This is a genomic window from Agromyces atrinae (genome assembly GCF_013407835.1).
GTDB classification, from domain to species: domain Bacteria; phylum Actinomycetota; class Actinomycetes; order Actinomycetales; family Microbacteriaceae; genus Agromyces; species Agromyces atrinae.
The window spans coordinates 3,429,027-3,482,103 of the sequence record NZ_JACCBI010000001.1 but is presented as its reverse complement, the minus strand read 5'-3'; the positions used below and the strand labels follow the sequence as shown (position 1 = coordinate 3,482,103).

Sequence of the window (53,077 nt, the reverse complement as noted above, 5' to 3'; positions counted from 1 at the left end):
CGACCGCGACATCATCGCCCGGCTGCACGAGAACGCCCGCATCTCGAACGTCGAGCTCGCGAGCGCGGTCGGTCTCTCGCCGTCATCCTGTCTCGCTCGCGTGCGGTCGCTCCGCGAACGCGGAATCATCATCCGCTACACCGCGGAGATCGACCCCCGCGCACTCGGCTTCTCGCTGCAGGCGCTCGTGAGCGTGCGCATCCGCCCGGGTGCGCGGCACCTCATGGGGCAAATCTCCGACGAGCTGCGTCAGCAGCCGGAGGTCGCCCAGCTCTTCTTCCTCGGCGGCGCGGAGGACTTTCTCATCCACGTCCGCGTGCGCGACGCCGACCACGTGCGGCGCTTCGTGCTCGACAACCTCTCGGCCAACCCGGCCGTCGCCCTCACCGAGACGAATCTCGTCTTCGAGCACCACACCGCGCTGTCGGCGGGGCTCCGCACTCCGCTCTGACGTCGGCAGATTGCGCGCGATGACGACGCGCCGCTCACCTCACAGGCGCTTCCCACCCGCGGGCGATACGTTCGCACCATCATTCAGCGGGCAGACGCCCGTGAGACACCGGCTGGGAAGTCGATAACAGGCCGGACTCCTCATTTCTTCACCTCTCGCCGGTTCCGCTGGCCCCTCGTCCGTCGTACCCATCCTCGGTCCCGTTCGCTCCACAAAGGCGCGCACCGGAGCCCCGAATGTCACGCAGACCTATTCGCAGCTCTCGCAGGTCGTTCGCGAGAGCGGCATGCTCGGTCGTGCTCGATGGTTCTACGCGATCGTCATGGGAGCGCTCGTCGTCGCCCTCGGCGGTGCGATCACGGGCTTCATCCTTCTCGGTGACTCGTGGTTCCAGCTGCTCATCGCCGGCGCGCTCGGCCTCATCTTCACGCAGATCGCGTTCATCACGCACGAAGCCTCGCATCGCGCGGTGCTCGAGTCGGGCCCGGCGAACGATCGCCTCGGCCGCATCCTCGCCGCCGGAGTCGTCGGCATCAGCTACGCCTGGTGGATGACGAAGCACACGCGTCACCACGCGAACCCCAACAAGGTCGGCAAAGACCCGGACATCGACTTCGACACGATCTCGTTCACGGAGGAGTCGGCCGCGAAGCAGAAGGGCGTCATCGCCTGGATCACGCGCCGCCAGGGCTACCTCTTCTTCCCCCTCCTTCTCCTCGAGGGCCTGAACCTCCACGTCACGAGCGTGCGCACCCTCTTCGCGAAGCGCCGCATCGACGGCCGCGGCCTCGAGCTCAGCCTCATCGCCGTGCGATTCGCCATCTACTTCGGCGTCATCTTCTGGGTGCTGCCCCTCGGTATGGCGTTCGCCTTCATCGGCGTCCAGCTCGCCGTGTTCGGTGTCTACATGGGCGCCTCGTTCGCGCCGAACCACAAGGGCATGCCGATCATCCCGGCCGACGCGAAGCTCGACTTCTTCTCGAAGCAGGTGCTCACGTCGCGCAACATCTCCGGCGGCTGGTGGGCCACGACGCTCATGGGCGGACTCAACTACCAGGTCGAGCACCACCTCTTCCCGAGCATGCCGCGGCCGCACCTCGCCAAGGCCCGTGAGATCGTGCGGGAACATTGCCGTACACTGGAAGTGCCCTATACGGAGACCACACTCGTCCAGTCTTATGGAATCGTCATCCGTTATCTCAACCGCGTCGGCCTCGCCGCTCGCGATCCCTTCGACTGCCCCATGGTGAACCGCTTCCGGCGGGTCTAACCGGGGCGGATGACGCACACTCGCGTCATCCCCACTCTTCGCACCGCTTCGCGCGGGGCGAAACCGTCGCCGACTAGTTGGTCGTCGACGTCGGGTCGGCTCAGGCCGACCACACGAATAACAGTAAGTAGGAAAAGAACATGGCTACTGGAACCGTCAAGTGGTTCAACGCCGACAAGGGCTTCGGCTTCATCGCACCGGAGGACGGCTCGGCCGACCTCTTCGCGCACTACAGCGCGATCACCACGGGAGGCTACCGCTCACTCGAGGAGAACCAGCGTGTCGAGTTCGACGTGACTCAGGGCCCCAAGGGCCTGCAGGCATCGAACATCCGCGTCTCCGCGTAACAGCGATTCACGTACGAGCGGGGGTGGCCATCGGCCGCCCCCGCTTTCGTGTATCCGGGCGCGGGTGCTGACTCGTGGCGCTCACGCTTCCGCGATGCGCCGCGCCGCGTCATCCGTCGCTGGTCCCGACGCCAGAGTGCCGTTCTCGCGCAGGAGTGCATCTCGCGCGGCACTCCCTCACGCAAGCGGCACTCCCACGAGCCAGATGAGCGAGGGACAGCCAGGCGAGGGGATGTAGGCGAAGGTGAGTGGCGCGGGGCACACACGTCGGATGTTCGAGAAGGCGGATGACGCGCGCGTCAGCCGCGGGGACGCAGGCGCAGCTCGTGCATTCCACCGTCGACGGCGAGCGAGATGCCCGTCGTCGAGCCGGAGGCCGGGCTCACGAGGTACGCCACGGCTTCGGCGATCTCGTCGGGGTCGACGAGGCGACCGTGGGGCTGGCGCGCCTCGAGGGCGGCTCGCTCCGCGGCGGGATCCTCGGCCTTCTCGAGCAGACGTCCGATCCAGGGGGTGTCGGCGGTTCCCGGGCTCACGGCGTTCACGCGCACGCCCTCGCCCAGGTGATCGGCAGCCATGGCGCGGGTGAGCGCGAGCACGGCGCCCTTGCTCGCGGAGTAGAGGGCGCGCTGCTGCAACCCGGCGGTCGCCGCGATCGACGACGTGTTGACGATCGCCGCCGACGGCGAGAGTCGCAGGTGCGGCAGCGCAGCTCGCGAGACGCGTGCGATGCCGACGACGTTGATGTCGAGCACGCGGTGCCACTCGTCGTCGGAGTTGTCGGTCACGGCGCCCTGGGCACCGATGCCGGCGTTGTTGACGACGATGTCGAGGCGTCCGAACTCGGCGATGACGGCATCGATGCCGCGACGCACGCTCGCGTCATCCGCGATGTCGACGGCGACGGCGAGGTCGGCTTCCGCGTGCTCGGGCGCGAGGTCGAACACGGCGACGCGCGCTCCCCCGTCGCGCAGGCGGCGGGTCACGGCCGCGCCGATGCCGGATGCTCCCCCGGTGACGACCGCGACGAGGCCCTCGAGCGACGCGCTCACGAGCGCGCTCCCTCGAACGCGACGACGTCTTGGCGCTGACGCCCCAGTCCGTCGATCTCGATCTCGACGACGTCGCCGGCACCCAGGTACGGGAACCGGCCCGAGAGCGCGACGCCCTCGGGAGTGCCGGTCAGCACGAGGTCGCCGGGCTCGAGGGCGAGGTACTGGCTCAAGTGCCAGATGATCGTCTCGACCGAGAAGATGAGGTCGGCGGTCGACGAGTCCTGACGGGGTTCGCCGTTGACGCTGCTGCGCAGGCGCAGTGCGCCGTGGTCGACCTCGTCGGGCGTGACGAGCCACGGCCCGGTGGGCGTGAAGCCGGGGGCCGCCTTGCCCTTCGACCACTGCCCGCCGGAGATGCTGATCTGCCACTCCCGCTCGGAGAGGTCGTTGGCGACGACGAAGCCGGCGATGTGCGTGAGGGCTTCCTCGGGCGAGTCGAGGTAGCTCGCGCGCGACCCGATGACGATGCCGAGCTCGACCTCCCAGTCGGTCTTCTCACTGCCGCGCGGAATGACGACGACATCGTCGGGGCCGACGACGGTGTTCGGCGGCTTGAGGAAGAGCACGGGGTTCTCCGGCGGCAGCGATCCCGACTCGGCGGCGTGCGCCGCGTAGTTCATGCCGATGCAGTACACGGCCGACGGACGCGCGATGGGCGCACCGCGGCGGAGCGTCGCCGCGTCGTCGAGCACGGGGAGAGACCCTGCGGCGAGCGCTGCAGCCGCTCGCGCCGCCCCGCCGGAGGCGAGGAAGTCGCCGTCGATGTCGGCGGTGACGGAACGGATGTCGTAGGCGACGTCACCGTCGACGACGACGGGGATCTCGTGGCCGACGGGCCCCAGTCGGGCGAAACGCATGCGTGTGTCCTCTCGATCGCGCACGAGGAGTCGGCGTCTCGCCGTCCTCGCCGATACTCTACAGACATCTGATGTTTGTCGCGCGCCTCGCGTCTCGCTCTGCAACCCGGCATGATCGACGTGACGCAACGACGCCTCTCTGGAAGGAACTCCCGTGCTCACCGGAATCGACCCGATCCTCACCGGCCGCCTGCTCGACGAGCTCGATCGGCTCGGCCACGGCGACGAACTCGTCATCGCCGACGCGAACTATCCCGCCCACAGCATCGGCGTTCCCGTGATCGAACTCCCCCTCATCGACTCGCCGCGCGTCACGAAGGCGATTCGCAGCGTCATCCCGCCCGACGACTACGAAGCCGAATCGGTGCTGCTCATGACGTCGGAGGACGCCGAGCGACCCGACGTGCAGCACGAACTCATCGCGGCCGCGGCCGTCGCGCCCGATCGTGTCGGTGAGCTCGAGCGCTTCGCGTTCTACGAGCGGGCGAACGCCGCCCAACTCGTCATCCGCACGGGTGAGCCCCGCTCCTACGGCAACCTCATCCTGCGGAAGGGCATCGTCCGCTGGAACGGCTGACGCGTCAGCCGGCGTTCCGCAGCCAGCTCTCGATGCCGGCGACGTGTGAGACCGTGAGCGCTTCGGCGAGCGCCGCGTCGCCCGCATCGATCGCGGCGAGGATCGCACGGTGCTCGCGCAGGGTGCGATCGACGGCGTTCTCCTCGGTGATGCCGCGCCAGATGCGAGCGCGCACCGTCTGACTCGACATCGAGTCGAGGAGGCCGGCGAGGTAGCCGTTGCCCGTCGATGCGGCGATGCGGGAGTGGAACGCGAGATCGTGCTCGACGAGGCTCGTGATCTCGCCGTCGACATCGACGGAGTCGAGCAGTTCGTGCAGCGCAGCCCGGTCGGCGTCGGTCGCGTGCTGAGCAGCGAGACCCGAGGCCGACGATTCGAGGATGCGGCGCACACCGAAGATCTCGAGGATGACGTCGCGATCGTGCAGGTCGACGACGAACGACATCGCTTCGAGCAGTTCGCGCGGGGCGAGGCTCGTGACGTACGTTCCGTCGCCGCGGCGCACGTCGAGCACGCGGATGACTTCGAGGGCCTTGACCGCTTCGCGCAGCGAGCTGCGCGAGAGACCGAGCGATTCGCTCAGCTCCTTCTCGGGTGGGAGGCGGTCGCCCGGCGCGAGCGCGCCGGAGACGATCATCTCCTTGATCTTCTGGATCGCCGTATCGGTCACCGCCATGCCGCTCATCGTATCGAGGCGAGGAGCGGATGACGCTGTGCGCCGATCGCGAAACCGGGGCCGATCCGGCGCGGGGCCGCCGGATGTGAGTCAGACTGGGAGATGGCCATCGAATGGGCGGCCGTGACGAGAGGAAGAGACGTGGCGCGTTCCGCGGAATCGACGACCGGGGCCCGAGCGGACTTCCCGTTCCTCGATCAAGACCTCAACGGTCATCCGCTCGCCTATCTCGACTCGGGAGCGACCTCGCAGCGGCCGCGCGCCGTGCTCGACGCGGAGCGCTCGTTCCTCGAGCACGACAACGCCGCCGTGCACCGCGGTGCGAGCTCACTCGTCGGCCGCTCGACCGATGCGTTCGAGAACGCGCGGCTCACGGTGTCGAGCTTCGTGGGTGCTCGCGAGAACGAACTCGTGTGGACCTCGAACGCGACCGATGCGCTCAACCTCGTGGCGACGGGCCTCACGAACGGCTTCCTCGACGGTGACGTTCCCGACGCGCTGCGCATCGGCGCGGGCGACGAGATCGTCGTGACCGAGGCCGAGCACCACGCGAACCTCCTGCCGTGGCAGCACCTCGCCCGGCGCACGGGTGCGATTCTGCGATTCATCCCCGTGCGCGACGACGGCACGTGGACCCTCGACGACGCCCGCGCCGTCATCGGCGAGCACACGCGCATCGTCGCCTTCGCTCACGTCTCGAACGTGACGGGCATGATCGCCCCCGTCGCCGAACTGACCGCGCTCGCTCACGAACACGGCGCGCTCGTCGTTCTCGACGCCTGCCAGTCGGCACCGCACCTCCCCCTCGACGTGCGCTCCCTCGACGTCGACTTCGCCGCGGTCTCGGCGCACAAGATGTACGGACCGACGGGCATCGGTGCCCTCTACGGTCGCGGCGAACTTCTCGATGCCCTGCCACCTGCACGCTCGGGCGGATCGACGATCACGCGCGTGACGATGGAGAGCGCCGAGCTCCTGCCCTCGCCGCAGCGCTTCGAGGCCGGCACGCAACCCGTGTCGCAGGCTGTCGGGTTCGCCGCAGCCGCCGACTACCTGACGAGCCTCGGCCGCGACGAGGTCGCCTCGCACGAGCACCGACTCGGTGAAGCACTCGTCGCGGGGGTGTCGTCGCTTCCCGGCATCCGTCTCGTCGGCCCGCCCGAGGGCGTCGATCGGGCGGCGCTCGTGAGCGTCGCCGTCGACGGAGTGCACTCCCACGATGTCGGCCAATTCCTCGACGATCGCGGCATCGTCGTGCGCGTCGGCCACCATTGCGCCCAACCCCTGCACCGACGGCTCGGCCTGACGGCGACGACGCGGGCGAGCGTCGGCGTCTACTCGACCCTCGACGAGGTCGAGCGTTTCGTCGATGCGCTCGGCGACGTGCGCGCCTACTTCGGAGCCGACCGATGAGCGCGCTCGACTCGCTCTACCAGGAGCTCATCCTCGACCACTCGAAGCGTCGCGTCGGCGAGGGGGCGCTGGATGACGCGCACGCCGAGCACCACGAGTACAACCCGACGTGCGGCGACGAGATCACCGTGCGCATCCGCGTCGACGGCGACCGCCTCACCTCGATCGCGTGGGAGGGCTCGGGATGCAGCATCTCGATGGCATCCGCGTCGGCGATGACCGAGCTGCTGACGGGGTCGACCCTCGCCGAGGTCGACGAGCGCATCGCGGCGTTCCGCGAGATGCTGCGTTCGCGCGGGGCCGTCGAGCCCGATGAAGACGTGCTGGGCGACGCGTCGGCGTTCCACGGCGTCTCGCGCTACGTCATGCGCGTGAAGTGCGCGATGCTCGCGTGGGTCTCGCTCGAGGCCGACCTCGCGCAGGTGCGGTAGGTCTTACGCCGCGTCGGTCGCGACGGGCGTCGGGCAGTGCAGCCGCGTCGGCCTGTCGTCGGTGTGCCGCTCGATGCGGTGGAGCGACATGGCCTGCGTGCAGATCGGGCACGCGGGGTCGGCGGGCCGCACCTCGGGGCCTTCGTCGTACCCGGCACCAACCTGCGCCGGACCGGTGAAGAACCGCACGACAGAGTTGGCCTTCTCGTAGAAGCGCCAGAATCCGCCAGCCATGCCGACTCCTTTAGTTTGTGTACTAACGATTAGCATACTACGCGGGCAGGATGACGGCGACGGGGCATCTCGAATAGCGCAGGTTGCGCGCGCGAGTCAAGCCCCTCCGGACGAACGGTGGGTTCGGGTTAGCGTGATCTGACTGATCAGGAGACCCACCGGTGACACAGCAGCGCGGCCATTCGTTCGACCTCGACATGGCGGGCGACGACCCCGGTGAGATCGAGATGATGGACCCGACCGAGCCCGCTCCGCTCTCCTTCGGAGAGTCGGCCACTCTGACGCCGGGCCTCTGAGGCGTGGGGACGATCGTCTACGGAGCACGCCAGACGGAAGTCACCTTCGACGACCGCACGCTTGCGCACCTGCAGGTCGTGTTCAGCGTCAAGCTGCGTCGACGCGAGTCGTTCCTGTTCTCCTGGCGCGGCCGAACCGGCAATCGCAACGCCCTGTGGATCGACCCGTCGATCCCCCTGTACTTCCTCTACGAAGGCAGCCGTCAGCCCGCGCTCAATCCGCGCTGGCTCGAAGAGATGTCGATCGCCGCGGGCAGCGTTCAAGGCCTCGTGCTCGGCGTCGAACCGGCGCACGACCGCTCGGGTTCCGCAGATGACGCGGTGATGTAGGGGCAGGCTCAAATCGTGGCGACCGACCCGGAGTCGACGCGGTAGTTCGAGCCGTTGACGAACGAAGCCAGATCGGAGCAGAGGAACGCGATCACGGCGGCCACCTCGTCAGATTCGCCGCGCCGTCCGAGCTCCATGTACGGCCGCTCTTCCTCGAGGAACGACTCGATCGCCTTCTTCGGCGTGGTACCGAGCTCTCCGGCGCGCTTCTCCATCATCGCGTCGGTCATGGGCGTGTGGATGAAGGCGGGCGAGACGGCGTTGACGAGCAGACCCTCCTTCGCGTACGAACGCGACAGCCCCTTCGAGAGCGCGAGGATGCCGGCTTTCGCGGCGCAGTACGGAAGCTCGTCGTCATACGGTTGAACGGCGTCTTCTGACGCGAGGAACACGAGGCGACCCCAGCCGCCACGGCGGAGGTCCGGCAGGAACTCGCGCACCAGACGCACCGGTCCGATGAGGTCGGTCTCGATGGTCTTCACCCAGCCCTCGTCGGTGATCTCGTGGAAGAGCCCCTGCGCGCCGGTCACTCCGGCCGACTGTACGAGGATGTCGATGTCTCCGACGGCCTCGGCAACGCTCGCGTGCAGAGCCGCGACCGAGTCGACGCTCGTGATGTCGGCGGCGAAGGCGTGAAGCTTGTCGGCAGGGGCATCGAGCTTCGCGGCCGCTTTCTCGAGCGCTTTCTCATCCTGGTCGGAGATGACGACGGTGGCGCCCTCCTCCAGCAGGATGCGGGCGGTGTGCCATCCGATACCGGAGTCGCCTCCCGTGACGAGGGCCGTGCGTCCGGTGATTCCAAGATCCATGGTGTGTCCTTTCAGTGGGCGAATGTCGTGCGGCGAGCGCTGTCAGCCGCCGAAGAGGTTCGGGGGTCGACCCGTGGCGCCGACGTCGAGACGGAAGATGCCTCCGCTAAGCGGATGCGCGACGAGATCCGCCTCGGTGAGCTGTTCGCGTGCCGAGCCGATGAAGAGCGAACCGAAACCCGAGCCACCGAAGGCCACCGACGTGATGTTCGGCACGGGAAGTGCGTACTCCTCTGAGACGTCGCCGTCAGCAGTCCACTGCACGACCGAGCCGCCTCCGTAGACGCCGTTCCAGAATGATCCCTCCGTGTCGAGGGCGAGGCCGTCGGAGTCGTACCCGGTGAGGAACGGTTCGAGCTGACCGAGCTGACCATCGGGCCCGTACTCCGCACGATAGACGGTCTTCACGGAGGTGTCGGTCACGTAGAACGTCGCTCCGTCATCGGACCACTCCATCCCGTTCGCGACACCGAACCCGCCGGCGATCACGCGGCAGGCGCCGTCGGGTTCGATCGAATAGATCGCGCCGTCCGGCTCACCGGTCGTCAGGTTCATCGAGCCGACGACGAAGCGCCCCTGGGGGTCGACTTTTCCTTCGTTCAGCCGCAGCCCGGCGTGCTCGTGACGGATGACGGCGAGGGTCGACTCGATCTCGCCCTCGACGTCGATCGTGACGACGCGGTCACGAAGTGCGGCGACGTACCCGCCACCGATGCGCGGCTGCACGGCCGACACCGGTGGGGGTAGTCGCGCGACGCGATCATCGCTTCCGTCGAGAGCGCCGTCGAGACGACCCCGATGCAGCGTTCCCGCAGTGATGTCGACCCAGACGAGTTCATCTGTCGCGGCATCCCACCAGATGCTCTCGACGAGGATGGCCTGCGTGTCGCGCACGACCTCGGCCGCGGTCATCGGCGGTCCCCCGCGACGGGCGCCGAGGTCTGGTCGATCGTGAGTGCGGCGCTGATGAGACCGAGATGACTGAGTGCCTGCGGCAGGTTGCCCCAGAACTCGCCCGTGTCGGCGTCGATCATCTCGGCGAGGATTCCGACATCGTTCGATGTCGCGACGAGTTCGTCCATGGCGGCGACCGCCTCCTCACGTCGGCCGACCACGGCGAGCGCCGAGGCTCGCCAGAACCCGCACGCGACGAAAGGGAACTCCTCACTGGCCATACCCGAGTACCGGTAGAGCATCGCCCCGCGCCCGAGCTCGGCGGTGATCACGTCGATCGTCGACGACATCCGCTCGCCGTCATCGAAGCGCGTCGGGGCGTGCAGGAGCACCGAGGTATCGAGGTCGTCGGAGCCGGGGAACATGACGTACGCGCCACGCTCCTCCGACCAGCAGTGCTCGCCGACCCACGCGGCGATCCGGTCGCGCTCGACTCGCCATCGATCCGCGCTGCCGGGGATCTGCCCGGATTCGGCGAGCGCGACGGCATCGTCGAGCGCCTTCCAGCAGCCCATCTTCGACGAGGTGTAGTGCTGCTCATCGGGCAGCTCCCACATGCCCGCATCGCGGTTGCGCCAGAGATCGCACGTGCGATCGGCGACGGATGACAGCATGCGCCCCGTCTCGACATCGAGCACGTTGCCCGCGTCCGCGTAGGTGCGAGCGATGGCGAAGAGGTCGCCGTAGACACCGAGCTGCAGCTGCGACTGTGCGGGATTCCCGCCGACGACCGGGCCGATCCCGCGCCAGCCGGGCACGTCGAATGTCTGCACATCGGTCGGCAGTCCGCCGCCGAGCGAGTAGAAGACGTGCAGCTCGGGGCCGTTCTCACGGATCGTGCGGAAGAGCCAGGAGATCGCCGCGTGGGTCTCTTCGCGCAGACCGAAGCGTACGAGGGTGTGCGCCGTGTACGCGAGGTCGCGCACCCAGGCGAAGCGGTAGTCCCAGTTCTTGCCGCCGCCCGGGTTCTCGGGCAGCGATGTCGTCGCTGCGGCGGCGATCGCCCCCGTGGGGCTGAAGATCAGCAGCTTGAGGGCGAGCGCACTGCGGCGTACGTCACGCGCCCACGCACCCTCGTACGAGAACTCCTTCGACCATGCGCGCCAGTTCGCGATCGTGCGATCGATACCGCGATCGACGTTGTCGGGGTCGGGAAGGTGCAGCGGTTCGTCATGGGTGGCGACGACCACGATGAGGTGGCGCGATCCCTCGGTCGCCGTGAACCGACCGGTGAGCGCCGGTGAACCATCGCCGTCGATGGTGGGCGCCTCGGCACCGCGGTCACGACCGACCACGGCGACCGTCATCGATCCGTCGCGGATGACGGTTCCAGGGGCGGCCTTCTCGATCCACGGCGACGCCGTGCCGAGAACGGTTCCCGGCTGAACGCGCCATGCGAGTTCGACGGAACCCTCGAGACCGTCCACCCGACGAGCGAGCTCAGCCCACGGCAGGCGACCGGCTACCCCGGTGACGAGAGCGTCGGTCACGCTCACGCGACCGGTGGCGGTCGTGAACGTCGTGACGAGCACATTCGTGTCACGCACGTAGCGACGAGATGCGGTGAACTCCCCGGTCGGCGAGAGCTCGATGCATCCCCCGTCTGCGTCGTCGAGGAGCCGCGCGAAGACAGGTCGTGAGCTGAGGTCGGGAACCGGCATCCAGTCGATCCGGCCGTCGAGCGCGATGAGCGCGACCGTGCGGCCGTCGCCGATGGCCGCATAGTCGCTCAGGTCGCGGCCGGGCCGCGGTGCACGCTCCGCGCGCGGCCGCCGTGAGCTCGCGGCGGCCGTGCGGGGTCGGTCGGCCGCCATCAGGGCGTGGGCATTCCGCCGTTGACGTTGAGGGTCTCCCCGGCGACGTAGCTCGACTCGGCCGAGGCGAGGAACACGTAGGCGGGTGCGAGCTCGGCGGGCTGACCCATGCGGCCGAGAGGCGTGTCTTCGCCGAACTCGGCGACCTTCTCCTGCGGCTGTCCGTCGCTCACCTGGAGCGGCGTCCAGATCGGTCCGGGAGCGACAGCGTTGACGCGGATGCCCTTCGGAGCGAGCTGCTGGGCGAGCGCCTTCGTGAACGTGTTGATGGTCGCCTTCGTCGAGGCGTAGTCGACGAGGATGTCGGACGGCGAGTAGGCCTGTACTGATGTCGAGTTGATGATCGCCGAACCGGGCACGAGGTGCTCGAGCGCCGCCTTCGTGATCCAGAACATCGCGTACACGTTCGTCTTGAACGTGTCGTCGAACTGCTCATCGCTGAGCGTCGCGAGGTCGTCGTTGAAGATCTGCTTGCCGCCGTTGTTGACGACGATGTCGAGACCGCCGAGCCCCGCGACCGCATCGGCGACGAGTTGACGGCAGTAGGCGGCATCACGCAGATCTCCGGGCAGGGCCACTGCGGTGCGGCCCGCGTCTTCGATGAGGCCGACGATGCGCGCGGCATCCTCTTCCTCCTCGGGAAGGTACGAGATCGCGACATCCGCCCCCTCGCGAGCGAACGCGATCGCGACGGCCGCGCCGATACCCGAGTCGCCGCCGGTCACGAGGGCGCGCCGACCGGCGAGCCGCCCCGAACCGCGGTAGCTCACCTCGCCGAGGTCGGCGCGGGGAGAGAGCTTCGCGTCGAGGCCGGGTTCAGGCTGGTGCTGAGCCGACGGTTGGATGTCGGCATACATCTCTACGGGGTTCTGGAACGTGTACTGATCGGCCGCCATGAGCGCCTCCCGGAGTCGTCGGTGGTTCGTCCACGCTACGTGCGCGCCGGCGCCACGACAGGGGGGTTGACAGCGCGGGTGCTGCTCCTCAGGCGCGTGCCCGCGCGGGCTACCTCCCCCACGCCGATTGCGCAAGGCCCTATCCAGGATCGCCGGAGAGGCGCACAGTGGACGCATGCGCACCATTCACTATGCAGGTGGCGAATTCATCGTTTCCGACCAGATCGCCGCGGCGATCATGGATTACGCGATGGCGCTTGCGCAAGGAACCGAGGCCGATCTCATCACGATTCCGACCTACGACGAACACGGTGAATCGGTGCAGTCGCAGCTGCTGATCGGGCCGGCGAGCCAGATCCTCTCGTCGCCGTTGCCCGGCGCCGAGCCCGAATCGACGGATGACGAGCTGCTCGCCGATCTCGGTCGGCGCGCCGCGGCGCTGCGCCCGGCACGACCGGAACCCGAGGCCGCGCACGACATCGATCTCGATCTCGAGATCGGCCGCTGAGCCGTCAGTCGTCGTTCTGTCGCGGGTCGATCACAGCGATCGCGACCCCCGGGGTGATGAGGATCGTCGCCGGTTCGAGGCGGCCCTCACCGCGGTCGACGTCGAGCCACATCGAGCGGCCGGACGCGACCGTCTCGAGGATCTTCGCGCGCAGCGTGTCGGCGTCCTCGATGCCGATGCTGAACTCTGTTCCGCCGTACTGGATGTAGATGCGTCTCATGAGGTGCTCTCCTGCGGCTCGGGAACGATGACGAGCCCGGCCGAGGAGTTCGCCGCTCGCGTGAGCACGTCGACCCACGCTCGATTGATGACGATCGACTTCGAGCCGAGGTACTTGAAGCGCAACGAATGGGCGGGGTGCACCCAGATCGAGCTGCGACCGTCGCCGGCCGCCGGGTCGTCGCGCCAACTGAAGTAGAAGCCCTCGCCGCGGCGGAGCTTCGAGCCGATCACGAGCTGCAGGTGCGCGAGGAGGCGATCCTCGAAATCAACCGTGACCTCCGAGTCGTAGATCAGCTTGCCCATCGCATCCATCCGTCGTTCGATACCGCTGAGCCTTAACAATGATCCGCCGAGGCACGCGCCGCAAGCGGGGCCGCAGGGGTTGCGGAACGGCCCTCCGCAGGGTAGTTCCCGTCTCGGCGTCACGAATGGGCGGTTCGGGGGCTCCGAACCGCCCATTCGTGACGCCGAGACGGATGACGGAATACCCCCTGGGGGTATATGGTTAACATCGACGACCGACATCCATCGACTTCGAGGAGGCCACCGTGAAAGCGCCCGCCACACTGAGTCTGTTCGGTGCAGGGCTCGTCGTGATCTTCGGGGCGTCGTACGCGCTCGCCGCAGCGATCACTCCCGACGCACCCGCCGAACCGGCCATCCACCAGCCGACCGAGCACCCCGAGGAGCACTCGTGAGCACCGAGACCCCGCTCGCCGACATCGAACTCGAGATCGGTGGCATGACGTGCGCGTCGTGCGCCATGCGCATCGAGAAGAAGCTCAACAAGCTCGACGGCGTCACCGCGACCGTCAACTACGCGACCGAGAAGGCGCGCATCACCGCCCCCGCCGACCTCGACCCGCTCTCCCTCATCGACGAGGTCGAGAAGACGGGCTACACCGCCGCGCTCCCCGCCCCGAAGACGCCGACGGATGACGCGAGCGAGCCCGCCGACCCCGAACTCACGTCACTGCGTCAGCGACTCGTCGGCAGCATCGTGCTGTCGGTTCCCGTCATCCTGCTCGCCATGATCCCCGCGATCCAGTTCACCTACTGGCAGTGGGCGTCGCTCGCACTCGCCGCCCCGGTCGTCGTATGGGCCGCATGGCCGTTCCACCGTGCGGCCTGGATGAACCTGCGCCACGGCGCCGCGACGATGGACACGCTCATCTCGGTGGGTACGTCGGCCGCGTTCCTCTGGTCGCTCTACGCGCTCTTCTTCGGCACGGCGGGTGTGCCCGGCATGACCCACCCCTTCGAGTTCACGATCTCGGCGAGCGACGGCTCGGCGAACATCTACCTCGAGGTCGCCGCGGGCGTCACGATGTTCGTGCTCGCCGGTCGCTACTTCGAGAAGCGGTCGAAGCGTCAGGCGGGTGCCGCCCTCCGGGCCCTCATCGAGCTCGGCGCGAAGGATGTCGGTGTCGTGCGCGGCGGAGTCGAGACACGCATCGGTATCGACGACCTCTCCGTCGGCGACGAGTTCATCGTGCGGCCGGGCGAGAAGATCGCGACCGACGGCGTCATCGTGACCGGCACGTCGGCCGTCGACGCGTCGATGCTCACGGGCGAGTCGATGCCCGTCGAGGTCGTTCCCGGCGACACCGTGGTGGGTGCGACCGTCAACGCGGGCGGCCGACTCGTCGTGCGTGCGACACGCATCGGCTCCGACACGCGCCTCGCTCAGATGGCGAAGCTCGTCGAAGATGCCCAGTCGGGCAAGGCCGAGGTGCAGCGTCTCGCCGATCGCATCTCGGGCGTCTTCGTGCCGATCGTCATCGCGCTCGCGGTCGCGACGCTCGGGGCGTGGCTCGGCTCGGGAGCCGGCGCGAACGCGGCGTTCACCGCTGCCGTCGCGGTGCTCATCATCGCGTGCCCGTGCGCACTCGGCCTCGCCACGCCCACCGCGCTGCTCGTCGGCACGGGGCGCGGCGCTCAGCTCGGCATCCTCATCACGGGGCCCGAGGTGCTCGAATCGACACGCGCGGTCGACACGATCGTGCTCGACAAGACCGGCACGGTCACGACGGGCACGATGACGCTGCTCGGCATCACGACCTCGACCGGCACGAGAGAGACCGAGCTGCTACGCGCCGCCGGTGCGGTCGAGGCCGCGTCCGAGCACCCGATCGCTCGAGCCGTCGCGCGCGGCGCCGTCGACCGCGTCGGGCCGCTGCCCGAGGCGGAGTCGTTCGCCAACATCGAGGGTCGCGGCGTGCAGGGCATCGTCGACGGTCACCTCGTGCTCGTCGGCCGACCGAGCCTGCTCGCCGACTGGTCGATCGAGCTCTCGGGCGAACTCGCCGCTGCGCGGACTGCCGCCGAGACGGCCGGTCAAACGGCGATCGCCGTCGCGTGGGACGGCGCCGCCCGCGGCATCCTCACCGTCGCCGACGAGGTGAAGCCGACGAGCGCCGAGGCGATCGCACGCTTCCGCACGCTCGGCCTCTCCCCCGTGCTGCTCACGGGTGACAACGCGACCGTCGCCCGCCAGGTCGCCGACGCCGTCGGCATCGACGAGGTCATCGCCGACGTGCTCCCCGAAGAGAAGGTCGCCGTCGTCGAGCGGCTGCAGTCCGAGGGCAAGGTCGTGGCGATGGTCGGCGACGGCGTCAACGACGCCGCTGCGCTCGCTCGCGCCGACCTCGGCATCGCGATGGGAACGGGAACGGATGTCGCGATCGAGGCGGCCGACCTGACGCTCGTGCGCGGTGACCTGCGTTCGGCCGCCGACGCCATCCGACTCTCGCGGTCGACGCTCGGCATGATCAAGGTCAACCTGTTCTGGGCCTTCGCGTACAACGTCGCGGCGATCCCGCTCGCCGCACTCGGTCTTCTCAACCCGATGCTCGCGGGTGCGGCGATGGCCGTCTCGAGCGTCTTCGTCGTCGGGAACAGCCTGCGACTCCGGGCGTTCCGTCCGTGGGCGGAATAGCGCGGGCCTACTCGGCGATGCGGGCGAAGCGCGGAACCGTCTGACCCTCGTGCTCGACCGTCTCGACGAACATCGCCTTCGGGCGCGTCCACAGCCGCCCGTCGGCCGACCGGTAGACGACGACGGCCTGCTCGGACTCGGAGTCGGTCGCCTCGCCGACGACGACGTAGTGGCCGCCCTTGAAGTGTCGGTACGGGCCGGGTTCGACGGTCGACATGACGATGCTCCTCTGGTTCTCGGCTTAGTCTACGAAGGCCCGAGACACCGACCGGAAGGTGGAGCCATGAGAGAGAAGCAGAAGCGCGGTCGCAGCCGTACCCTGCTCGACAGCTCGACCGAAGACAAGGCGCGGGCCCTGAAGGAACGCGTCTACGCGTCGTTCACGGGTCTCGCGATCGTGACGGTGCTCGCCCTCAACGCCGGGCACCAGTCGGCGGTCGACGCCGTCGTGTCGCTCGCGGCGGGCATTGTCGGCATCACCCTCGCGGGCTTCGTCGCCGAGATCATCGCATTCCAGGTGTCGCATCGCACGCTGCCTCCGCGTAGCGAGTTCCTCACGATGCTGCGTATCGCCGGCGGCGCGATCGGATCGGCTTCGCTGCCGTTCCTCGCGCTCGTCTCGGCGTGGATCGGGTGGATCTCGATCGAGACGGCGCTCACCATGAGCGTCGGAATCTACTTCGTGACCCTCATCGGCATCGCCCTCGTCGCGGTGCTGCGCACGAAACTGCCGCCGCGCCAGCAGCTCATCGCGCTCGGCGCGATCATCAGCCTGAGCGCCCTCGTCGTGATCGTGCTCATCGCGGCGCACGGCCACTGACCGCGCGGCAGCAGATCAGACGGGCGCGTACGGCGCGAGCACGGCCCTGACCGATGCCGCGAGCACGCGGCGCACCGCCTCGACGGGCATCGCGGCGAGCGCCGGGTCGACCCCGGCGATCATGAGCCCGCCGCCTGCGGTCGCGAGCGCGATGCGCGCCTCGTCGGAGGGTTCGGGGCCGATGAGCACGGCGTCCATGCGCGTCGAGAGAGCGAGGAACGTGTCGGTGCGGCCGAGCAGCTCGCGCACGGCCGGATCGCTCTGCACGAACGCCGCCGCCTGCCGCTGCTCGATCACGACGTCGACGAGTCCGTCGACGAGGGCGTCGAAGCGCGCCCGCGGCGTGGCCCCCGCCTCGGCGGCTGCGACGACGTGATCGATGTGCTCGAGCACGGGAGCGACGACGGCGAGAACGATCCCGTCCTTCGTCGGGAACTGGTGGTACACCGCGGCCTTCGAGACGCCGATCTCGTCGGCGATCATCTGCAGCGAGGTGCCCCCGACGCCGTGCTGCGAGAAGAGGGCGATCGCCGCGGTGCGCACGCGTGAGCGCGCATCGCCTCGCCCTCGCGTCGCTCGCGTCATCCGCCCCGCCCTTCGTGCTCGTACCTCGACACAGTGTACGGATCTCCCAGTTGATTTAACTAGCCGATCGGCTATCTTAACAACGGATGCCCGCACGGGCGCCGCGACGAGCGAATGGAGCGAGTGCTCATGGTCACTACGGAAGAAACGATGCGGTCCCTCGTGGTGACCGGCCCCGGCACGGTCGAAGTGCAGAACGTGCCGCGCCCGAGCGTCGGAGACGACGACATCCTCGTGCGCATCCGGGCCTGCGGCCTGTGCGGTTCCGACGGCTTCTACATCGCACGCGGCGGAATCCCGCCGCGTGAGGGCGCGACGCCTCTCGGCCACGAGGCGGCCGGCGAAGTCGTCGAGGTCGGCACGCGTGTCACGGGCATCGCCGTCGGTGCGCACGTCGTCGTGAACCCCATGGCCGCACCGAGCGGCATCATCGGCAATGGAGGTGCGACCGGCGCACTCTCCGACTACCTGCTCATCGAGCAGGCCGAGCTCGGTGTGAGCGTCGCCCTCGTTCCCGAGCACGTTCCCTTCGCGGTCGCCGCCCTCAACGAGCCCATGGCCGTCGCGCGTCACGCCGTGAACCGCGTCGACCCGCGGCCGGGCGACCGCGTCGTCATCTTCGGCGCCGGGCCGATCGGTCTCGGCGCGGCGATCAGCTTTCGACTTCGGGGCGCCGAGAGCGTCGTGGTCGTCGACCTGATTCCCGAGCGGCTCGAGACGGCGCTGCAGGTCGGGGCGGATGCCGTCATCGACTCACGTACCGAGGACATCGTCGCGCGGCTGGCCGAGCTGCACGGCAATGCAGCCCGGCGCCCCGGAGAAGTGCGCCCGGGAACCGACATCTACCTCGATGCGGCGGGCGCACCCGTCGTCATCCAGACGATCCTCTCGGCGGTCAAGCGCGGCGCGAAGGTCGGCATCGTCGCCGTGCACAAGAAGCCCGTCGAGGTCGACTTCGGCGCGATCCTCAACAACGAGGTCAGCATCATCACCGCGAGCGGCTACCCGACCGAGATCTTCGAGGTGACCGACGACATCGCTGAGAACTGGGAGCGCTACGCACTGCTCGTGAGCGACGAGATTCCCTTCGACGAGATCGATCGCGCGATCGAACTCGCCACGACTCCCGGCGCCGCCGACAAGGTCGTCGTCACGTTCGACTGACCGCTCGACGAACAGCCCGGCCGCCACCTCGGACGAGGTGACGGCCGGGTTGCACTGCGCTCAGGCGGCCGGTGCGATGTTCCAGAGCCAGGGCACGGAGTTGTCGGTCTGGACCGTCACCTGGGTGTCGGCATTCGTCGCGAAGCTCGACTGCACCCGGAACCAGGGCGCGAACCAGGCCTGCTCGACGATGTAGGCGTTCAGCTCGGCCACGGGTGCATCGCCCTCCTCGATCTCGACATCTACCCGGTGCAGCTCGCGTCGATGATCCTCGGCGCGCCCACGCAGATCACGGCGGTCGGCGGGATGACGGAGACGGGCGTCGACGCCTACTCGACTCTCGTGCTGGACCACGGCCCGCACCGGCACGCGACCCTGACGACGACGCTCGAGGTGCGCACCCCGACCGCCGCGATCCTCGCGACGATCGACGAGGCGCGGCGTCAGCTCACCGCGTGATCGACTCGACTGCGCAACTGCGTGATGGTCGCGGCCAGATCGTCGGCCGCGTCGATCGCCGGGTTCATGAGCGCCTGCAACTGCACGCCGTCGGCGACGGCGATGAGGAGGCGTGCCGTGCGGTCGGGATCGATCGCGGGGTCGATGCGTCCGGCGTTCTGCTCGTACTCGACGGCCGTCGCGAGCATCCGCCGCACCTTCTCGAACCGCTCGCGGAAGAAGTCGTGCGACGGGTGGTCGGACTGCGCAGCCTCGGCCGCGAAGATCAGATAGAGATGGATGAGCCCGGGGATCTCGAGGTTGCGGCGGATCGCGCCGATGTAGAGGTCGAGCGTCAGCGCCGGATCCGGCTCCCAGCCCTGGATGAGCTGATCCTCGTCCCAGCGGGCGATCACGTTCTGCAGCAGGTCTTCACGACTGTCGAAGTAGTAGAGGATGTGTGCGGGCTCGAGCTCGAGAGCGCGAGCGATCGACCGCAGCGACGTGCCGCGGTAGCCGTCACGCGCGAGCACCTCGGTGGCGGTCGCGAGTATCGACTCGCGCCGCGCCGTGCCCTTCGCAAACCGTCCTTCTCGTGCCACGCCTCTACCTTAAGGGGCAGAGCACACACGAGGTCGAGCCCCGTTTCCGGGCCGCACCACCTCCGAGTGACACCCACGCCGGTCGTTCCCGGTCGCGCCGATCAGAAAGCAGGACACCGATGACCGCCTTCTCCACCCTCACCGACCTCGAACTCATCCCCGTCATCGAGGAGCAGAACTCGCGGCTCTCGTTCACGTCGTTCGACCACGACGACGCGGTCGCACTCGGCAACGCCCTCGTCGCTCGAGCAGCGGCCGACGACCTCTCGTTCACGACGTCGATCCTCTTCGGGGCGCAACGGGTCTTCCACGCGGCGAGGCCCGGAACGAACGCCGACAATGACGACTGGCTCGCGAAGAAGGCCCGCGTCGTCGCCCGCTTCGATGCGCCGTCGCTCCTCGTCGGAGCACGGTGCCGGGCGGCAGGAATCGACTTCCACGAGGTCTTCGGACTCGACCGGTCGCAGTTCATCCCCGCGGGAGGCGGCTTCCCGCTTCGCGTCAACGGATCGCTCACCGGATTCGTCGGCGTCTCGGGCCTGCCCGAGCGCGACGACCACTCGATCGTCGTCGAGGCGCTCGAAGCCGCCATCGCCCGTCACTCCTAGCCACCCACCAGAAAGAGAGCACCATGATCCGACACACCGTGAGCTTCGCCCTGACGCACCCCGTCGACTCCGTCGAGGAGGCCGCCTTCCTCAGCGATGCCCACGCGGCGCTGACGTCGATCCCCGGCGTGCAGGACTTCCGCATCTCACGCCAGGTGAGCCCGAAGAGCGATCACCGCTTCCAGTTCGAGATGACGTTCGACGACGCCGCAGCCTACGAGGCCTACAACTTGCACCCCGCACACGTCGACTTCGTCGAGACCCGGTGGAAGCCCGAGGTCGCCGACTTCCAGGAACTCGACTTCACGCCCCTCGGCTGACGCCCTCCCCGTCATCCCTCGCCCGTCCCCGCCCCTCGACACCCCCGTCTCGGCGTCACGACACGCTGGCTACAACGCGTTGAGCCAGCGTGTCGTGACGCCGAGACTGTGGGGTGGGGGCGGGTCGGGGCGAAGCAGGGCGGCGCAGCGGGGGGGCGAGTGAGGAAATGTCAAGCCCCGCGCCCCCGAATGGGTGACACGCGTACCGTCGAACATCAGCTTCGAACGGAAGGCGGCACCATGCCCACGACGACCAGCGACATCCAGATCAGCGCACCGATCAGCTCGGTGTACAACCAGTGGACACAGTTCGAGGACTTCCCGGCCTTCATGAGCGGCGTCGAGAGCATCACCCAGATCGACGACACGACGACGCACTGGACCGTGAAGATCGCGGGCATCGAGCGCGAGTTCGACGCGGTCATCACCGAGCAGAACCCCGACGAGCGCATCGCGTGGAAGAGCACCGAGGGCGAAGACCACGCCGGGGTCGTCACGTTCCACCGCATCGACGACGCGACGACACTCGTGCGCCTGCAGCTCGACTGGACTCCGCGTGGCGCGATCGAGCACATCGGAGCCCTCTTGCAGGTCGACGACATCGAGATCGGCCGCGACCTGAAGAAGTTCAAGGAGCTCATCGAATCGAATGGCTTCGAGACGGGCGCCTGGCGAGGCTCCGTCGATCGCGCGACGGATGAGACAGGGCGATGAACAGGAGCTTGCGCGCCGCGCTCAACGGCGTCGACGCCGTCGCACCGTCATCCGTCGCGGAGTTCCTGCGCACGATCGACTACCCCGCGACGCCCGACGACCTGGCCCGTGCCGCACGGCACGACGGGGTCGATGACGCGATCGTGCGCGCGCTCAGCAGCCTGCCCTCGCGCTCGTACGACGGCGCATTCCACGTGCTGCACGCCCTCGACGCGGCCTGACCGCGCACCACCCCACCCGTCTCGGCGTCACGACACGCTGGCCAAACGCGTTTTAGCCAGCATGTCGTGACGCCGAGACTTCGGTTCAGGGGGTGGTGACCGGGGCGACGGGGGCGAGGGTGCGCACGACGCGGACGTCCCAGGGGCCGAGCTCGAGCGCGGCTCCTGCGGCGACGTCGGTGCCGTCGATGAGGTCGGTGACGGCCTCCGGCGGGGTGAAGCTCGCGGGCTCCCACGACCAGTTGTGCACGTAGTAGATGCGCCGCCCCGACGAGTCGGTCGACGTCGTCACGGTCACCGTCTCGGGCACACTCGCGCGGTCGACGATCGGGTCGGCGGCCCAGCGCGCGACCGATTCGGCGAGAGCGAGGTTCGGCACGGTTCCGACGACCGTGACCCGGCCCGCTCCGTGCTCACGCGTCGTCACGGCCGACCAGCGCCCGTAGTGCGGGTGCACGAATCGCACGAGCGACGTGCCGTCGGTGACGGTCAGGCCGTCCATCCAGTCGGTCGCTGCGGCTCCGTCGAGAAGCGGGAACTCGTTCTCGGCAGAGACGTCGAGCGGCTCGGGCAGGTTCGCGATCTCGTCGTACCAGGTGCCCGCAGCCTCGGCGAGGCGAGCCGGCTTCTCCTCGAGGCGCGCACGCCCCTCGCGATCGGCGTACGCGCTGCGCGGCCCGAGCACGAGGTGCCCGCCCGCCCCGGCGTAGGCGGCGAGCCAATCGAGGTCGGCATCGGCGGCGGTGAAGAACGCGGGCGCGATAAGCACGGGATGACGCGCGGCGAACTCACCGGCATCCACCCCCTCGCCACCCCGCGAGGAGAAGAGCTGCGTCGGGCGCACGAGGCGCACCTGGAGCCCGGCGTCGAACGCACCACGGTAGAACGCCGATGTGATGCGGTGATAGCCCTGCGGGTCGAAGTACTGGCCGCCGTTGCGGAACGGCGACTGCGGGCCGCCGAGCGCGAAGCGGCTGTCGGTGTCGTAGAGGAACGCGACGTCGGAGTCGGGCGTCGAGTCGGCGACGGCCGCGCCGGCGGCGGCGAAGTCGGCACCGATCTGCGCGACCTCGCGGTAGTGGCGGCCGGGCTTCTGGCTGTGCGGCAGCACTCCGCCCCAGTACGTCTCGGCGCCGAAGTGCAGCGTGTGCCAGTGCCAGTACTCGACCATGCGGGCACCGCGGGCGACGAGCGCCCACGCGGCTTGGCGCCACTGCCCGTCGTAGGGCGAGTAGTTGTGCGACGAGAGCCCCATCGACGACGAGTTGGTCTCGGTGATGAGGAACGGCGCCTCCTTCGCCGAGTACATGCGATCGGCGAGGTCGTAGATCGACCAGAGTCCGTTCGTCCACCACTCGCCCTTCCGCGGAGCGGTGTCGGGCAGGGCGAGCGAGTCCTCCATCTCGTAGTACGCATTGCCCGAGACGACGTCGAGTCGGCTCGAGAGCGCGACGTCGTCGACTCCCGGCTGATCGAACGCGATGCACGTCGTGACGAACTGCTCGCCGATCGCGTACTCGCGCACGATGTCGGCCTGCCACCCGATGTACTCGGTCACGAGCGACGCCTGGAACCGCCGCCACGCGAGGTCGTACTGCGGCTGGAAGTTGCCGTCGGGGCGCCACAGGTCAGCCCACGTCGAGAGGCGGTGCGACCAGTAGACGAGGCCCCACTCGCGGTTGAGCGTCTCGACGTCGCCGTACTGGTGCCGCAGCGAATCGGTGAAGCGCTGGAAGATGCCCTCGTTGTAGAGCAGCGTGATGCCGGGCTCGTTGTCGACCTGGTACCCGATGACGGCGGGGTGCTCGCGGTAGCGTTCCACGATCTTGCGGATGACGCGCTCGGCGTAGAACAGGAAGGCGGGGTTCGTGAAGTCCATCTCCTGGCGGCGGCCCCAGTGCATCGGCTGCCCCGTCGCCGCATCGCCCGCAACCTCGGGGTGCAGTCGCTTCATCCACATCGGGATCGCGTAGGTCGGCGTGCCGAGGATGACGTCGATGCCGTGCTCGTGCGCGGCGTCGAGCACGTCCTCGAGCCAGTCGAGGTGGAAGACGCCGGGCTCGGGCTCCCAGGTCGACCAGACCGATTCGCCGACGCGAATGACGGTGAAGCCGGCCTCCTTCATGAGGCGCATGTCTTCGGCGAGCCGAGGCGTCGGCTGGTACTCGTGGTAGTACGCCGCGCCGAAGCGGATCCCGGGTGTCGTCATCGTCGTTCCTCCGCGTCGGTGCAGGGTGCCAGGTGGGTCGCCGGACGAGCGCCGACGATCGAGCACACTTTACCAGTGATAATTTCTGGCGCGAGCGGGACGGTTCAGCGCGATGCGGCGATGGCGCGACCGAGCGCATCGCCCGACGCCCACGCCGTCGACACCGAGGGCGATGCACCCCACGCGTCGCCGCACACGCCGATGCCGTCGACGAACGAGAACGGTTGGGCGTGCGTCGTCGCGGGGCGAGCGAACGTCCAGCGGTGAGCCGCGACCCACTCGGGCTCGTCGGTGATGCCGAAAATCCGGCGCACCGCGTCGACGACGATCGGCCGCACAGCGTGAGGGTCGTCGAGGTGCGCCGCGGCGAGCGCCGATGTCGTGTGAGCGACGAGCACCGGAGCGCCGTCTCCGCGTCGCGCGCCGTCGTCGGCGATGAAGCCGACCGTCGCGGAGTCATTGACGAACGCGCCCTGGAGATCGGCCGGCCAGCTGCGCTCCGCGAACCCGAGGATGACGGCGATGACGGGCTCCCACTCGACGGCGTCGATCTCGTGCGATGCGGGCAGCAGCCGGTTCGCCTGCGGGTCGGGCATGGCGAGCACGATGTCGCCGACGCTCTCGCCGTCGAGCGCGCCGGGTTCGACTGTCTCGACGGTGCGCTGGTGCTCGACGTTGAGCGACTCGGCGAGATCGGCGACGAGGCCGCGCAGGCCCCCCGGCGCCGCGAAGCGCATCGGGCCGGTCGTGCGGTCACGCAGGCGCGTGTCGTCGGCCACGGCGAACGTGTCGGTCCACGGGCGGACGAGTCCGCGCGTCATCCACTCGCCGACGACGCCGGCGAACGCCGAGCCGTCGGGAACGGTGAAGTACGAGGCGCCGATGTCGACGCGGCGCTCCTCGAACCGCTTCGTCGCGAGTCGACCGCCGGGTACGCGACCGCGTTCGAGGATGCGGGTCGGGATGCCGCCCTCAGCGAGTGCGCGGGCGCACGCGATGCCCGAGAGGCCGGCTCCGACGATGGTGACCGCGTTATCGCTCATGCGCTCCATTCTGCCTCGCGCCACGGCACGCCATATTCGTTAGATGCAAGCTCTACTTAATGTTAGTGTCACCGCATGACCCTTCTCACGTGGTGGTTCCGGCTCACGGGCATCGCCTACATCGCACTCGGGATCAGCTGGATCCCTGTTCTCAACGCGCTGCGCCTCGACGCGGTCGTGCCCGGCTTCGACGCGCCAGAAGGCAGCACCGCGTACGCCGGATTCCTCGACTGGATGCTCGTGTTCGGCCTCGAGATGATCGTCGTCGGCGTGGTGCTGATCGCCGCGTCGTGGCGCCCCTGGCGGAGTGCGCCGCTCGTCGTCCTCATCGTCGCGCTCTCACTCGTGCGCGGCATCGCGCACGACATCTACATGATCGTGAACGGCTACTCGCTCGTCGCCAACCTCGTCTTCGTGGCGTTCCACACGGCCGTGATCGTCGTCGGCGTCATCGCCTACCGCTCGGCACGTCGCGACGCGTGGGCTCAGGGCGTCGACAGCGCGAGGCCCGCGATCGACGTCCGCAGCCAGGTCGCGTAGGCGACGTCATCCCACCCCGTGTCGAGCACGAGGTAGGCGTACGCGTCGGGATGTGTCACGAAGCCGAGCAGATCGGTGGCTCTCGTGGCGCTCTCGGCCGCGATGATCCCGCGCGAGACGAGCCAGGCGCCACCGCCCGCCACGTCGCCGCGGCGTCGCCGGTCGAGATCGTCGACCGCGCTCCGCACGTCGGGGTCGGCGTGCGCCGCCGCGGCCATCGCCCGCCAGAGTCCCGCCGTCCGGGCATTGGCGCGCGTGATGTACTCGGCGTATCGCTCGATCGCGAGCTCGGTACTCGGCTCCTCCAGGATCGCGACCATCTCGGCACGTTCGACGAGCGCGTGGCGGCCCTCGTCTCCTGCGAAGGCCCGTTCGTAGGCGGCGAGCAGCAGCGCCGACTTCGGCCCCGCGAGGCGAACCGCCTGGATCGACACCCCCGCCTCGTCGGCGATGGCCTGCATCGGCGTGCGTGCGTATCCATCGCGCTCGAAGAGGGCGCCCGCCGCATCGACGATCGCGGCCCGCGTGCGCGCCGCACCGCTCGCCCTGACCGGCGAGTGGTAGGCGCGGCGCGCTTCAGTCATGACCCCATCATTCGATAGATTCACCTTCTCACCAATTCGGAGGACCCGTGTCGACCGTTCTCGTCTGCTCCTCACCGATCCACGGGCATGTCTCCCCGATGCTCGCGGCGACCGCGCATCTCGTCGAGGCGGGGCATGACGTGACGGTGCTCACCGGTAGCCGCTTCCGCGCCCGAGTGGTCGAGACGGGCGCGGCCTTCCGCCCGCTGACGGGGCTCGCCGACTTCGACGACCGCGTGCCGGATGACTACATCCCTGATCGTGACCTCTATCGCGGCGTGGAGCGCGCCCAGTACGAGATCGGCCGCATCTTCGTCGACACGATCCCCGACCAGTTCGCTGCGGCGAGCGCGGCGATCGATGCGATCTCGCCCGACGTCGTGGTCGTCGACGGGCCGTTCATCGGCCTCGGCCCCCTCGTCGCCGCGCGTCGCACCGACCGGCCGCCCGTCATCGCGCTCGGCGTGACCCCGCTGAGCCAGTCGAGTCGCGACACGGCTCCGTTCGGGATGGGCCTGCCGCCCGCGACCCACGCCGTCGGTCGACTGAAGCAACGGGCGATGGGGGTCGTGGCGAGCCGCGTGCTCTTCCGCGGCCTGCAGCGTCGCGTCGAAGCGGCCTTCGCGTCGACGACGGGTGCTCGGGTACCGGGCCTGGCGATGGACACCGCGCACTACGCCGACCGCTTCCTGCAGCTCTCGACCCGCGAGACGGAGTACCCGCGGTCGGACATCGCGCCGAACATCGAGTTCATCGGGCCGCTCGTGCCGCACGACGTCGAGGCGCCCCTGCCCGAGTGGTGGCACGAACTCGACGGCACCCGCCCCGTCGTGCACGTCACCCAGGGAACGATCGACAACGACGACTTCTCGCGGCTCGTGCAACCCACGATCGACGCCCTCGCCGATCGGGACGCGCTCGTCGTCGTGAGCCTGGGCGGCCGGCCCGAGTCGAGCTTCCCGCATCACGCACCCCACGTGCGCGTCGCGTCGTTCCTGCCCTATCGCGCACTCCTCGCCCGAACCGACGTGATGGTCACGAACGGCGGTTTCGGCGGAGTGAGCGCCGCTCTCCTTCTCGGCGTGCCGCTCGTCGTCGCGGGCGACACGGAAGAGAAGCCCGAGGTCGCCGCGCGCGTCGCCTGGAGCGGTGGCGGCATCGACCTCCGCACCGGGCGACCGACCGCAGCCGAGGTTCGCAGCGCCGTCGACGCGCTGCTCGACCCCGCCGCACGCGAGCGGTCACGCGGGATCGCCCGCGCGGCGGCGACGTACGACGCCCGGGCGTCGATCGAGCGCGTCGTCGGCGAGGTGACGAACGCGTGAGCCGCGGCGCCTAGCCCTTCTCGACGAGGCGGTCACGCACCTCGCGGCGAAGAACCTTGCCGATGAGCGACCGCGGCAGGTCGTCGACCTCGATGATGCGTCGGGGAACCTTGTACGCGGCGAGGTGCAGACGGCAGTAGTCGCGCAGCGCCTCGGCATCGAACGTCGCGCCCTCGCGCGGCACGACGGCCGCGGTCACCTGCTCGCCTCCCCCGGCGTGCACGAGTCCGACGACGGCCGCATCCGCGACATCCGGGTGGGACTGCAGCGTCTCTTCGACCTCGGTCGGCGAGACGTTGAAGCCGCCCGTGATGATGAGTTCCTTCAGACGGTCGACGATGCTCACGAAGCCGTCGTCCGACACCGTCACGATGTCGCCGGTGCGCAGCCATCCGCCCGCGAGGAGCGTCGCGGCCGTGTCACCGGGGCGACCCCAGTAGCCCTGGAACACCTGCGGTCCGCGGAGGAGCAGTTCGCCCGCCTCGCCGGCGGGGCGCTCGACCGACGGGTCGGCCGGGTCGACGACACGGATCTCCGTGCTCGGGAACGGCACACCGACCGTGCCGGGGCGCCGGCTCGGCCCGATCGGGTTGCCGAGGGCGACGGGGGATGTCTCGGTCATGCCGTACCCCTCGACGAGGAGGCCACCGGTCGCCTCCTCCCAACGGTCGACGGTCGCGACGGGAAGGCTCATCGCGCCCGAGATCGCGAAGCGCACCGTCGAGAGGTCGATCGTGCCGCGCTCCGATGCGCGCGCGAGCTGGTCGTAGATCGGCGGTACGGCAGGCAGGAACGTCGGCGGCGTGCGTCGAGCGGCGTCGGTGACGAGGCCGACGTCGAACTTCGGGAAGAGCACGAGGCGCGCCCCGATGCTCACGGCGAACGTCAGGCACAGCGTCATCCCGTAGGCGTGGAAGAGCGGGAGGACGCCGTAGAAGGTTTCTTCGCCCGCCTTCAGTCCGGGCACCCACGCCTCGCCCTGCATGGCGTTCGCGCGCAGGTTGCGGTGGGTGAGGATCGCGCCCTTCGGCGAGCCGGTCGTGCCGCTCGTGTACTGCAGCAGGGCGGTGTCGTCGAGGCCGGGGCGCGGGGCGCGACGCGAGATGCGCGAGTGGCCGACGAGCTTCGACCAGGGGTAGGGGCGCCGGGCCTGCGGCGTCTCGGTGAGCTGCGCGCGCAGGCGGCGTGCCTTCGGGATGGGGAGCTTGAGGGCGAGGCGCTTGCCGAGCGGCAGAGCCTCGGTGATGTCGACGCTCACGATGCGCTGCAGTTCGAGATCGGCGGGGAAGCCGGCGACGGTGTCGTAGACCTTGTCCCACACGATCGCGAAGCGTGCGCGGTGGTCTTCGAACTGGTGACGGAGCTCGCGGGCGGTGTAGAGCGGGTTGTGCTCGACGACGATCGCGCCGAGTCGGAGGATCGCGTAGAACGCCGCGACGTGCTGCGGGCAGTTCGGAAGCACGAGCGCGACGCGATCGCCCTTCTTCACGCCCATGCGGCGGAGTCCCTCGGCGGCACGGGCGATCTGGTCGCCGAGCGTGCGGTACGAGGTCTCGGCACCGAAGAACTCGAGGGCGACAGATCGGCCGTACGTCGCGACGCTCGCATCGATCATGTCGGTCAGGGTCTGGCTGACCGTGTCGATCTCGGCGGGCACACCGGGCGCATAGGCCGAGAGCCAGGGCTTCGAAGCGTAGGGACTCGAAATCGACATGCGGGGTTCCTCTCGGTCGGCCCCTCAACCGTAGTCGGGTGCACTGGGCGTGGCTCCCAGGATCGGGTCACGGCACCACGGCCCGTCGAATCGAGGCGTATGCGCCGAGCGCCATACGACACAGACGTCGGGTATGGTCGCAGCGGTGGACACTCCCTCTCGCGACGATGCAGCCGCGCTTCCACCGACCATCTATGACGTCGCGCGCGTCGCTTTCGTCTCGCACGCGACGGTGTCGCGGGTTCTCAACGACCACCCGAACGTCGCCCCCGCGACCCGCGACGCCGTGAGGCGCGCGATCGCCGAGCTCGGATTCACGCGGAACGAGACGGCGGCGGCCCTCTCGTTCTCTGCGGCTCGCAGCGAGCGCATCGGCATCATCATCGAGCAGATCTCCGAGACCGGCGCGCACGGCAACTTCGTGGGCGCACTCGACGAGTTGCAGCAGGCCGGCTATCGGTTCGAGCTCGCGACGGCCGACGGACCGGATCGACGACGCGACGCGCTCGCTGCGCTCCGCCGTTTCGACGGCGTCACCGCCGGCATCCTCGCCCTCGTGCAGACGCAACCGGTGCGCGATGCCCTCACCGCGTCGCCCACGCGGTCGCCGCTCTACATCGACGAACACCTCGACCGCGGCAGTCACGACGAGCCGGGCGCCGAGGAGCTCATCGGGCGCGCGGCGGCCGACCACGTCGCCGAGCTCGGGCGGAGGCGTGTGCTCGTCGTCCCCGGCCCTGCTGATTCACTCGCGGCCCGGCACCGCACCGGCGCCTTCGTCGACCGAGCGCGGCTCCACGGCCTCCGTGTTCAGGTGGGCGCTCCCGGCGAGTGGACTGCGGAAGCGGGCTTCGCCGCGATGATGGGTCTCGACCCGGCCGAGCACGACGCGGTCTTCGCCGCGAACGACGAGATGGCGTTCGGTGTGCTGCACGCTCTTCGCGCACGCTCGATCGGCGTGCCCGACGACATCGCTGTGCTCGGCGTCGACGACTCCCCGAACAGCCCGCACACCGATCCGCCCCTCTCCTCGGTGCGTCACGACCTCATGAGCGAAGGCCGGCTCGCCGCCCGCACCCTCATCGCGTCGATGCGCGGCACCTCGAAGCCCGACCCCGCCGACTACCTCGACGTCGCGGTGCAAGCTCGAGAGTCGACGATCGGATCGCGGAATCCGTAACCGGTAACACGGGCGACTCGGCCGATCCGACGTGGCGCGGCGGCTACTCTGACTGCTGCCGCACCGCCGCCCTCGAGAGGACTCCCCCATGACGATCGAACTCCCCGGACTCCCCGCTCTCTCGTGGGCCACGCACCCCGGAACCGCCGACGTCGTCGGCCCCGGCGCGCTCCGCGTGGTCTCGGAGGCCGGGGCCGACTGGTCGAACGATGCGGGTGGTGGGCCGCAGCAGCACGCCGCCGCGCTGCTCGGCTTGGAACCGGTGGGCGACTTCTCGCTCTCCGCGCGCGTGCGTGTGCTCGGCGAGCGCACGACGTTCGACGCCGGAGCACTCGCCATCTGGGGCGATCGCGACCACTGGGCGAAGCTCTGCTTCGAGAACTCTCCGCAGGGCCAGGCCATGGTCGTCTCGGTCGTCACGAACGACTATTCGGATGACTGCAATTCGACGCTCGTGCACGACGACGCCGTCTACCTGCGCATCACGCGCCGAGGCGACGCCTGGGTGTTCCACTCGTCCGCCGACGGCGTGACCTACGACTTCGTGCGCTACTTCCGGCTGCACGCGAGCGGGCCCGTGACGGTCGGATTCCTGTCACAGGCCCCGCTCGGGCCGACGTGCGTCGCCGAGTTCTCTGAGGTCGCCTACAGCCACGCGATCGTCAGCGACTTCCGCGACGGAAGCTGAGCGAGCGCGCCGCAATGCGAAATGCTCCGGCCGTGACGAGGTCACGAACCGGAGCACTTCGGGGCATTGCGGGTCAGATATACCAGACCTGGAACTTCCACTTCTGGGCGCCGTTGTAGTGGCACGGAGTGTGAGCGGTGATCTCTTTTCCGGTCGAGCGCAGACGGTTCATCGTCCACGTCTTCTCGGAATTGCAACGCGCCTGGGTCGAGTAGCCGGTGTAGTTCTCACGGGTCTCGGTGACGGCCTGCGCCGGAGCTGCGGCGACGATGCCCGCTCCCCCGACGAGTCCGACAGCCAGGAATGCAGCGGCGAATCTGCGTGAAATCTTCATGGTTCCCCCAATCGTCATGACGGTGTGTCGACACATAGTGAACCACAGATGACCCCCGAAGGGGGCACAACTCTCGGAGGCTTCCCAGTGATCTCGTTCGGCGCTCGATCAGGCGTGCGGCGAGGTGCCATCTGGCTGCGTCGCGTCGGGCTCAGCCTCGGGCGGCGTCCACTTCCTGGCCGCGTTGCTCCAGACCACACCGCCGGCGACGACGAGCGCGAACCCGATCACGAGCGAGATGATCGTCCACGGCCAGCCCGTGCCGATGAGCCCGAGCGATGAACTCGCGAAGGCGAAGGTCGCGCCGATGAAGTACCACTCGGCCCCGCCGGTGCCGGACTTCATGAAGTCTGAAAAGGTGCGTACGGCCATCGTCGTCTCCCGTTCCCTCGGTGGATCTCGATGCAATCCACGTTACGCGCAGGCATCGCGGTCCACATCCGTCGCGCGAGGGAGTTCGCGCGGCGGAGTGCCCTCACGATTCCGCGGCACTCGCGAACCTCGCGCTCAAGTCACGCAGCGTGACGCGCAGGTCGTCGCCGTAGAGCACGTCGAAGTCGATTCCCGTCGTGCCGATGTAGAGCGCGAACTCCTCGGGCGATCCGGTGCCCGCGGTGAGCTCGCACGTCTCGTCGTCGAGGGCCGTGACGGCCGCGATCGACGGCCCGAAGTGGGCGGCGACCTCGGCGGCGGGAGCGTGCATGCGCACGCGGTATCGATACCGATACGGCGCCGCGGTGATGCTGTGCGTCGTGAACTCGCGCACAGCCTCGTCGGGAATCTCCCGCGGAGCGAACGGCTTTCCGAGAGGAAGGCGGGGTGTCATCCGATCGAGTCGCAGCGTGCGCCACGCGTCGCGATCGGGGTCGCGCGCGACGACGTACCAACGGGTGCCGGTGTGCACGATGCGGTGGGGTTCGATCGTGCGGCGCACCTCGGTGCCGTCGTGACGGCGGTAGTCGATGCGCAGCGAACGCGATTCGCGGATGGCGCGGGCGATGACCGTCACCGTCTCGAGGTCGACGTCGCCGGCGCCGCCGAGCGGCACGATCGCCTGCTCGACCGACGAGATGCGCTCCCGCGTCTCGGCCGAGAGCGACTGCTTCGCGCACGACATCGGCATCCGCCGCTTCGTCGAGGACGACCACACCATCGTCCGCTGGACCGACGTCGAGGACCGCGGCGGTCACTTCGCGGCGCTCGAGGAGCCCGAGACGCTCGTCAGCGACATCCGCGAGTTCCTTCGGGCGCTGCGGTGATCGGTCGCTACCAGCGATCGAGGTGCACGACGTCGTCGAGCGAGACCCGCGGCCCCGGCTTGAAGTCGACGCCCTTCGTGTACGCCACGGGAAGCAGCACTCCCTGGTGCACCGTGTCGGGCAAGCCGAGCGCCTCAGCGACCTCACGCTCGTGCGCGAGGTGCAGGGTCGTCCAGGTCGAGCCGAGTCCGCGCGCGCGGAGGGCGAGCGCGAGGTTCCACGCAGCGGGAAGAACGGAACCCCACGTGCCCGCCTGGTTGGCTGCGGGGAGTTCGGCGGTGCCGGTGTCGATGGCGCCGATGATCAGCACCGGCACCTGATCGATCACGTTCGCGAGATGCGTGGAACTCGAGAGGATGCGCTCGCGCTCGGCCGTCACGTTCTCGGGTTGGTTCTTGGCGTACTCGGCGTAGGCGGCCGCGTAGTACTTCGCGACGATGCGGCGCTGCTCCGGATCGGTGACGATGATCCAGTGCCACTTCTGCCGGTTACCTCCGGAGGGCGCCTGGAGGGCGATCTCGAGGGCATCGCGGATGACCTCGATCGGCACGGGTCGCTCGAGGTCGAGGCGCTTCCGCACCGCGCGCGTCGTCGTGAGCAGCTCGTCGAGGCTCAGCGGAAGCGTGTCAGACATGGCAGGACCTTTCGTCGCGAGTTCTCCTCCAGCTTCTCGCCGCCGGGAGATCGCGCCGCGTCTGGATGTCACGCGGCGACACAGACGGCGCGCGACGTCATAGAGGGGCGGGCGATCGGCCTCTCAGGCCCAGCGTCGACGTTCGAGCGGTCGCCACAGTTAGACGCTAGCGAAGGTATCGCGCCAGACGAGTACGCCGCGCTTGGCGAACTCCTCGGGGATCTCGGCGTCCGGCGGGAGGGGATCGGCAGCATCGATCGCGAGACCTCGGCGCCCGCGGAGGAACCTGTTCGGGGCATTCACCCACTCCGGCAACGGAAGCTCCTCATCGCGAAGTCGCCATGCGACGACGGCCGCGAGCGCTGCGTCCCACACGGCGTCTCTCGTCGTCTCGGGCTCGGCAAGGCCGAGTACACCGCGCACAAGACCTCGCTCTGCAAGCAAGTTGTCGTTCAGCTGGATGAGCGCCCGCAGCGCACGATCCCTATCGCCGTCACGGAGTCGCTGTCTGATCTCAGCCCCGACCGTCGCGGCGTCATCGCGGCGAGTCGGTGCCGAGTAGAGGCGATGACCTGCGCCGGCGAGCAACCGATCGACGGTGCTGAACTCGGCGTCGCGTCCGCTCTCGGATCGGGAGATCGTGGCTTGATCACTCTGAGCGAGCTCGGCGAGCTGCCCTTGCGTGAGGCTTCGGCTCTTGCGCGCTGCGCGCACGAGCGTTGATGCGTCGACCACAGGCGACCTCCTCAAATATGTCGTTGACATCATATTTGTCATATTTGTGGTGGCCGGCATCAACCAGGCGCGAAGTCGGAGCCGTGCAGCCACGACAGAGAATCAGTCGAGAGTGAGACCTGGTGCCCCTGGAGGGACTCGAACCCCCAACCAACTCCTTAGGACGGAGGTGCTCTTCCATTGAGCTACAGAGGCTGACCGACCCAGTTTAGCGAGGCCGAACGAACGTCGAGCTACGCCGGCGGGTAGAGGTAGATCGCTTCGCCGATGGGGATCGTGCGGCGGTGGTACGAGTGGTCGGAGTTCTGGTTGTACTCCTCGATCACGACGGTGCCATCACCGGGGATCGACTGCACGTAGGCGACGTGGTTGTAGTTGAACCACGCGACGGCGCCGACGACGGGGTCGCTCGAGACGGGCCAGCCCTTCGAGTACCAGGCGTCGGCCCACGCGTACGCGCTGCCCGAGGCGAGGTTCGACCAATCCCACTTCCACGGCGCGCTCGTCACACCGGCGTCGCGGTTCAGACGCCAGGCGACGAAGTCGACGCACTCGCGGTAGTAGTAGCGCAGCGGCGAGAGTCCGCCGCCGAAGTCATCGGGCGTCTCGTTCCACCAGGGGTAGTCGTCGCCCTCGGCCTGCACGCCGACCTGCGCGAACTGACCGCTCTCGGCGGCCTCACGCGCAGCCTGCTCGCGCGCGGCCTGCTCGGCGAGTGCGGTCGCCTCTTCGATCTCGGCGGCCGAGACCGCGGTGTACGTATCGCGAGAGACGGTCGCCTCGGTCGCGAGGCCCGACACATCGATGTCTTGGGCGTCGGCGACCGACAGGCTGAACTGCTCGGATGACGCGAAGTCGACGTCATCCTTCACCGCGGCGTAGGCGGGAAGAGCGAGGGTGCCGACGAGCGCGGGAACGATGAGGAGCGTCGCGGCGACCCGGCGGCGGGAACCCGTGCGCGGGGGCGCCGGCGGAAGCCGCAGCCCGCGGCTCGGCCGCGGCGCGACGGGCACGGCAGGCGCGGCGGCCACCGGAACGACATCGAGTACGGGCTCGGCGACCGAAACGGCGACGGATGCCTCGGGCTCGTGCTTCTCGGCGACAGGCGTCGCAGCCGGAATGACCGCGACCGCGTCATCCGCCGCACTCGACGATGCGGAAGCAGCAGCGGCGCGCTGGGCGGCCTCACGCAGCGAACGCCGCGTGGGGAACGCCGAGGTGTCGCCGACCGAAGTGGTCGAAGCGCCGTCTGCGCGCTCGCCTTCTTCGTTCAGGTCGACTGGCGGCACGTGACTTCCTTCCGGAACGTCTCGCGCAGGCGTCGACGTCGTCGGGTTTTCGGCTTCGGGGATCATCGGCAGCGCCGACGAACCTTACCCACGATAAAGCACCGGGCCGTGAATGTCACGATCCGATCACGCAGCGAGGCCGAGGTATTCGTCCCATTGCGGGAGCGGCCGATCGAAGCCGCGCACCGTCCACGAACGCCCGTGCGGCATGCGCGGGGTGAACGACAGCGACCAGCCCATCTCGGCGGGCGTGCGATCGCTCTTCACGTTGTTGCAGCGTAGGCAGCATGCGACGAGGTTCTCCCACGTGTCGCGGCCACCCCGCGAGCGCGGCATGACGTGATCGATCGTCGACGCCGACTTGCCGCAGTACGCGCAGCGATGGTCGTCACGCCTCAGCACCCCGCGCCGCGAGATCGGCACGGCCCGCCCGTACGGCGTCCGCACGTATCTCGCCAGGATGATGACCGATGGCCGCTCCCACGCTCCGTTCGCACTCCAGACCGGATCTTCGACGTCCGAGCGGATGACGGTGGCCTTGTTGTTCATGACGAGCATGAGAGCCCGCTTGAACGAGACGACGGCGAGGGGCTCATAGCCCGCGTTGAGCACAAGGGTGCGCATGGCGTGCCTTTCGATCGGGGCTGGATGGCTTCCAGCCGCAACGGATGACGCACCGAGATGATCTGCGGGCAAACAAAAAGGGCGCTGTCACGAAGACAACGCCCTGCATGCCACTCGCGTGGCTTTGGCAGATCTGACTACTGTGCCGCCGGTAACAGCTCCTCCGGTCGACCGGGCAGCGCGCACCCCTGGTGGGGGTGCTGCTTCCTGCCCTGACCATCGGCTCTCCTTGGCGATCTCGATGCTGCAGAGCTACAGGTTAACCCCAAAACGACGCGCCCTTCGCTCGGGGCGCGCCGTTCGGTGGTCTCGTCACGCAGTGTTCACGCACTGCGCACGAATCAGATGCCGATTCGAACGATGTAGTAGTCGCTCGTCCAGATGGGCTGGACGCGAACCGAAGCACCCTCGTAGGGAGCGTGGAGGATCATGCCGTTGCCGGCGTAGAAGCCGTCGTGGCCCGGCATGATGACGAGGTCGCCGGGAACAGCGTCGGCCTCGGAGATGCGCGTGCCCATGGCGCCCTGGCCCGACGACGAGTGCGGCATCGAGATGCCGAACTGGGCGAAGACGTACATGACGAAGCCCGAGCAGTCGAAGCCCGCGGGGGTCGCGCCGCCGTAGACGTAGGGAACGCCCTGGTACTGGCTCGCGACGTTGTAGACGGAGGCGAGGTCGAAGCTCGGGTACGGCGGGTTGGCGAGGAACTCGCTCACCGACGGCCCGTTGTACGAGGCCGTGTACGACACGGCGGCCGCAGCGGCGGCGGCACGTGCGGCTTCAGCGGCGGCGGCCTCGTCGATCTCGGCCTTCGTGGTCACCGCGTAGGAGTCGCGGCTCACCGCGGCGGCGGTGACGGAGTTGTCGACCTCGACCGACTGCGCCTCGGCCTTGGTGAGGGCCGACGAGGCGCTCGCCTCGAACTGCAGGTCGTCCGAGCCCGGCGCGAAGGCGTAGGCGGGAAGAGCGACGGTGGCAACGAGACCGAGGGCGATCGTCATCACGACGCCGTTCGCGAGGCCTCCGCGGCGCAGTCGTCGCGTTGCGACGCCACGCGGGTCGGCCCGCTCGACACGACGAGAGGTCGTGGCGATCTCGGTTCGATCGGGTGTCTTCGGGGTGTTACGGGGGGATTGGTGTCGAGCGAAGAGGGGCACAGCTAACCTCCTGCGCCTCCACAGACTCGTCCGCTGCCCCGTCCCGGTGCGCTTGCGCGTACGGGTTCGGGCCGAGAGACGGGCAAGGGAGGCGTCTCGACCCCAGTTCTCCGACCGGCTTCTGTCGGCGAACTCGACCGAGAGTACGCGACATCCGTCCGATTGTCACATCGCGGTAACGATTGTGCCCTGTTCGGGGGTCGTCGAAAAGACCGGATCAGCGCGATTCAGCGCCTGGCGAGACGGCGGATCAGCGCTCGATGAAGAGGTGGATCGCGACTTCGCTCGGCAGCTCGAGGCCCTCGTCGTTGCCGTCGACCTCGACGAGAACGTAGGAGCCTGCCGCCGTGAAGGTGGCCTTCGCGCCGGGAAGGACGCCGGCCTGCTTGAGCTGGATGAGCAGCTCGGGGTCGAACTGCACGGGCTCGCCGAGGCGACGCACGATGCCGACGACGGGCTCGTTCGATGCACGAACGACCTCGACGACGTTCTCGACGCCCGTCATGAACGGAGCGGCGGCCTCGACGCCGAGCTCTTCGAGACCCGGGATGGGGTTGCCGTAGGGCGATTCGGTCGGGTAGTCGAGCAGCTTGATGAGACGACGCTCGACCTGCTCGCTCATGACGTGCTCCCAGCGGCATGCCTCGTCGTGCACGTACTCCCACTCGAGACCGATGACGTCGGCGAGCAGGCGCTCGGCGAGACGGTGCTTGCGCATGACGTGCACAGCCTTGCTGCGGCCGTCGGGCGTGAGCTCGAGGTGGCGGTCGCCCGAGACGATGACGAGTCCATCGCGCTCCATACGAGCGATCGTCTGCGAGACAGTGGGACCGGAGTGGCCCAGTCGCTCGGAGATTCGAGCGCGAAGGGGAACGATGTTCTCTTCTTCGAGATCGAGGATCGTGCGCAGGTACATCTCGGTCGTGTCGATGAGGTCAGTCATTCGCGCCTCCCCTGGTAGAACATGGCCGTTGATCAGCCTACCCGCACCGGACGACACACAGGCCACGACGCCCATAGACTCGTCCCATGCCGACGCTCACGATTCCGAGTGACCTCCTGCCCGCCGACGGACGATTCGGCTGCGGCCCGTCCAAGGTGCGAGCCGAACAGCTGGCCTACCTCGCGGGCCCCGGTGCCGAGATCCTCGGCACCTCGCACCGCCAGGCGCCCGTCAAGCAGCTCGTGCGCCGCGTGCGCGAGGGCCTCTCGACGCTCTTCGAGCTGCCCGACGGCTACGAGGTCGTGCTCGGCAACGGCGGATCGACGGCGTTCTGGGATGCCGCATCCTTCGGCCTCATCGAACGGCGCAGCCAGAACCTCACGTTCGGCGAGTTCGGTCAGAAGTTCGCCGCCGCCGCCGGCGCCCCGTGGCTCGAGGCCCCCGACGTGCGGAAGGGCGCTCCCGGCTCGCGCGTCGACGCCGAGGCCGTCGCGGGCGTGGATGTCTACGCCTGGCCGCACAACGAGACGTCGACGGGTGTCTCGGCTCCCGTCATCCGCGTCGCCGGCGACCCCGGCGCGCTGACGGTCATCGACGCGACGAGCGCAGCGGGCGGCATCGCCGTCGACGCGAGCCAGTCGGATGTCTACTACTTCGCGCCGCAGAAGAACTTCGCCTCCGACGGCGGACTGTGGTTCGCCCTCTTCTCCCCCGCGGCGATCGAGCGCGTCGAGCGCATCGCCGCCTCCGACCGCTACATCCCCGAGTTCCTCAGTCTCAAGAACGCGGTCGACAACTCCCGCCTCGACCAGACGCTCAACACGCCCGCGCTCTCGACGCTGCTGCTGCTCGAGAATCAGCTCGACTGGATCAACGCGCACGGCGGGCTCGCGTGGGCCGACGCCCGCACGCGCGAGTCGTCAGGCCTCCTCTACGACTGGGCCGAGGCCTCGTCGTACGCGACGCCCTTCGTCGCCGATCCCGCCCACCGCTCGCAGGTCGTCGTCACGATCGACTTCGACGAGTCGACGGATGCTGCGGCTGTCGCGAAGACGCTCCGCGAGAACGGCATCGTCGACACCGAGCCCTACCGCAAGCTCGGCCGCAACCAGTTGCGCGTCGCGACGTTCACGGCGATCGAGCCCGACGACGTACGCGCGCTCATCGCGTCGATCGAGTACGTCGTAGAACGGCAGAGCGCCTGAGTCGAATGCGACTCTGGCTGCGCGACTCCGAGCGGCGCCCTGACCCGGCGCCCGTCCGCGCCGACGCCCGCAAGGCCGTCGCCGTCGGAACGGGCGCGTGGCTGGCTGCGTTCGTCGCGCTCGCGACGCAGACCGAGGCCCTCGAAGCGACGGATGCCACGTGGTGGCTCGCCGCTTCGGGGCTCGGTGTACTGCTAGGAGCGGGAGGGCTCGTCGCCCTCGAGGTCCGCCGCCGACGCTGAGTCGTCGTCGGAGTCGTCTTCGTCTTCATCGTCGGACTCGTCGTCGTCCGATTCGTCGTCGTCAGACTCGTCGTCGTCAGACTCGTCGTCGTCGGACTCGTCATCGTCCTCGTCGTAAGACTCGTCATCGTCAGAGTCGTCGTCCTCGCCGAGGTCGACTCCGTCGAGATCGTCGTCGCCGAGGTCGACTCCGTCGAGATCGTCGTCGCCGAGGTCGTCGAGCGCATCGATCGAGTCGTCGTCCGACTCGTCGTCATCCGAATCCTCGTCGGAGTCGTCGTCGTCCGATTCGTCGTCGTCATCCGACTCGTCGTCGTCCGCCGCGCTCTCCTCCGAGGCACGCAGGTCGGCGAGACGATCGGACCACGGCACCCACTCGGGTGCGAGCAGGGCGTCGTCGCCCGGCATGAGCTCGGTCTCGAGGATCGCGGGCTGCTCGTCGCCTTCGAGGCGCGAGAGCGTCACCGTCCAGCGCCAGCCGCGGTAGCCGGGCAGGCGCGACTCGAAGAGCAGCGACACGAGGTGCTCGCCCTCGACGATGTGACCGATCGGCGCGCCGATGGTCGACTCGGGCGTGATCTCCAGCAGAGCTCGGCGAGCGACATCGACGGAAGCGATGAGCACCTCATCGGGAACGACGGGAGCGGCCGCGGCCTCACCCGCGCCCTCGACGGAGACGTCGTCGGTCTCAAGCGCGTTCACGGCGTCATCCGCAGCGATCTGCTCGCCGTCGATCGTGGGCTGTACTTCGCTGTCGTCAGGCATCGAACTCGTCGGCGACCTTGCGCATGAGAGCCGCGATCTTGCGGCTCTGCGACGACTCGGGGTACCGGCCGCGACGGAGGTTGGATCCGATGCCGTCGAGGAGCTTGACGAGGTCTTCGACGATGATCGCCATGTCGTCGGCGGGCTTCCGCGTGAGCTTCACGAGGCTCGGCGGGGTGTCGAGCACGCGAACCGAGAGCGCCTGAGCGCCGCGCTTGCCGTCGGCGATGCCGAACTCGAGGCGTGAACCCGCGCGCACGACCGCACCTGCGGGCACGGCGGAGGCGTGCAGGAACACTTCCTGACCGTCATCGGTGCTGATGAAACCGAATCCCTTGTCTTCATCGAAGAACTTGACTTTGCCGGTGGGCATGGAAACCTCGCTAGGAGCTCGCTGGGCGCGCCGAATCGCGGCACCGTCCGGGTCAAGCTTAGTGCGGGGGGACCGTGCTCCGGCCGTCTCTACGGCCTATCCTGGTGAAGTGACGAAATCCGCACCCCTCGACAATCGCGCCGAGCGAGTCCTCGCCTACATGGTGGCCGCTACCGTCGGCCTCTCGGTGCTCGCGATCATCGCGTCGCTCATCGGCCAGCTCGCCGGGCTCACGCGCGACGGCATGACCGAGGGAATCTGGCCGGCCGTCATCATGCTTCCCCTCATCGGTCTGCCGATCGGCTTCGTGCTCCTCGTCGCACTCCTCATCACCAACGGCGTCCGCCGTGCCCGACAGGCGCGGCAGGGCGAGTCCTGAACAGCCCGAGCGTCTGACCGCCGACATGCTCAGACTCGCCGCCCGGCTCCGCACGCTTCCGCGTGACGAGGTGATCGCGGCTGTGTCGGTGCGCGGTGTCGAGCCGAACGGCATCCGCGACGTCTTCGATCTCGCCGAGGCCCTCGTGCAGCCCGACTCCGTCGACGCAGCGCTCGCACGCCTCAACCGACCGCGGCTCGCGGCCCTCGCCGTCGCCGGTGAGCTCGCCGATCCGAACACCGGTGCACCGCTCTCGGCGATCGCCGCACGACTGGGCGTCGACGAGGCCGAGGCCCGCACACGTCTCGAGGTTCTCGAAGCGCGACTCCTCCTCACGATCGCCGACGGCGCCGTGCATCCCATCGACGCGGTGACCGAACGCCTGCGCACGTGGCCGGCGACGGGGCTGCCGACGACCGACGAGCTGATCGCCCCCGCACCGCCCGCGCTCGTGCGCGACGAGGGCGAGACGACGCCGTTCATCGACCGCATCACGGCCGAGCGCGCCTTCCTCACCGTCTCGTCGCTCGCCGAGCTGATCGGTGCCATGGCGGTCGAACCGGCGCGAGAGCTGAGCCGCGGCGGACTCTCGCTGCCCGACTCGAAGCGCCTCGCGGCAGCGGCGGGCATCGACCTCGACGATCTGCCGTCGCTCGTCGATCTCGCTGCACGAAACGGACTCGTCGCGCGAGAGAACGGACACCGCTCCGAGAGCCTCGAGGGCGAGAACTGGCTCCTGCTGCCGACGACCGAACGCTGGGCCCGCCTCGTCACGACGTGGCGCGGCAGCCTGCCGCCCGAGATGCTCGAGGTCGTCGCCGACAGCGCCCAGCGCCCGTGGGGCCCGTCGCTCCGCGAGGAGATCGCCTGGTTCTACCCCGCCGGCGGCGAGTGGCTCGAGAAGCGCATCACCGAAGTCTCCCGCGAGGCCGAGGCGCTCGGTCTCGCGACGGGCGGAGCCGTGTCCGAGATCGGTCGCCGCGTGCTCGCGGGCGAGATCGCCGACGCCGCCGAGACCTTCGGCGAACTCGTCCCGAAGCACGTCGACCGGGTGTACCTGCAGCACGACCTCACCGTCGTCTCCCCCGGCCCCCTCGATCCCGCGCTCGACGCCCGCCTCCGCACGATGGCCGATGTCGAGGGGCGCGAGCTCGCCGCGACCTACCGCATCTCGTCGATGTCGATCAATCGCGCGCTCACCGGCGGCGAGACCGCCGAGTCGCTCCACACGTTCCTCTCCGAGCTCTCGCTCACGGGCATGCCGCAGCCGCTCGAGTACCTCCTCTCCGAGACCGCATCCCGCTACGGTCGGGTGCGCGTGGGAGCAGCGGACGCCAGCGACTTCCCTGCCCGCAGCGCCGTGCGCTCCGACGACATCGAGCTCATCGGCACGATCGCGGTCGACCAGTCGCTCTCGGCCGTCGGTCTGCGTCAGATCTCTCCGACCCAACTCGTCAGCCGCTTCGCCCCCGAGGTCGTCTTCTGGGCGCTGAGCGATGCACGCTACCCCGTCGCCGCCGAAGACGCCGAGGGCGAGATCGTGCGCTTGCGGCGACACCATGTCTCGACATCCGCCCCGGTCAGCGACCCGCGCGATGCGACCGCCGAACTCGTCGACCGCGTTCGAGCGGCCGACGCCGACGGCACCGAGCAGTCCTGGCTCGCCCGCCAGCTCGAAGCCGCAGCCCGCGCGAAGCTCGCGCTCACCGTGAGCGTGCGCATGCCGGGCGGAGCGATCGCCGACTACCTGCTCGAGCCGACGAGCGTCGCCAACGGCCGGATGCGCGCTCGCGACCGGAAGGCCGACATCGAGCGCACCCTGCCGCTGTCGGCGATCGCGGGCATCGCTCCCGCTCCCGCGGGCGACTGATCCCGAGCGACGCCCGCGCGCGTCATCCGTCGGCATCGGCGACGCCCTCAGCAGACACCGGTAGACTGGCGCGTTATGTCTGACGGCCCCCTCATCGTGCAGAGCGACCGCACCGTGCTCCTCGAAGTGGCGCACCCTCTCGCCGAGGATGCGCGCCACGATCTGGCGGTCTTCGCCGAGCTCGAACGCGCTCCCGAACATGTGCACACGTACCGCATCACGCGCCTCGGACTCTGGAACGCGCGCGCCGCGGGGCACGACGCCGACGACATGCTCGGCGTGCTCGACCGGTACTCGAAGTTCCCCGTGCCGCAGACCGTCTCGGTCGACATGCGCGAAACCGTCGCCCGCTACGGCCGGCTGATCGTCGATCGAACGGATGACGGTGAGCTGCGTCTCCGCAGCGACGACATGGCCGTCCTCACCGAGGTCGTCGGGGCCAAGCGCATCGCACCGCTCATCGCCGAGCGCATCGACGACACGAGCTTCTTCGTCGCCCCGTGGGCACGCGGGCAACTCAAGCAGGAGCTCGTGCGCCTCGGCTGGCCGGCCGAAGACCTTGCGGGCTACACGCCGGGCACGCCGCACCCCATCGCGCTCGACGAGTCGGGCTGGCACCTGCGTGACTACCAGCAGAAGGCCGTCGACAACTTCTTCGAGGGCGGCTCGGGCGTCGTCGTGCTGCCGTGCGGCGCGGGCAAGACGCTCGTCGGCGCCGGGGCGATGGCGACCGCGAAGACCAACACGCTCATCCTCGTGACGAACACCGTCTCGGCGCGGCAGTGGCGCGACGAGCTCCTCAAGCGCACGACGCTCACCGCCGACGAGATCGGCGAGTACTCGGGCCAGGTCAAGGAGATCAAGCCCGTCACGATCGCGACCTACCAGATCCTCACGGCGAAGCGGAAGGGCGAGTACGCCCACCTCGCTCTCCTCGACGCGCTCGACTGGGGCCTCGTGGTCTATGACGAGGTGCACCTGCTGCCTGCCCCCGTCTTCAAGCTCACAGCCGAGCTGCAGGCGCGACGCCGCCTCGGCCTGACCGCGACGCTCGTGCGGGAGGACGGCCGCGAGGGCGACGTCTTCTCGCTCATCGGCCCCAAGCGCTTCGATGCCCCGTGGAAGGAGATCGAGGCCCAGGGCTACATCTCCCCCGCCGCGTGCTACGAAGTGCGCATCGACCTGCCGCAGAGCGACCGGCTCTCGTACGCGGCCGCGGCCGACGACGAGCGCTACCGTCTCGCGGCGACGGCGCCCGCGAAGCTCGACGTCGTGCGGCAGCTCGTCGCGCGTCACGCGGGTGAGCGCATCCTCGTCATCGGTCAGTACCTCGACCAGATCGACGAGCTCTCCGACGCGCTCGGCGCACCGAAGCTCACGGGTGCGACGCCGGTCGACGAGCGCGAGCGGCTCTTCCAGGAGTTCCGCGACGGCCGCACGCCCGTGCTCGTCGTCTCGAAGGTCGCGAACTTCTCGGTCGACCTGCCCGAGGCGACCGTCGCGATCCAGGTGTCGGGCTCGTACGGCTCACGACAGGAAGAGGCTCAGCGCCTCGGCCGGCTGCTGCGCCCGAAGGAGTCGGGACTCTCGGCGAACTTCTACACGCTCGTCTCGCGCGACACCGTCGACCAGGACTTCGCGCAGAATCGTCAGCGGTTCCTCGCCGAGCAGGGCTACAGCTACACGATCCTCGACGCGCACGCGCTCGCGGCCTGAGCGCGGCGCGCGCCTACGGCCTCGTCGAGAATCGCCGTTTGCGTCGAGAGAGACCGGTCTACCGGCGACTCTCGACGCAAACGGCGATTCTCGACGGCCCGGGGGCCGGCCTACGGATGCCTCTAGCGGGCGTAGCGCAGGAAGACGTAGTCGCCGTCGGGGATCGCGTGCACGAGTCGCATGCGGCGATCGGCCTCGGGTGCCCCGCGCACGATGCGCGTCGCGTCACCGCCGACGACGCTCGGACTGAGGGTCACGCAGAACTCGTCGAGGTGACCGGCGGCGGCGAAATCGCCCACGAGGCTCGGACCGCCCTCGGTGAGGATCTGCGGCTGCCCGCGATCGGCGAACGCGGCGACCACGGCTGAGGCGTCGACCTCGTCGTCGCCGCACACGAGCACATCGGCGACCTCGGCGAGCGCCTCGCGCCTCGCGACCGGCGACGCGCCATGGGTCACGACGAGGGGCCGCGTGACGGCCTCGGCGAAGAACGGATGCCGCGGGTCGACGTCGAGGCGCGATGACACGATCGCGAACGGAGGTTGATCCGGCAGGCCGTGGTCGCGTCTCCATGCGACATCCGTCTCGTCGAGCGCGGCTCCCCCGTACCCCTCGGCCCGGATCGTGCCCGCGCCGACGACGATGACGTCGGCGAGGCTCCGCAGCACGTGCATGATGCGCTGGTCGGTCTCGTTGCCGAGGGCGCCGCTGCGGCCGCCGAGCGTGCCCGCGCCGTCGATGCTCGTGACGAAGTTCGCGCGAACGCGCGGTGTCTCGCGGTCGGGCAGCGCGTACGCCTCGAACCAGTCGCGCTCAGGCACGTCGCGCCTCCCAGGGCTCGTTGCCGTCGGCGCTGATGTTGTGCTTGAGGTAGAGCGGCTCGCGCCAGCCCTCGATCGCTCCGACCATGCGTACGGCGTCGACCGTCTCTCGCACGTTGTGCACACGCACGATGCGAGCGCCGGCGAGCACGCAGTAGACGGCCGAGGCGATCGATCCGGCCACGCGATCTCCGCGCTCGCGCCCGAGGGACTCCCCGATGAAGTCCTTGTTCGACAGCGCGACGAGCGTCGGATAGCCGAGGCTCGTGATCTCGCCGAGGCGGCGCGTGATCTCGAGCGAGTGCAGCGTGTTCTTGTTGAGGTCGTGGCCGGGGTCGACGACGATGCGCTCGGCGAGCACGCCGTGCTCGAGGGCACGCGCGACGCGCTGCTCGAGGAACCCGATCACCTCGCCGACGACGTCGTCGTAGCGCGGCGCGGGGTACGACGTGCGGGGCTCCGCGGCGCTGTGGGTCACGACGATCGTCGCGTCGCTGTCGGCGACGACCTCCGCCATCGCGGGGTCGTGGATGCCCGTCGTGTCGTTGATGACGTGCGCTCCCGCGTCGATGACAGCGCGGGCCACCGCGGGGTGGAAGGTGTCGACCGAGATCACCGCACCGGAGCCGCGGAGCCCTTCGACGACGGGCACGACCCGGGCGATCTCCTCCTCGACGGGCACCGCCGGACCGGGCGCGAACTTCACGCCGCCGATGTCGATCCAGTCGGCGCCCTCGGCGATCGCCCGGTGGGCGGCCTCGACGGCGGCGTCGAGCGCGAACGTCGCACCCTTGTCGTAGAACGAGTCGGGTGTGCGGTTGACGATCGCCATGACGGCGACCTCTCGCGCGAAGTCGAACTCGCGCGGGCCGATGCGGCGGCGCTGGTCGGGGGCGCTCACGCGACGACCGCGTCGAGCGGGATGTCGGCGTCGGCGAGCAGTATGGGGTCGACCCGGTCACCGCTGCGGATGAGCGCGCGGATCTGCTCGTTGACGTCCCACACGTTGACGTTCATACCCGCGACCACGCGTGAGTCACGCAACCAGAACACGACGAACTCGCGTGCGGCACGGTCTCCGCGGTAGACGAGCGTCGCGCCCGCCGTGCGCTCTCCGAAACCGGCGTACTCCATGCCGAGGTCGTACTGATCCGTGAAGAAGTAGGGGATCTCGTCGTACTCGACGGCCTCGCCGGCGAGCGAGCGCCCGGCCGCGAAGCCGGCCGCACGAGCCGTCTCCCAGTGCTCGACCCTGAGGTGGTGTCCGAGCAACGGGTGGTAGACGTTCGCGACGTCTCCGGCGGCGTAGATGTCGCGATCGCTCGTGCGGAAGGACGAGTCGGTCACGATGCCGTTGTCGACGTGCAGGCTCGCGGCTGCGGCGAGTTCGGTGCGCGGTACGGCCCCGAGCCCGACGATCACGATGTCGGCGGCGATCTCGTCGCCCGACCCGAGCACGACGGCCTCGACGTGACGTGTGCCCTTCAGCGCACTCACAGCGCTGCCCATCCGCACGTCGACGCCGTGCTCGCGGTGGAGGTCGGCGAACATCCCACCGAGCTCGGTGCCGAGCACGGAGGCGAGAGGGACTTCTCCGCGGCCGATGACGGTGACTTCGTTGCCGTACTCGCGAGCAGCGGCGGCGGTCTCGAGTCCGATCCAGCCCGCACCGATGACGACGACCCGTCGGCCGCCGTCCTTGAGCGCGGTGCGCAGCACGGTCGAGTCGTGGAGGGTGCGGAGGTGATAGACACCGGTCAGGCCGGCGCCGGGGCCGTCGAATCGCCTCGGTTCGGCGCCCGTCGTCAGCAGGAGCTTCGAGTAAGCGAGCCTCTCGTCGCCGATGGCGACCTCATGGTCGGCGGGATGGAGGGCGGTGACCGTCTCACCCACGCGCAGGTCGACGTCGTTCTGGGCGTACCAGTCGGCGTCGTGCACGATGGTGGCCGCCGCCTCCTCCGAACCGAGGAGGTAGCCCTTCGAGAGCGGGGGACGCTCGTACGGAGGTCGGTCTTCGTCGGTGACGACGGTAACCGGACCGGTCCAGTGAGCGGCGCGGATTCCTTCGACGGCACGCGCCGCCGCGAGTCCGCCGCCGATGACGATGATGCGCTCGTGTGCAGCCATGAGGCGAGTCTGCCACGCCCTTCCGACGACGCCTCAACTTCCTCAGCGCGTGCCCCACAGGCATCCACTCGACTCCCAGGAAAGCTCCAGGCAACGCGCAGATAATGGAGTCATGAGCGATGGACCCCGCATTCTGATCGTCGACGACGAGCCCAACATCCGTGACCTTCTCACGACGAGCCTGCGCTTCGCGGGCTTCGCGGTGCGAGCCGTCGGCAACGGCGCACAGGCGATCTCCGCCGTGCTCGAAGAAGAGCCCGACCTCATCATCCTCGACGTCATGCTCCCCGACATGAACGGCTTCGGCGTGACCAAGCGCCTCCGCTCGGCGGGCTACACGGCGCCGATCCTCTTCCTCACCGCGAAGGACGACACGGAGGACAAGATCACCGGCCTCACGGTCGGCGGCGACGACTACGTGACGAAGCCCTTCAGCCTCGACGAGATCGTCGCGCGCATCAAGGCGATCCTCCGCCGCACGATGCACGCCGACGAAGAGGCCGTCATCCGCGCGGGCGAACTCACGATGGACCAGGACACCCACGAAGTCCTCGTCGGAGACATCCCCATCGAGCTCTCCCCCACCGAGTTCAAGCTGCTGCGCTACCTCATGCTGAACCCCAACCGCGTGCTGTCGAAGGCTCAGATCCTCGATCACGTGTGGGAGTACGACTTCAACGGCGACGCCGGCATCGTCGAGAGCTACATCTCGTACCTCCGCCGCAAGCTCGACCAGCACTCGAGCGAACCGCTCATCCAGACGAAGCGCGGCTTCGGCTACATGCTGAAGACCGGAGCAAAGGTCTGAGCGGGGCACGGCGCTCGTCCAGGCCCGAGGCCTAGACTCGACGCGCCATGCACCACACGTTCTCCGACCGCTGGAACAGCGTCTCACTGCGCACCAAGATCACCGGTGTGACGGTGCTGATGCTGACCCTCGGCCTGCTCGTCTCCGGCTTCGGCACGACGACGATGCTGCGCTCGTACATGTACGGGCAGACCGATGACCGGTTGAAGTCGGTGGCGCAGGGCGACCTCGCGCAGTACCTGACGACCCAGCTCGACGGCAACCTCGAGATCCGCCGCAACGCGAGCGAAGAGGTCTACGTCGCGCTCTACAGCCCCTCGGGCGAGTTCGTCGGGCACAACTGGGCGAAGCACCACGAGACCGAGTGGCCGCTCATCCCGAAGACGCTCACGTTCGACAAGGTCTCGAACCTCACGCCGTTCGACCTCGCCGACAACACCGGCGAGGCCATGTTCCGCGCGGTCGAGATCGTCGTGAGCGACAGCGTGGGGCAGTTCGCGACGGCGATCGTCGCCGTGCCGATGTCCGACACGCATCGTCTGCTCGCGGCGTATCTGTCGATCTTCTTCGGCTTCGGCGTCGGCGTCATCATCGTCGGCGCCCTCATCACGCGCATGCTCGTCACCTCGACATTCACCCCGCTGCGCGAGGTCGAGGCGACAGCGGCCGCGATCGCCGACGGCGACTTCAGCCAGCGACTCGGCGGCGCGACGCCGAATACCGAGGTCGGTCGCCTCAACCGCTCGCTCAACACGATGCTCAACCGCATCGACCGGGCGTTCCGCGACCGCGCACGCACGATCGAGCAGATGCGCCGCTTCGTGGGCGACGCGTCCCACGAACTGCGCACGCCCCTCGTCTCGGTGCGCGGCTACGCCGAGCTCTACCGCATGGGCGCACTCCAGTCCCCCGAAGAAGTCGCCCAGGCCATGGAGCGCATCGAGAAGGAGGCGATCCGCATGGGCGGACTCGTCGAAGACCTCCTCGAGCTCGCTCGACTCGATGAGACGAAGCCTCTGCAACTCGCACCCGTCGACCTCGTGCCGCTCGCGCGCGACGCCGCCCTCGATGCGACGGCCATCTCGCCGGGTCGCACGATCACGGTCGTCACGCCTCCTCCCATCGGCGTGCCCGTCGTGACGGCCGCCGTCGATGCGGTCGTGCCCGAGGTCGAACCGACGCCCGAGACATCCGCCCCCTCCCCCAAGAACGGAGCGGCGAACACGACGGGACCCATCTCGTTCGCCGGTGCGACGATCGCTCGACTGCGCGGCCGTCGTCCCCGACGCGAGAACGAGCCGGTGACGCCCGCGACGGGAACACCCGTGCACACGGGCGAGATCGTCGCTCCTCTGCACGAGGCCCTCGTGCTGGCCGAAGAGAACAAGATCCGCCAGGTCATCACGAACCTCATGGGCAACGCGATGCGGTTCACCCCCGACGACGCACCCATCGAGATCCGCATCACGGTCGACCACGGCACGGAGCGCGCGACGCTCGAGGTCGTCGATCACGGCGAGGGAATCCCCCCGCAGATCCGAGAGAAGATCTTCCAGCGCTTCTGGCGCGCCGACAGCTCGCGCGCGCGGGAGACCGGCGGCTCGGGGCTCGGCCTCGCGATCGTCTCGTCGATCGTCGCCGCACACAACGGACTCGTCGACGTCGTCGAGACACCGGGCGGCGGCGCGACCTTCCGCGTCTCGCTCCCCCTCGCCGACTCGGCCGCCGCGCCGCAGTCGATCGCCACGCGCTGACGGCTCGCCCGCGGGGCTCGCGCCCGCGCACTCGCCCTCCCCAGATCGCGACGGATGACGCTGCTGCACGTCCAACCGCTCGGGATGACACTCGCGCGCCCGCTCTCTCTAGCGTGGGGTCACACCCCCGATGCGAGGAGACAGAGATGACCATGTTCCAGGTCGACAGCGACCACGTGACCCAGACGGCGGAGACCGCACGAGCGACCGCCGATCGATTGAGCGCCGACACCGTCGCGCTCACGAGCCTTCTGACGGGCCTCCAGTCGTCATGGACCGGCACGGCGTCGAGCGCCTTCCAGGGGGCTCTCGCCGACTGGCGTTCGACCCAGCAGGTCGTCGAACAGTCGCTCGCCGGCATCCAGCAGGCGCTCGTCGCCGCCGGTGTGCAGTACGCCGACGTCGAGCAGGCGAACGCCCGTCTCTTCGCACGCTGACGGCTCGCGCGCGACCGACGACGAAGGGCGCCTCCCTCTCGGGAGACGCCCTTCGTTCAGTTCTATCGAGCCGCGTACAGCTCAGCCGGCGGGACTTAGAAGTCCATGCCGCCCGTGGGGTCGCCGACCGGAGCCGGGTTCTTCTCGGGCTTGTCGGCGACGACGGCCTCGGTGGTGAGGAACAGACCGGCGATCGATGCCGCGTTGAGCAGCGCCGAGCGGGTGACCTTCACCGGGTCGTTGATGCCGGCAGCGAGCATGTCGACGTACTCACCGGTCGCGGCGTTGAGGCCCTGACCGATGGGGAGGTGACGCACCTTGTCGACGACGACGCCGGGCTCGAGGCCCGCGTTGAGGGCGATCTGCTTGAGCGGAGCGTCGATCGCGACGCGAACGATGTTCGCACCGGTCGCCTCGTCGCCCGTGAGCTCGAGCTTCTCGAAAGCGGTCTTGCCGGCCTGGATGAGGGCGACGCCACCACCGGCGACGATGCCCTCTTCGACGGCGGCCTTCGCGTTGCGCACGGCGTCTTCGATGCGGTGCTTGCGCTCCTTGAGCTCGACCTCGGTCGCAGCGCCGGCCTTGATGACGGCGACGCCGCCCGCGAGCTTGGCGAGGCGCTCCTGGAGCTTCTCACGGTCGTAGTCCGAGTCGGTGTTGTCGATCTCGGCACGGATCTGAGCCACGCGACCGGCGATGGCGTCGGCGTCGCCGGCACCCTCGACGATCGTGGTCTCGTCCTTCGTGATGACGACCTTGCGAGCCTGACCGAGCAGGTCGAGGGTCACGTTCTCGAGCTTGAGGCCGACCTCTTCCGAGATGACCTGGCCGCCGGTGAGCGTCGCGATGTCCTGCAGCTGAGCTTTGCGGCGGTCGCCGAAGCCGGGGGCCTTGACGGCGACCGACTTGAAGATGCCACGGATCTTGTTGACGATGAGCGTCGCGAGAGCCTCGCCGTCGACGTCTTCCGCGATGATGAGGAGCTGCTTGCCGGTCTGGATGACCTTGTCGACGATCGGCAGGAGGTCCTTGATGTTCGAGACCTTCGAGTTGACGATCAGGATGTAGGGGTCTTCGAAGACCGCTTCCTGGCGCTCGGGGTCGGTCACGAAGTACGCCGACAGGAAGCCCTTGTCGAAGCGCATGCCCTCGGTGAGCTCGAGCTCGGTGCCGAAGGTGTTCGACTCCTCGACGGTGACGACGCCTTCCTTGCCGACCTTGTCGATGGCCTCGGCGATGATCGCGCCGATGGTCTCGTCACCGGCGGAGATCGAAGCGGTCGCGGCGATCTCTTCCTTCGTCTCGACCTCCTTCGCGGCGCTGATGAGCTCGGCGGTCACTGCGGCGACGGCCTTCTCGATTCCGCGCTTGAGGCTGATGGGGTCGGCGCCAGCGGCGACGTTGCGGAGGCCTTCGCGGACGAGGGCCTGAGCGAGGACGACCGAGGTGGTCGTGCCGTCACCGGCGACGTCGTCGGTCTTCTTGGCGACCTCCTTGACGAGCTCCGCACCGATCTTCTCGTACGGGTCGTCGAGCTCAATCTCCTTGGCGATCGACACGCCATCGTTGGTGATCGTGGGGGCGCCCCACTTCTTCTCGAGGACGACGTTGCGACCGCGCGGGCCGAGCGTCACCTTGACGGCGTCCGCGAGCGTGTTGAGGCCACGCTCGAGGCCGCGACGGGCCTCCTCGTTGAAAGCAATGATCTTTGCCATGTGTGTTTCTCGTCCTTTCCCGGACGTCTTCGAGAGTTCTGGGTTAGCACTTGAATCGAGTGAGTGCTAATTCGATTCTGGCACTCGCCACCATGGAGTGCAAGCTACGTGACGCCCGTCGCGAGCAACGGAGAGGCGGTTCGCTACGGGAGGAACTCGATGATGCCGTAGTCGGGGATGAGTTCGACCCACGTGTTGCCGGGAGCGAGGCGCAGCGGGCTGCCGTCGTCGGCGGTGAGCACGATCGGCGACGTCGCGGAGTCCTTCGACCACGTGCCGTGCGCGGTCACGCCGCCGACCGAGAGCCATGCCTCGCCGGAGCCGACCATGACGGTCTTCGGCACCTCGCCGTACGACCAGTCGATGCCGACACGCAGGGTCACGACATTCGTCGACTGCACCGGGGCACCGGATGCCTCGAGGTCGGGAGCGCCCTCCTGCGAGCGCATCCACACCGATCCCTCGGCGTTCCAGCCCCAGCTCGGCCACCGCTCGTCGGAGAAGCGCAGGTTGATCGTCGACGTCGGCGTCGCCGCATACGACTCGGCCGCGAGCGGCGTCGCCGAGCCGTAGGCGAACTGCGGCGCGGGCGCCGGCAGGTCGAGGTGACGGTTCACGGCCTCGGCGGAACGCAGGATCACGTCGTGGGGCCCGGGCCGCTCGTCGGCGCGGTAGTAGAGGCCCGTGTCGTCGTAGTCGAAGACGATGTTCACGACGGGCGCGGCCATCATCATGCCGACGAAGACGTCCTGCCCGCCCGAGTAGGCGATGATGCCGCCGAACGGCGACACGATGTCGGGGTCCATCGGGCGGATCGATCGCACGGGGCCGATCTCGTCGGGCAGCTGGCTGTGCCACACGGCGACGTAGCGCGTGATGCCGCCCTCGACGAGCTCTTCGAACACGATGTCGGTCGCGTTGAGCGCGATGTGCGGACGCGCCTCGACGTGGTTGTCGATCTTCGCGGCGAGACTCGGGCGCGTGAGCGACCCCGGTTCGACGAGCGTGCCGCGAAGCGGAGCGGCCGCGAGTCCCACGGCGTTGCCCTGCTCGCCCG

The 53,077-nt window shown here is 68.9% G+C and carries 65 protein-coding genes and 1 tRNA gene (2 of these 66 only partly in view); 31 read left to right on the top strand and 35 right to left on the bottom strand.

Features of this window, described 5'->3' with window-relative positions; translation table 11 throughout:
• From BJ972_RS16165 to BJ972_RS16155, 3 genes are all read left to right on the top strand, one after another.
• Nucleotides 1–451, top strand: partial view of an Lrp/AsnC family transcriptional regulator gene (locus BJ972_RS16165; RefSeq protein ID WP_129175716.1) — the 3' portion only. It extends 47 nt beyond the left edge of the window; 451 of the gene's 498 nt are visible here — the last part of the coding sequence; its start codon lies off the left edge, out of view; the stop codon is at nt 449–451.
• Between the two features lie 142 nt (nt 452–593).
• Nucleotides 594–1,721: a fatty acid desaturase family protein gene (locus BJ972_RS16160; RefSeq protein ID WP_129175714.1), complete on the top strand. Its 1,128-nt coding sequence runs from the start codon at nt 594–596 to the stop codon at nt 1,719–1,721.
• A 140-nt stretch (nt 1,722–1,861) separates the two neighbouring features.
• Nucleotides 1,862–2,068: a cold-shock protein gene (locus BJ972_RS16155; RefSeq protein ID WP_129175712.1), complete on the top strand. Its 207-nt coding sequence runs from the start codon at nt 1,862–1,864 to the stop codon at nt 2,066–2,068.
• A gap of 299 nt (nt 2,069–2,367) precedes the next feature.
• Here BJ972_RS16155 and BJ972_RS16150 read toward each other — a convergent pair whose 3' ends face one another.
• Together BJ972_RS16150 and BJ972_RS16145 are read right to left on the bottom strand one after the other, a co-directional pair.
• Complete coding sequence (locus BJ972_RS16150; RefSeq protein ID WP_129175710.1) at nt 2,368–3,120, bottom strand: SDR family NAD(P)-dependent oxidoreductase; 753 nt, start codon at nt 3,118–3,120, stop codon at nt 2,368–2,370.
• A complete protein-coding gene (locus tag BJ972_RS16145; RefSeq protein WP_129175708.1) occupies nt 3,117–3,980 on the bottom strand; it encodes a fumarylacetoacetate hydrolase family protein in 864 nt (287 codons plus the stop codon). The genes BJ972_RS16150 and BJ972_RS16145 overlap by 4 nt, the downstream gene beginning before the upstream one ends.
• A gap of 154 nt (nt 3,981–4,134) precedes the next feature.
• On the opposite strand from BJ972_RS16145, the gene BJ972_RS16140 reads away from it, so the two are divergent.
• Nucleotides 4,135–4,557 carry an RbsD/FucU family protein gene (locus BJ972_RS16140; RefSeq protein WP_129175706.1) on the top strand — a complete coding sequence of 141 codons (423 nt, stop codon included), beginning with the start codon at nt 4,135–4,137 and terminating at the stop codon, nt 4,555–4,557.
• 4 nt (nt 4,558–4,561) lie between these two features.
• On the opposite strand, the gene BJ972_RS16135 is transcribed toward BJ972_RS16140, so the two are convergent.
• Nucleotides 4,562–5,233 (bottom strand): FadR/GntR family transcriptional regulator, encoded by a 672-nt coding sequence (locus BJ972_RS16135; RefSeq protein ID WP_129175704.1) that lies wholly within the window; start codon nt 5,231–5,233, stop codon nt 4,562–4,564.
• Between the two features lie 141 nt (nt 5,234–5,374).
• Here BJ972_RS16135 and BJ972_RS16130 point away from each other — a divergent pair, with 141 nt between their 5' ends.
• Together BJ972_RS16130 and sufU are read left to right on the top strand one after the other, a co-directional pair.
• Nucleotides 5,375–6,646 carry a SufS family cysteine desulfurase gene (locus BJ972_RS16130; RefSeq protein ID WP_241830835.1) on the top strand — a complete coding sequence of 424 codons (1,272 nt, stop codon included), beginning with the start codon at nt 5,375–5,377 and terminating at the stop codon, nt 6,644–6,646.
• Nucleotides 6,643–7,077: a Fe-S cluster assembly sulfur transfer protein SufU gene (sufU, locus tag BJ972_RS16125; protein ID WP_129175700.1), complete on the top strand. Its 435-nt coding sequence runs from the start codon at nt 6,643–6,645 to the stop codon at nt 7,075–7,077. Before BJ972_RS16130 ends, sufU begins: the two co-directional genes overlap by 4 nt.
• Nucleotides 7,078–7,080: 3 nt before the next feature.
• Here the strand turns inward: sufU and BJ972_RS16120 are convergent, their stop codons facing one another.
• The gene (locus BJ972_RS16120; RefSeq protein WP_129175698.1) at nt 7,081–7,311 is read right to left on the bottom strand and encodes a hypothetical protein; all 231 of its coding nucleotides are present in this window, start codon (nt 7,309–7,311) and stop codon (nt 7,081–7,083) included.
• A gap of 161 nt (nt 7,312–7,472) precedes the next feature.
• On the opposite strand from BJ972_RS16120, the gene BJ972_RS17490 reads away from it, so the two are divergent.
• A complete protein-coding gene (locus BJ972_RS17490; protein ID WP_257022755.1) occupies nt 7,473–7,607 on the top strand; it encodes a hypothetical protein in 135 nt (44 codons plus the stop codon).
• 3 nt (nt 7,608–7,610) lie between these two features.
• Nucleotides 7,611–7,937 carry a DUF7882 family protein gene (locus BJ972_RS16115; RefSeq protein WP_129175696.1) on the top strand — a complete coding sequence of 109 codons (327 nt, stop codon included), beginning with the start codon at nt 7,611–7,613 and terminating at the stop codon, nt 7,935–7,937.
• Between the two features lie 8 nt (nt 7,938–7,945).
• Here BJ972_RS16115 and BJ972_RS16110 read toward each other — a convergent pair whose 3' ends face one another.
• From BJ972_RS16110 to BJ972_RS16095, 4 genes are read right to left on the bottom strand one after another with little or no spacing between them, the layout of a single operon-like run.
• Nucleotides 7,946–8,746 carry an SDR family NAD(P)-dependent oxidoreductase gene (locus tag BJ972_RS16110; RefSeq protein WP_129175695.1) on the bottom strand — a complete coding sequence of 267 codons (801 nt, stop codon included), beginning with the start codon at nt 8,744–8,746 and terminating at the stop codon, nt 7,946–7,948.
• Nucleotides 8,747–8,788: 42 nt separating this feature from the next.
• The gene (locus BJ972_RS16105) at nt 8,789–9,658 is read right to left on the bottom strand and encodes an SMP-30/gluconolactonase/LRE family protein (RefSeq protein ID WP_129175693.1); all 870 of its coding nucleotides are present in this window, start codon (nt 9,656–9,658) and stop codon (nt 8,789–8,791) included.
• Nucleotides 9,655–11,514: a glycoside hydrolase family 15 protein gene (locus BJ972_RS16100; protein ID WP_129175691.1), complete on the bottom strand. Its 1,860-nt coding sequence runs from the start codon at nt 11,512–11,514 to the stop codon at nt 9,655–9,657. Before BJ972_RS16100 ends, BJ972_RS16105 begins: the two co-directional genes overlap by 4 nt.
• Nucleotides 11,514–12,410, bottom strand: coding sequence for an SDR family oxidoreductase (locus tag BJ972_RS16095; protein ID WP_129175689.1), 897 nt, complete (start codon nt 12,408–12,410; stop codon nt 11,514–11,516). Before BJ972_RS16095 ends, BJ972_RS16100 begins: the two co-directional genes overlap by 1 nt.
• A gap of 175 nt (nt 12,411–12,585) precedes the next feature.
• On the opposite strand from BJ972_RS16095, the gene BJ972_RS16090 reads away from it, so the two are divergent.
• Nucleotides 12,586–12,918, top strand: a complete 333-nt coding sequence (locus BJ972_RS16090) for a hypothetical protein (protein WP_129175687.1) — start codon at nt 12,586–12,588, stop codon at nt 12,916–12,918.
• A 4-nt stretch (nt 12,919–12,922) separates the two neighbouring features.
• On the opposite strand, the gene BJ972_RS16085 is transcribed toward BJ972_RS16090, so the two are convergent.
• The gene (locus BJ972_RS16085; protein ID WP_129175685.1) at nt 12,923–13,138 is read right to left on the bottom strand and encodes a hypothetical protein; all 216 of its coding nucleotides are present in this window, start codon (nt 13,136–13,138) and stop codon (nt 12,923–12,925) included.
• Nucleotides 13,135–13,443, bottom strand: a complete 309-nt coding sequence (locus BJ972_RS16080; protein WP_129175683.1) for a DUF7882 family protein — start codon at nt 13,441–13,443, stop codon at nt 13,135–13,137. The genes BJ972_RS16085 and BJ972_RS16080 overlap by 4 nt, the downstream gene beginning before the upstream one ends.
• A 245-nt stretch (nt 13,444–13,688) precedes the next feature.
• Here BJ972_RS16080 and BJ972_RS16075 point away from each other — a divergent pair, with 245 nt between their 5' ends.
• Both BJ972_RS16075 and BJ972_RS16070 read left to right on the top strand, forming a co-directional pair.
• Nucleotides 13,689–13,838 carry a hypothetical protein gene (locus tag BJ972_RS16075; RefSeq protein WP_164989954.1) on the top strand — a complete coding sequence of 50 codons (150 nt, stop codon included), beginning with the start codon at nt 13,689–13,691 and terminating at the stop codon, nt 13,836–13,838.
• Nucleotides 13,835–16,078, top strand: a complete 2,244-nt coding sequence (locus BJ972_RS16070) for a heavy metal translocating P-type ATPase (RefSeq protein WP_338420287.1) — start codon at nt 13,835–13,837, stop codon at nt 16,076–16,078. The genes BJ972_RS16075 and BJ972_RS16070 overlap by 4 nt, the downstream gene beginning before the upstream one ends.
• A 7-nt stretch (nt 16,079–16,085) precedes the next feature.
• On the opposite strand, the gene BJ972_RS16065 is transcribed toward BJ972_RS16070, so the two are convergent.
• Nucleotides 16,086–16,295 carry a DUF1653 domain-containing protein gene (locus BJ972_RS16065; RefSeq protein WP_129175681.1) on the bottom strand — a complete coding sequence of 70 codons (210 nt, stop codon included), beginning with the start codon at nt 16,293–16,295 and terminating at the stop codon, nt 16,086–16,088.
• 66 nt (nt 16,296–16,361) lie between these two features.
• Between BJ972_RS16065 and BJ972_RS16060 the strand changes: the two genes are divergently transcribed.
• Nucleotides 16,362–16,898: a hypothetical protein gene (locus BJ972_RS16060; RefSeq protein ID WP_129175679.1), complete on the top strand. Its 537-nt coding sequence runs from the start codon at nt 16,362–16,364 to the stop codon at nt 16,896–16,898.
• 15 nt (nt 16,899–16,913) lie between these two features.
• On the opposite strand, the gene BJ972_RS16055 is transcribed toward BJ972_RS16060, so the two are convergent.
• The gene (locus BJ972_RS16055; RefSeq protein ID WP_129175677.1) at nt 16,914–17,483 is read right to left on the bottom strand and encodes a TetR/AcrR family transcriptional regulator; all 570 of its coding nucleotides are present in this window, start codon (nt 17,481–17,483) and stop codon (nt 16,914–16,916) included.
• A 150-nt stretch (nt 17,484–17,633) separates the two neighbouring features.
• On the opposite strand from BJ972_RS16055, the gene BJ972_RS16050 reads away from it, so the two are divergent.
• A complete protein-coding gene (locus BJ972_RS16050) occupies nt 17,634–18,647 on the top strand; it encodes a zinc-dependent alcohol dehydrogenase (RefSeq protein ID WP_129175675.1) in 1,014 nt (337 codons plus the stop codon).
• A 60-nt stretch (nt 18,648–18,707) separates the two neighbouring features.
• Here BJ972_RS16050 and BJ972_RS16045 read toward each other — a convergent pair whose 3' ends face one another.
• Nucleotides 18,708–18,860 (bottom strand): hypothetical protein, encoded by a 153-nt coding sequence (locus tag BJ972_RS16045; RefSeq protein ID WP_164989953.1) that lies wholly within the window; start codon nt 18,858–18,860, stop codon nt 18,708–18,710.
• Nucleotides 18,861–18,896: 36 nt separating this feature from the next.
• On the opposite strand from BJ972_RS16045, the gene BJ972_RS16040 reads away from it, so the two are divergent.
• A complete protein-coding gene (locus BJ972_RS16040; protein ID WP_129175673.1) occupies nt 18,897–19,106 on the top strand; it encodes a hypothetical protein in 210 nt (69 codons plus the stop codon).
• On the opposite strand, the gene BJ972_RS17770 is transcribed toward BJ972_RS16040, so the two are convergent.
• The gene (locus BJ972_RS17770) at nt 19,091–19,687 is read right to left on the bottom strand and encodes a TetR/AcrR family transcriptional regulator (protein ID WP_129175670.1); all 597 of its coding nucleotides are present in this window, start codon (nt 19,685–19,687) and stop codon (nt 19,091–19,093) included. The two genes, BJ972_RS16040 and BJ972_RS17770, sit on opposite strands and share 16 nt — an antisense overlap.
• A gap of 119 nt (nt 19,688–19,806) precedes the next feature.
• Between BJ972_RS17770 and BJ972_RS16030 the strand changes: the two genes are divergently transcribed.
• From BJ972_RS16030 to BJ972_RS16015, 4 genes are all read left to right on the top strand, one after another.
• The gene (locus tag BJ972_RS16030; protein ID WP_129175668.1) at nt 19,807–20,295 is read left to right on the top strand and encodes a heme-degrading domain-containing protein; all 489 of its coding nucleotides are present in this window, start codon (nt 19,807–19,809) and stop codon (nt 20,293–20,295) included.
• 23 nt (nt 20,296–20,318) lie between these two features.
• Nucleotides 20,319–20,615, top strand: a complete 297-nt coding sequence (locus BJ972_RS16025; RefSeq protein ID WP_129175666.1) for a Dabb family protein — start codon at nt 20,319–20,321, stop codon at nt 20,613–20,615.
• A gap of 240 nt (nt 20,616–20,855) precedes the next feature.
• Complete coding sequence (locus tag BJ972_RS16020; protein ID WP_129175664.1) at nt 20,856–21,329, top strand: SRPBCC family protein; 474 nt, start codon at nt 20,856–20,858, stop codon at nt 21,327–21,329.
• Nucleotides 21,326–21,550, top strand: coding sequence for a DUF2795 domain-containing protein (locus BJ972_RS16015; RefSeq protein WP_206736523.1), 225 nt, complete (start codon nt 21,326–21,328; stop codon nt 21,548–21,550). Before BJ972_RS16020 ends, BJ972_RS16015 begins: the two co-directional genes overlap by 4 nt.
• Nucleotides 21,551–21,635: 85 nt before the next feature.
• Here BJ972_RS16015 and BJ972_RS16010 read toward each other — a convergent pair whose 3' ends face one another.
• Together BJ972_RS16010 and BJ972_RS16005 are read right to left on the bottom strand one after the other, a co-directional pair.
• Complete coding sequence (locus BJ972_RS16010; protein WP_129175662.1) at nt 21,636–23,759, bottom strand: beta-galactosidase; 2,124 nt, start codon at nt 23,757–23,759, stop codon at nt 21,636–21,638.
• A gap of 104 nt (nt 23,760–23,863) precedes the next feature.
• Nucleotides 23,864–24,802: an NAD(P)/FAD-dependent oxidoreductase gene (locus BJ972_RS16005; protein ID WP_129175660.1), complete on the bottom strand. Its 939-nt coding sequence runs from the start codon at nt 24,800–24,802 to the stop codon at nt 23,864–23,866.
• 75 nt (nt 24,803–24,877) lie between these two features.
• On the opposite strand from BJ972_RS16005, the gene BJ972_RS16000 reads away from it, so the two are divergent.
• On the top strand, nt 24,878–25,342 hold the full coding sequence (locus tag BJ972_RS16000) for a BphX family protein (protein ID WP_129175659.1): 465 nt from the start codon (nt 24,878–24,880) through the stop codon (nt 25,340–25,342).
• Here BJ972_RS16000 and BJ972_RS15995 read toward each other — a convergent pair.
• The gene (locus tag BJ972_RS15995; RefSeq protein ID WP_129175657.1) at nt 25,288–25,926 is read right to left on the bottom strand and encodes a TetR/AcrR family transcriptional regulator; all 639 of its coding nucleotides are present in this window, start codon (nt 25,924–25,926) and stop codon (nt 25,288–25,290) included. The two genes, BJ972_RS16000 and BJ972_RS15995, sit on opposite strands and share 55 nt — an antisense overlap.
• A gap of 47 nt (nt 25,927–25,973) precedes the next feature.
• Between BJ972_RS15995 and BJ972_RS17600 the strand changes: the two genes are divergently transcribed.
• Nucleotides 25,974–27,251, top strand: a complete 1,278-nt coding sequence (locus tag BJ972_RS17600) for a glycosyltransferase (protein WP_129175655.1) — start codon at nt 25,974–25,976, stop codon at nt 27,249–27,251.
• Between the two features lie 10 nt (nt 27,252–27,261).
• Here the strand turns inward: BJ972_RS17600 and BJ972_RS15985 are convergent, their stop codons facing one another.
• Nucleotides 27,262–28,965: a long-chain-fatty-acid--CoA ligase gene (locus BJ972_RS15985; RefSeq protein ID WP_129175653.1), complete on the bottom strand. Its 1,704-nt coding sequence runs from the start codon at nt 28,963–28,965 to the stop codon at nt 27,262–27,264.
• Between the two features lie 145 nt (nt 28,966–29,110).
• Between BJ972_RS15985 and BJ972_RS15980 the strand changes: the two genes are divergently transcribed.
• The gene (locus BJ972_RS15980; RefSeq protein ID WP_164989952.1) at nt 29,111–30,145 is read left to right on the top strand and encodes a LacI family DNA-binding transcriptional regulator; all 1,035 of its coding nucleotides are present in this window, start codon (nt 29,111–29,113) and stop codon (nt 30,143–30,145) included.
• Nucleotides 30,146–30,233: 88 nt separating this feature from the next.
• Entirely contained in the window at nt 30,234–30,833 is a 600-nt protein-coding gene (locus tag BJ972_RS15975; RefSeq protein ID WP_129175649.1) for a DUF1349 domain-containing protein, read from the top strand.
• A gap of 73 nt (nt 30,834–30,906) precedes the next feature.
• Here BJ972_RS15975 and BJ972_RS15970 read toward each other — a convergent pair whose 3' ends face one another.
• The 3 genes from BJ972_RS15970 to BJ972_RS15960 form a co-directional block, all read right to left on the bottom strand.
• The gene (locus BJ972_RS15970; protein WP_129175647.1) at nt 30,907–31,167 is read right to left on the bottom strand and encodes a hypothetical protein; all 261 of its coding nucleotides are present in this window, start codon (nt 31,165–31,167) and stop codon (nt 30,907–30,909) included.
• A gap of 108 nt (nt 31,168–31,275) precedes the next feature.
• Entirely contained in the window at nt 31,276–31,512 is a 237-nt protein-coding gene (locus BJ972_RS15965; protein WP_129175646.1) for a hypothetical protein, read from the bottom strand.
• A 130-nt stretch (nt 31,513–31,642) separates the two neighbouring features.
• Nucleotides 31,643–32,215, bottom strand: a complete 573-nt coding sequence (locus tag BJ972_RS15960) for a WYL domain-containing protein (protein WP_164989951.1) — start codon at nt 32,213–32,215, stop codon at nt 31,643–31,645.
• Between the two features lie 22 nt (nt 32,216–32,237).
• Between BJ972_RS15960 and BJ972_RS15955 the strand changes: the two genes are divergently transcribed.
• Entirely contained in the window at nt 32,238–32,426 is a 189-nt protein-coding gene (locus BJ972_RS15955; RefSeq protein WP_206736522.1) for a hypothetical protein, read from the top strand.
• 7 nt (nt 32,427–32,433) lie between these two features.
• Here BJ972_RS15955 and BJ972_RS15950 read toward each other — a convergent pair whose 3' ends face one another.
• The 7 genes from BJ972_RS15950 to BJ972_RS15920 form a co-directional block, all read right to left on the bottom strand.
• Nucleotides 32,434–33,060, bottom strand: a complete 627-nt coding sequence (locus tag BJ972_RS15950) for a nitroreductase family protein (protein WP_129175642.1) — start codon at nt 33,058–33,060, stop codon at nt 32,434–32,436.
• 159 nt (nt 33,061–33,219) lie between these two features.
• Nucleotides 33,220–33,888 carry a helix-turn-helix domain-containing protein gene (locus BJ972_RS15945; RefSeq protein WP_129175640.1) on the bottom strand — a complete coding sequence of 223 codons (669 nt, stop codon included), beginning with the start codon at nt 33,886–33,888 and terminating at the stop codon, nt 33,220–33,222.
• 27 nt (nt 33,889–33,915) lie between these two features.
• Nucleotides 33,916–33,990: transfer RNA gene (locus BJ972_RS15940), tRNA-Arg, on the bottom strand.
• A gap of 38 nt (nt 33,991–34,028) precedes the next feature.
• Entirely contained in the window at nt 34,029–35,084 is a 1,056-nt protein-coding gene (locus tag BJ972_RS15935) for a CHAP domain-containing protein (RefSeq protein WP_129175638.1), read from the bottom strand.
• 126 nt (nt 35,085–35,210) lie between these two features.
• Nucleotides 35,211–35,708 (bottom strand): HNH endonuclease, encoded by a 498-nt coding sequence (locus BJ972_RS15930; RefSeq protein WP_129175636.1) that lies wholly within the window; start codon nt 35,706–35,708, stop codon nt 35,211–35,213.
• A 341-nt stretch (nt 35,709–36,049) separates the two neighbouring features.
• Nucleotides 36,050–36,709 (bottom strand): C40 family peptidase, encoded by a 660-nt coding sequence (locus BJ972_RS15925; RefSeq protein ID WP_129175634.1) that lies wholly within the window; start codon nt 36,707–36,709, stop codon nt 36,050–36,052.
• Between the two features lie 406 nt (nt 36,710–37,115).
• Complete coding sequence (locus tag BJ972_RS15920) at nt 37,116–37,808, bottom strand: iron-dependent transcriptional repressor DtxR (RefSeq protein WP_129175633.1); 693 nt, start codon at nt 37,806–37,808, stop codon at nt 37,116–37,118.
• A gap of 86 nt (nt 37,809–37,894) precedes the next feature.
• Between BJ972_RS15920 and serC the strand changes: the two genes are divergently transcribed.
• Entirely contained in the window at nt 37,895–39,013 is a 1,119-nt protein-coding gene (gene serC, locus BJ972_RS15915; RefSeq protein ID WP_129175631.1) for a phosphoserine transaminase, read from the top strand.
• A gap of 5 nt (nt 39,014–39,018) precedes the next feature.
• Nucleotides 39,019–39,255: a DUF2530 domain-containing protein gene (locus BJ972_RS15910; protein ID WP_129175629.1), complete on the top strand. Its 237-nt coding sequence runs from the start codon at nt 39,019–39,021 to the stop codon at nt 39,253–39,255.
• On the opposite strand, the gene BJ972_RS15905 is transcribed toward BJ972_RS15910, so the two are convergent.
• Together BJ972_RS15905 and BJ972_RS15900 are read right to left on the bottom strand one after the other, a co-directional pair.
• Nucleotides 39,208–40,020 carry a DUF3027 domain-containing protein gene (locus BJ972_RS15905; RefSeq protein ID WP_129175627.1) on the bottom strand — a complete coding sequence of 271 codons (813 nt, stop codon included), beginning with the start codon at nt 40,018–40,020 and terminating at the stop codon, nt 39,208–39,210. The genes BJ972_RS15910 and BJ972_RS15905 overlap by 48 nt on opposite strands.
• Nucleotides 40,013–40,393: a cold-shock protein gene (locus tag BJ972_RS15900; protein ID WP_129175625.1), complete on the bottom strand. Its 381-nt coding sequence runs from the start codon at nt 40,391–40,393 to the stop codon at nt 40,013–40,015. The genes BJ972_RS15905 and BJ972_RS15900 overlap by 8 nt, the downstream gene beginning before the upstream one ends.
• A 109-nt stretch (nt 40,394–40,502) precedes the next feature.
• Between BJ972_RS15900 and BJ972_RS15895 the strand changes: the two genes are divergently transcribed.
• The 3 genes from BJ972_RS15895 to BJ972_RS15885 all read left to right on the top strand — a co-directional run bounded on the left by BJ972_RS15895 (nt 40,503) and on the right by BJ972_RS15885 (nt 44,358).
• Nucleotides 40,503–40,772 carry a hypothetical protein gene (locus BJ972_RS15895; protein WP_241830834.1) on the top strand — a complete coding sequence of 90 codons (270 nt, stop codon included), beginning with the start codon at nt 40,503–40,505 and terminating at the stop codon, nt 40,770–40,772.
• Nucleotides 40,773–40,797: 25 nt separating this feature from the next.
• Nucleotides 40,798–42,642 (top strand): helicase-associated domain-containing protein, encoded by a 1,845-nt coding sequence (locus BJ972_RS15890; RefSeq protein ID WP_129175623.1) that lies wholly within the window; start codon nt 40,798–40,800, stop codon nt 42,640–42,642.
• Between the two features lie 75 nt (nt 42,643–42,717).
• Nucleotides 42,718–44,358 (top strand): DNA repair helicase XPB, encoded by a 1,641-nt coding sequence (locus BJ972_RS15885; protein WP_129175621.1) that lies wholly within the window; start codon nt 42,718–42,720, stop codon nt 44,356–44,358.
• Nucleotides 44,359–44,480: 122 nt separating this feature from the next.
• Here BJ972_RS15885 and BJ972_RS15880 read toward each other — a convergent pair whose 3' ends face one another.
• The 3 genes from BJ972_RS15880 to BJ972_RS15870 all read right to left on the bottom strand — a co-directional run bounded on the left by BJ972_RS15880 (nt 44,481) and on the right by BJ972_RS15870 (nt 47,306).
• Entirely contained in the window at nt 44,481–45,179 is a 699-nt protein-coding gene (locus BJ972_RS15880; RefSeq protein ID WP_129175619.1) for a pyrimidine reductase family protein, read from the bottom strand.
• On the bottom strand, nt 45,172–46,011 hold the full coding sequence (gene folP / locus BJ972_RS15875; RefSeq protein WP_129175842.1) for a dihydropteroate synthase: 840 nt from the start codon (nt 46,009–46,011) through the stop codon (nt 45,172–45,174). Before folP ends, BJ972_RS15880 begins: the two co-directional genes overlap by 8 nt.
• Before the next feature lie 65 nt (nt 46,012–46,076).
• On the bottom strand, nt 46,077–47,306 hold the full coding sequence (locus tag BJ972_RS15870) for an NAD(P)/FAD-dependent oxidoreductase (protein WP_129175617.1): 1,230 nt from the start codon (nt 47,304–47,306) through the stop codon (nt 46,077–46,079).
• Nucleotides 47,307–47,418: 112 nt separating this feature from the next.
• On the opposite strand from BJ972_RS15870, the gene BJ972_RS15865 reads away from it, so the two are divergent.
• The 3 genes from BJ972_RS15865 (at nt 47,419) to BJ972_RS15855 (ending at nt 50,305) form a co-directional block, all read left to right on the top strand.
• Nucleotides 47,419–48,114 (top strand): response regulator transcription factor, encoded by a 696-nt coding sequence (locus tag BJ972_RS15865; protein ID WP_129175615.1) that lies wholly within the window; start codon nt 47,419–47,421, stop codon nt 48,112–48,114.
• A gap of 47 nt (nt 48,115–48,161) precedes the next feature.
• Complete coding sequence (locus BJ972_RS15860) at nt 48,162–49,868, top strand: sensor histidine kinase (RefSeq protein ID WP_129175613.1); 1,707 nt, start codon at nt 48,162–48,164, stop codon at nt 49,866–49,868.
• 146 nt (nt 49,869–50,014) lie between these two features.
• Entirely contained in the window at nt 50,015–50,305 is a 291-nt protein-coding gene (locus BJ972_RS15855) for a WXG100 family type VII secretion target (protein ID WP_129175611.1), read from the top strand.
• 95 nt (nt 50,306–50,400) lie between these two features.
• Here BJ972_RS15855 and groL read toward each other — a convergent pair whose 3' ends face one another.
• Both groL and BJ972_RS15845 read right to left on the bottom strand, forming a co-directional pair.
• Nucleotides 50,401–52,020 (bottom strand): chaperonin GroEL, encoded by a 1,620-nt coding sequence (gene groL, locus BJ972_RS15850; protein WP_129175609.1) that lies wholly within the window; start codon nt 52,018–52,020, stop codon nt 50,401–50,403.
• Between the two features lie 143 nt (nt 52,021–52,163).
• Nucleotides 52,164–53,077 carry the 3' portion of a DUF3048 domain-containing protein gene (locus BJ972_RS15845; protein WP_129175607.1) on the bottom strand. The gene runs 151 nt beyond the window's last position, so the window shows 914 of its 1,065 coding nt (coding positions 152–1,065); its start codon lies beyond the right edge, outside the window; the stop codon is at nt 52,164–52,166.

What these genes read in the sequence shown, in the direction of transcription:
- BJ972_RS16155 (WP_129175712.1), top strand. Translation starts at nt 1,862, where the DNA reads ATGGCTACTGGAACCGTCAAGTGGTTCAACGCCGACAAGGGCTTCGGC.
- BJ972_RS16145 (WP_129175708.1), bottom strand. Translation starts at nt 3,980, where the DNA reads ATGCGTTTCGCCCGACTGGGGCCCGTCGGCCACGAGATCCCCGTCGTC.
- BJ972_RS16135 (WP_129175704.1), bottom strand. Translation starts at nt 5,233, where the DNA reads ATGGCGGTGACCGATACGGCGATCCAGAAGATCAAGGAGATGATCGTC.
- sufU (WP_129175700.1), top strand. Translation starts at nt 6,643, where the DNA reads ATGAGCGCGCTCGACTCGCTCTACCAGGAGCTCATCCTCGACCACTCG.
- BJ972_RS16120 (WP_129175698.1), bottom strand. Translation starts at nt 7,311, where the DNA reads ATGGCTGGCGGATTCTGGCGCTTCTACGAGAAGGCCAACTCTGTCGTG.
- BJ972_RS16110 (WP_129175695.1), bottom strand. Translation starts at nt 8,746, where the DNA reads ATGGATCTTGGAATCACCGGACGCACGGCCCTCGTCACGGGAGGCGAC.
- BJ972_RS16105 (WP_129175693.1), bottom strand. Translation starts at nt 9,658, where the DNA reads ATGACCGCGGCCGAGGTCGTGCGCGACACGCAGGCCATCCTCGTCGAG.
- BJ972_RS16100 (WP_129175691.1), bottom strand. Translation starts at nt 11,514, where the DNA reads ATGGCGGCCGACCGACCCCGCACGGCCGCCGCGAGCTCACGGCGGCCG.
- BJ972_RS16095 (WP_129175689.1), bottom strand. Translation starts at nt 12,410, where the DNA reads ATGGCGGCCGATCAGTACACGTTCCAGAACCCCGTAGAGATGTATGCC.
- BJ972_RS16090 (WP_129175687.1), top strand. Translation starts at nt 12,586, where the DNA reads ATGCGCACCATTCACTATGCAGGTGGCGAATTCATCGTTTCCGACCAG.
- BJ972_RS16085 (WP_129175685.1), bottom strand. Translation starts at nt 13,138, where the DNA reads ATGAGACGCATCTACATCCAGTACGGCGGAACAGAGTTCAGCATCGGC.
- BJ972_RS16080 (WP_129175683.1), bottom strand. Translation starts at nt 13,443, where the DNA reads ATGGGCAAGCTGATCTACGACTCGGAGGTCACGGTTGATTTCGAGGAT.
- BJ972_RS16065 (WP_129175681.1), bottom strand. Translation starts at nt 16,295, where the DNA reads ATGTCGACCGTCGAACCCGGCCCGTACCGACACTTCAAGGGCGGCCAC.
- BJ972_RS16060 (WP_129175679.1), top strand. Translation starts at nt 16,362, where the DNA reads ATGAGAGAGAAGCAGAAGCGCGGTCGCAGCCGTACCCTGCTCGACAGC.
- BJ972_RS16055 (WP_129175677.1), bottom strand. Translation starts at nt 17,483, where the DNA reads ATGACGCGAGCGACGCGAGGGCGAGGCGATGCGCGCTCACGCGTGCGC.
- BJ972_RS16050 (WP_129175675.1), top strand. Translation starts at nt 17,634, where the DNA reads ATGCGGTCCCTCGTGGTGACCGGCCCCGGCACGGTCGAAGTGCAGAAC.
- BJ972_RS16030 (WP_129175668.1), top strand. Translation starts at nt 19,807, where the DNA reads ATGACCGCCTTCTCCACCCTCACCGACCTCGAACTCATCCCCGTCATC.
- BJ972_RS16025 (WP_129175666.1), top strand. Translation starts at nt 20,319, where the DNA reads ATGATCCGACACACCGTGAGCTTCGCCCTGACGCACCCCGTCGACTCC.
- BJ972_RS16020 (WP_129175664.1), top strand. Translation starts at nt 20,856, where the DNA reads ATGCCCACGACGACCAGCGACATCCAGATCAGCGCACCGATCAGCTCG.
- BJ972_RS16015 (WP_206736523.1), top strand. Translation starts at nt 21,326, where the DNA reads ATGAACAGGAGCTTGCGCGCCGCGCTCAACGGCGTCGACGCCGTCGCA.
- BJ972_RS16010 (WP_129175662.1), bottom strand. Translation starts at nt 23,759, where the DNA reads ATGACGACACCCGGGATCCGCTTCGGCGCGGCGTACTACCACGAGTAC.
- BJ972_RS16005 (WP_129175660.1), bottom strand. Translation starts at nt 24,802, where the DNA reads ATGAGCGATAACGCGGTCACCATCGTCGGAGCCGGCCTCTCGGGCATC.
- BJ972_RS16000 (WP_129175659.1), top strand. Translation starts at nt 24,878, where the DNA reads ATGACCCTTCTCACGTGGTGGTTCCGGCTCACGGGCATCGCCTACATC.
- BJ972_RS15995 (WP_129175657.1), bottom strand. Translation starts at nt 25,926, where the DNA reads ATGACTGAAGCGCGCCGCGCCTACCACTCGCCGGTCAGGGCGAGCGGT.
- BJ972_RS15985 (WP_129175653.1), bottom strand. Translation starts at nt 28,965, where the DNA reads ATGTCGATTTCGAGTCCCTACGCTTCGAAGCCCTGGCTCTCGGCCTAT.
- BJ972_RS15975 (WP_129175649.1), top strand. Translation starts at nt 30,234, where the DNA reads ATGACGATCGAACTCCCCGGACTCCCCGCTCTCTCGTGGGCCACGCAC.
- BJ972_RS15970 (WP_129175647.1), bottom strand. Translation starts at nt 31,167, where the DNA reads ATGAAGATTTCACGCAGATTCGCCGCTGCATTCCTGGCTGTCGGACTC.
- BJ972_RS15965 (WP_129175646.1), bottom strand. Translation starts at nt 31,512, where the DNA reads ATGAAGTCCGGCACCGGCGGGGCCGAGTGGTACTTCATCGGCGCGACC.
- BJ972_RS15955 (WP_206736522.1), top strand. Translation starts at nt 32,238, where the DNA reads ATGCGCTCCCGCGTCTCGGCCGAGAGCGACTGCTTCGCGCACGACATC.
- BJ972_RS15950 (WP_129175642.1), bottom strand. Translation starts at nt 33,060, where the DNA reads ATGTCTGACACGCTTCCGCTGAGCCTCGACGAGCTGCTCACGACGACG.
- BJ972_RS15930 (WP_129175636.1), bottom strand. Translation starts at nt 35,708, where the DNA reads ATGCGCACCCTTGTGCTCAACGCGGGCTATGAGCCCCTCGCCGTCGTC.
- BJ972_RS15925 (WP_129175634.1), bottom strand. Translation starts at nt 36,709, where the DNA reads ATGACGATCGCCCTCGGTCTCGTTGCCACCGTCGCTCTTCCCGCCTAC.
- BJ972_RS15920 (WP_129175633.1), bottom strand. Translation starts at nt 37,808, where the DNA reads ATGACTGACCTCATCGACACGACCGAGATGTACCTGCGCACGATCCTC.
- serC (WP_129175631.1), top strand. Translation starts at nt 37,895, where the DNA reads ATGCCGACGCTCACGATTCCGAGTGACCTCCTGCCCGCCGACGGACGA.
- BJ972_RS15910 (WP_129175629.1), top strand. Translation starts at nt 39,019, where the DNA reads ATGCGACTCTGGCTGCGCGACTCCGAGCGGCGCCCTGACCCGGCGCCC.
- BJ972_RS15905 (WP_129175627.1), bottom strand. Translation starts at nt 40,020, where the DNA reads ATGCCTGACGACAGCGAAGTACAGCCCACGATCGACGGCGAGCAGATC.
- BJ972_RS15900 (WP_129175625.1), bottom strand. Translation starts at nt 40,393, where the DNA reads ATGCCCACCGGCAAAGTCAAGTTCTTCGATGAAGACAAGGGATTCGGT.
- BJ972_RS15890 (WP_129175623.1), top strand. Translation starts at nt 40,798, where the DNA reads ATGCTCAGACTCGCCGCCCGGCTCCGCACGCTTCCGCGTGACGAGGTG.
- BJ972_RS15885 (WP_129175621.1), top strand. Translation starts at nt 42,718, where the DNA reads ATGTCTGACGGCCCCCTCATCGTGCAGAGCGACCGCACCGTGCTCCTC.
- folP (WP_129175842.1), bottom strand. Translation starts at nt 46,011, where the DNA reads ATGGCGATCGTCAACCGCACACCCGACTCGTTCTACGACAAGGGTGCG.
- BJ972_RS15870 (WP_129175617.1), bottom strand. Translation starts at nt 47,306, where the DNA reads ATGGCTGCACACGAGCGCATCATCGTCATCGGCGGCGGACTCGCGGCG.
- BJ972_RS15865 (WP_129175615.1), top strand. Translation starts at nt 47,419, where the DNA reads ATGAGCGATGGACCCCGCATTCTGATCGTCGACGACGAGCCCAACATC.
- BJ972_RS15860 (WP_129175613.1), top strand. Translation starts at nt 48,162, where the DNA reads ATGCACCACACGTTCTCCGACCGCTGGAACAGCGTCTCACTGCGCACC.
- BJ972_RS15855 (WP_129175611.1), top strand. Translation starts at nt 50,015, where the DNA reads ATGACCATGTTCCAGGTCGACAGCGACCACGTGACCCAGACGGCGGAG.
- groL (WP_129175609.1), bottom strand. Translation starts at nt 52,020, where the DNA reads ATGGCAAAGATCATTGCTTTCAACGAGGAGGCCCGTCGCGGCCTCGAG.